The organism is Micromonospora sp. CA-248212 (assembly GCF_050948405.1).
Classification (GTDB): Bacteria; Actinomycetota; Actinomycetes; order Mycobacteriales; family Micromonosporaceae; genus Micromonospora.
The window spans coordinates 2671670-2729340 of record NZ_CP192023.1; the positions used below are offsets into that span (position 1 = coordinate 2671670).

Here is a 57671-nt window from a genome sequence, read left to right on the forward strand (position 1 = left end):
ATGTCGGTCCTGGTGCTCCTCGCCATAGGTGCCCTCAGCGTCCTGGTGCTGATTGCCGCGCTCGGGTACGGCTCGCTCGGTTGGCCCATCGTGGCGGTCATGGCCCTGTTGGCTGTGGTCGTGGTCGTCCAGGTGTGGCGGAGAGTCCGCTCCGGTGTGTTGCGGCCGCAGGGAAGTGGCGGGCAGTATCTGCTGCTGGGCGGCTTGGTTACGGCCGTGTGGCTGGTGGGAGCGGTCTTGTACCTCACCTCCGACCTCTCGGTGCCGCTCTACGCACTGGCGTTGCTCCTCGTCCCGTGCGTGACCTTCCTGATCGCGGGGCTACGGCAACGCCGTAGTTGACGATCGGGACCTCCAGCCGCCGTTGCCCGGCTGACACGATTTGGTGACGCCCAGGAGCGGGGTGGGTGGGGCTCGAGATCGGAGTCCCACCCACCTGCCCGGCGGACCGCCCCGGTGTCTTTCTTAGCTCACGGTTAAGACGCGCTTACGGAAAACTGTCCTACCGACGGTGTGCCCTGGTCATCGATACGCTGCTCACGGTTATCGCACCAGACACAGGGAGTTCTCCTTGACCAGGCACGGACTACACCGCATCACCCGGTTCCGCAACGGCCCCCGGCGCAAGGCGATCGCCATCGGCGTCGTCGGCGGCTCGGTGGTGGCCGGCATCGTGGCGACCATGATGCCCCTGTTGGCCAGCGACGACCTGTCGATCCGCGCGGTGGCGGACACCACCGCGACGATCGTCTCGCAGGACGGTGACAACTCCACCAAGGGGACCCTGGCGACCTGCCCGGCGCGCTGCGACGGAAACCCGCGCGGTGGCCGGGAGGCGGTCGTCGAGTTCGCGGTGACCACGCTTCCCGCCGCCGCCGTCAACGTCCGGGCGACCCTGCGCATGAACACCTGGCAGCAGTTCGCCGCCACGGTGACCGCGCACGCCTCGTCGGTGAGCGCCCGCGAGGCGCGACCGGCCCCGGCGAAGGCGGGAACCGTGTTGGACTCGGTGACCGGTGTGGCCAAGGGCGTCAACGAGTGGGACGTCTCCAAGCTGGTCACCGGAAACGGCACCTGGACGGTGTCGCTGGCCCAGACCGGCCTGGAGACCCGCGTCTACTGGGCGTCGGTCGAGAACCGCAACGCCGACCTGCGGCCCAGCCTGGTGATCAGCTACGACCTGGGTAGCGGGCCGACGTCGGCGCCGACCACCCGACCCGCGCCGACGCCCACGGTCGCGCCGACCACCGCCGCGCCCCGGCCCACGCCGACGGTCGCGCCGACCCGTACGCCGACCCCGACCCAGAGCCCCACCCTCCCGTCCGGCAAGTGCGGCCAGGTGTCCGACACGCTGGTGCCCTCCTGCGGCGCCTGGTGGGGGATGTACTCACCCGCCAACGCCGGCAGCGGCTGGGACCACGGCAAGGCGATCACCGACGTGGAGGCCCAGGTCGGGCGCAAGTTCGACATCGTGCACCGCTACCACGACTTCTCCAACGCCGGCAGCAACGGCGCGTTCCCGGACGACTACGAGCAGGACCAGATGCGCCAGGGCCGGCTGATGTTCTTCGCCTGGGAGTCGCGCGACTTCTCCGCCGGTACGACGCTGAAGTGGTCCGACATCTACAGCGGCCGACAGGACGCCACCATCGACGCGGTCGCCGGTCGCATCCGGGCCGCCAAGGTGCCGGTGTTCATGGGCTTCGACCACGAGCCGGAGGACGAGCCGGGCAAGGGTAGCGACGCCGACTTCGTCCGCGCCTGGAAGTACGTGTACGAGCGGTTCGCCAAGGCGGGCGCGGACAACGCCGTCTGGGTGTGGACGATGATGGGCTGGTCCGGGCACTACTCGCGGTACGCCGGTCTCTACCCCGGCGACCGGTACGTCGACTGGGTCGCCTACGACCCGTACAACTTCCACGTCTGCAACGGCAGCACCGTGTGGAAGAGCCCGAGCACGACGATCGGCGGCTTCTACGACTGGCTCGACGAGAACGGCATCGGCGCGGGCAAGCCCCGGATGCTCGCCGAGTTCGGCACGAACTTCGACGCCAAGGACCCGGGCGCGAAGCAGCGCTGGTTCCAGGAGTTCCCGGCGGCCCTGAAGGCGCACCCGAAGATCAAGGCCGCCATCTACTTCAATTCGCCGGGCATGACGACCCGCACGGCGACCTGTGACATGACGATGAACCACGACGCCTCCGCCGTGGCCGGGTTCAGCCAGGCCGGCAAGGACGCGTACCTGCGGCAGCCCACCGGAGGGAGCCGCTGAAACGTGTGACCACACTGTGAACACAGCCGCCGTTCATCGGAGATTCACCAGCTGATCTTCCGGCGTTCTGTCGGCTAGCAGATTCACGCACCGCCCAATCGGCGGATGCGCCTACCAGGCTGGGCGAGGCACGCTACCTCGGGTTCTCATCCATCTTGGAGGCGTAGCGTGCCCACACTCTCGCACTCATGGCGTTTGTCAGGACGACGTCGTACCCGGGCGGGGGTGGTCGCGCTGGCGGTCCTCGCCGCGGTGCTCAGCGCCCCCACGGCCTCCTCGGCGGCGGTGGTGCCGGTCCCCGGGACCGCGACCCTGGTGTCCGCGAATCCCACCGACCTCACCCCGCACGCCCGCGACGGTGAGACCCGCGCCTTCGCGCAGGTCGGCAACACCGTGTTCGTCGGCGGCAGCTTCACCCAGCTTCGGCAGACCGCCACGTCCGCGTGGATCACCCAGCGTTACCTCTTCGCGTACGACCGCACCACGGGCGCGATGTCCACCAGCTTCCTGCCGGTGCTCGACGGCGCGGTCAACACGCTGCTGGCGGGGCCCGGCGGCACGCTGATCGTCGGCGGCGCCTTCAAGAACGTCAACGGGGTCTCCCGCAAGAACCTGGTCGCGTTGAACCCGAGCACCGGCGAGATCATCGACAGTTGGGTGGGCCGCTCCGACGGCGGCACCGTCCGGGATCTGGCGCTGTCGGGCAACTGGCTCTACGTGGCCGGCGCGTTCAACTGGCTCAACGGCACCGCACACGCCGGTCTCGGCCGGCTGAACGCGACCACCGGGGCGATCGACCCGACCTTCTCCGTCGACGCCACCGTCGGACGGCACGGCACCACCTCGTACGTCTGGACCATCGACGTCACTCCGGACGGCAACACCCTGGCCGTCGGCGGCAACTTCACACTCCTCAACGATCTGCCGCGTAACCAGATCGCGCTCGTCGACGTGTCCGGCACTCCGGCGGTGCTGGACTGGAGCAGCGAGAAGTACGTCGCGCCGTGCGCCGCCCCGACGACCTTCGTGCACTACGTGCAGGACATCAAGTTCGGCGAGGACGGCACCTGGTTCGTGGTCGGCAGCAACGGCGGCACCGGCTGGCCGAGCGCGTACTGCGACGCGCTGGTCCGGTTCGAGACCGCAGCCCGGGGCACCGGCCAGCTGGGCACCTGGGTCGACTTCACCGGCAACGACACCATCACCTCGGTCGAGGTGGCCGACAACGTCATCTACCTGGGCGGGCACTTCCGCTGGTTGAACAACCCGAACGCCAGCGACAACGCCGGCCCCGGCGCGATCGACCGGCTCGGTATCGGCGCGGTCACCCCGGCCACGGGTCTGCCGGTGAACTGGAACCCGCGGCGCAGCGGCAGCGCCTCGATGCCGTCCGGCACCACCGCCTGGGGTTCGGCGGTGCCGGTGCTCTGGCGCGGCTCGGACGGTCTCTACTTCGGCCACAACTCGGACGGCATGGGCGAGGAGTACCACGGGCGGCTCGGCATGTTCCCGCTCGCCGGCGGTCGCACCTTCACGGCGAAGAACCCGCCGAGTGGCAGCAGTGGCAACCTCTACCTGGGCACCGGCGCGGGTGAGGTGTCGAAGGTGCCGTTCGACGGCGTGACGCTGGGTACCGCCACCACCGTCAGTCAGCCGGCCTACACCGCGTCCGGCGCCACCTGGCGGGTCGACGACCGGATCTACTGGTCGCACACGGTGGCGGGTACGCCCACCGGCAGCCGGATCGACGTCTCGCTGTTCAACGGCGGCGCGATCGGTTCGTCGTGGGAGGCGTCCGGCTACAACGACTGGTTCAACCCGGCGAACCTCACCGGCGCCTTCTACCTCGACGGCCGGCTCTACTACACCCGTACCGGCGCCAACAGCCTCTACTACCGCTACTTCGAGATCGACGGCAGCTACCTCGGCGCGACCGAGTTTGCGCTGCCGACGAGTGGTGTCACCTGGTCGGGCGTGCGTGGCATGGCCTGGGTGGACGGTCGGATCGTCTACGGTGCCACAGACGGCGGGTTGCGCAGCGTCCCGTTCGACCCGACGGCCGCGCCGACCGCGGTGGTCAACGGCACGGCGACGACGCTCATCGCCGCAGCGACGCCGGAGTTGTCGTGGTCTGTCCCCTCAATGTTCTTCTCCGTGCAGTGATGGTCGACCGTTCGTAACGGAGGATCGGTAGATTGTTCACGTCGGGTCGGCGGCGGTACCACCGCCGCCGGCCCCGCGATGTGGGGGAGGGGTCGTTGGTCGGCGGCGCTGGATTCCGCGCGAAACGCGCGGTCCACCTGGTCTTCGCGCTCAAACGTGCCTGGTACGGGTTGCGCTATCGGCGGCTGACCCTCGGCCGGGACGTGCAGATCCGCGGCCGGATCCGGCTGCGTCGGGGCGTACGGGTCACCATCGGCGACCGCACCCGCATCAACAAGCTGGTCCGCTTCGCCGGCCCCGGCGAGGTACGGGTGGGCGCCGACTGTCTGCTCAACGCCACCTGGATCGGCACCTGGACGTCGGTGACGGTCGGCGACAGGTGCCTGTTGTCCGACTGCGAGCTGCTCGACAACGACTTCCACAACCTGCCGCCCGACCAACGGCACGCGCCGCCCGGCCCGGCCACCCGCGCGCCGATCGTGCTGGAGGACAACGTCTGGGTCGGCGCGCACGCCCTGGTGCTCAAGGGGGTCCGGGTCGGCCGGGACAGCGTCGTGGGCGCGGCCTCGGTGGTGCGCACCGACGTGCCACCGGGCGTCGTCGTCGTGGGCAATCCTCAACAGACGGTGAAGAAGTTCCATGACTGATGCCACGCCCGCCCCCTGGCCACCCGACTCGTCGAGCTCCGGCGGCGCCCGCGTGGTGACGCTCTCCGACCTGGTGCGGGTGCCGATGCACCGGCTGCGGCTGGTGGTCGCGGTCGCCCTGGTCGGCCTGCTCGCCGCCCTCGGCTACGTGCTGCTGGTCCCGGCGGCGGTGACCGCCCGAGCGGTCGTGGCGGTCCGACCGGTGGTCACCGACGCCTTCACGCCCAGCGGCGCGGGCGCCGACCGCGCCGTCAACATGAACGTGGAGAGTGGCCTCGCCACCGGCACCGAGGTGGTTCAGCGGCTCGCCGACGCCGTCGGTGGCGAGCCGCGCGACGTCCGCAACGCCCTGGAGGTCGAGGTGCCGACCGGCGGGCAGATCCTGCGCTTCACCTACCAGACGCACGACGCGCAGCGGGCCGTGCAGGGCGCCAACCTCGCCGCGCGGTCCTACCTCGACGTGCGGCGGGCCATGTACGAGCAGCAGCGCGCCGAGATGCTGCGCTCCTACGACGCGAGCATCGCCAAGGTCGTCGCGCAGCAGACGGCGGTGCAGAAGCGCGCGAGCAGCGCCAAAGGCACCGCCGCCGGTGACGCGGCGCTGGCCGAGCTGTCCGGCCTCAACAACCAGCTCACCCAGCTCAACACGGCCCGCACCGAGATCGCCGCGGTCGACGTCAACCCCGGCTGGGTCACCCAGACCGCCGAGCGGGCGCTGGTGACCTCCGCCGGGCACCGGCCGCTCTACCTGGTCGCCGGCCTGCTCGGCGGCGCGCTGATCGGCGTCGTGCTGGCGTACGCGTGGGAGTCGGCGGACCGGCGGGTCCGCTCGGTCACCGACGGCCGGGACGCCACCGGCCTGCCGCTGCTCGGCACGGTACGTCGGCCGCCGTTTCGGGGTAGTCCCCGGGCGGTCGACGCGGACATCCGCTACGTGGCGATGGCGGTCGCCGAGCGGGTACGCCAGCCGGCCCGGGTCGCGCTGGTCACCTCCCGCGAGGACGTCACGGCGCTCACCGCCGGGCTGGCCGTGGCGCTTGCCGCCGACGGTCGGGAGGTCTTCGTCGCCGACGACAGCGGCCGCGTCGAGCGCCTGCGTGCCGCCGTCCTCGCCGACCGGGGGCGGCTGCCCCTCGACCCGTCCCGCCCGCTGGTGCCCAAGCCGCGTCCGGCCGGCACGCCGACGGCCAGCGGTGCTCCCGCCGATACGCCGGCGACTCGGCGGCCCTCCCCGCACCCGCCCGGCAGCCGCCCGTCCACCGACCCGGACGCGACGCTCACCCTGCCCCGGGTGGCGTCCGCCCGGACCGACAACGGCCGTCCGGCGTCGGCGGACGAGGTGACCGTGGGGGTGGGCAGCGTCCGCTTCGGCACCTGGCGGCAGGGCGCCGACCACGGGCTGGTGCTGTTCAACGCGCCACCGGCCGAGTCCGACGAGCGCGGCGTCGCGGTCGCCCGACAGGGCAGCGCGGTGGTGGTCATCGAGCGGGACCGTAGCCGCCAGAGCGACCTGCGGCGGCTCGTGGAGCGGCTGCGCGCCGCCGGGGTCACCCCGCTGGGCTTCGTCCTCACCCGCAACGGCCGGGCCTGATCGGTGTCGGTCACCCGCGCCCCGGCGACCGAGCCGCCACCCGGTGACACGCCGGCCGCCGCCGCAGTGACGCCGCCGACACCGCCACCCGCGCGGCTGCCGCTCTGGCCCCTGGCGTCGATGTTCGGCCTCGTGCCGCTCTGGTGGGCGCTCGGCGCGTTCTACCTGGGCTGGTCGCTGCTGGGCGGGCTGCTGCTGGCGGTGCTGCTCACCCGGGGCCGGGTGCCGCTGCCCCCGGTGGCCGGCATCTGGCTGCTGTTCCTGGCGATCGTGGTCGTCAGCGCCACCCAACTGTCCTCACCGGCGTCGCTGCTGACGTTCGCCCTGCGCCTCGCCTTCTACCTGACCGCGCTGGTGGTCGGCGTCTACGTCTACGCCGCCGCCCGGGAACGTGCCGACCTGGTGGCGGTGCTCACCCCGCTCTGCGCGTTCTGGTTCGCGCTGGTGGTGCTGGGCTGGCTCGGGGTGCTCGTGCCCCGGTTCGCGCTGGCCACCCCGATGGAGGTGCTGCTGCCCGCCGGCGTCGCCCGCACGCCGTTCATCCAGGACATGGTGCACCTGACCACCGCGGAATACAGCCCCCGCTCGCTCAACCCGATCTACCGGCCCGCCGCGCCGTTCGCGTACACCAACAACTACGGCAGCGCGTACGCGATGACGTTGCCCTGCGTGGTGGCGTACACCATGTTGCGCCGTCGCGGGCTGCTGCGGTGGGCGCTGCTGGCGTCGTTGCCGCTGTCGCTGGCCCCCGCGTTCCTCACCCTGAACCGGGCGATGTTCCTGAGCCTCGGCGCGGGGCTCGCCGTGCTCGGAGTGCGGGCCAGCCTGCGGGGCAACATCCGCGTCGCCGCGTCCATCGTCGGCGTGGTCGTGACCGGAGCTGTGGCCACGCTCTTCATCCCCATCACCGAGTTGATCAACAACCGGGTCGACTCCAGCGACACCAACACCGACCGGTTGTCGCTCTACACGGAGGTGATCCGCCGCGTGCAGGACTCGCCGTGGCTGGGCTACGGCGCTCCGGTGAACGTGGACACCGTCTCCGCCGACGCGCCGATCGGCACGCAGGGGCAACTGTGGATGGTGCTGTTCAGTCACGGCGTACCGGCGCTGCTCTGTTTCCTGGGCTGGTTCGTGGCCGCCGCGGTGGTCTGCGCGCGGGCGACGTCGGCGGCCGGTCAGTGGTTGGCCGTCGTGCCGGTGGTCTGCCTCGTGCAGATCCCGTTCTACGGCATGGCCAACCAGAACCTGACTGTCGCGTTCTTCGCGGTCGGCTTCGCCATGGCGCTCACCGAACGCGAACGCGCGCCCCGCCCGCACCGATGGCACCCGCCGCTCGTCTCCACCACGGCGGTGCCGGCATGACCGCCGCCACCCGACCGCCGGCCGACGCCGGCCGGGACGGCCCGCAGCGCGCCGCCGCGGACACCGGCGCGGTCGAGACGCGCCGCAGCGCCCGCAGCGGGGTGGCCGGGTTGCTCGGCGCGGCCGTGAGCGGCCTGTTCGGGTTCGTGCTGGCCGTGGTGATCACCCGGGGGTACGGAACAGCCGGCGCGGGTGCGTTCTTCGCCGCGATCGGCGTGGTCACCGTGGCCACCGCGGTCTGCACGCTCGGCGCGGAGACCGGCCTCATGTGGGCGGTGCCCCGGCGGCGGCTCGGCGTCCGGGGTGACGCGGCCCGGGTGCTGCCGGTGGCGCTGATCCCACCGCTGCTGGCCGGGTTGGTCGTCGCCGTCGCGGGAGCGCTGAGCGCCGACGCGCTCGCCCCCGCCTGCTGCGCGGCTCGGGCGACGCGGCGCACGGGTTGCTGACGCTGACCTTCGCCGCCGTGCCGGTGGTGGTGGCGATGACCCTGCTGCTGGCCGCGTTGCGCTGCGTCCGGCCCATCCGCGCGTACGTCGGCGTCCAGTTCCTCCTGCTGCCGGTGGCCCGCCCCGCGCTGGTCGGCGCCGCCGCGCTGGCGAGCGGCGGGCTGCTCGCCGGCATGACCGGCTGGCTGGTGCCGGCGGCGCTGGCGTTGCTGGCCTGCCTGGTGCTGGTGGCCGGGCCGCTCGGGTTGGGACGGGGCGCGGCGCTACGGCCGACCAGGTCCGACTGGTCGACGTTCTGGCGCTTCGCCCTGCCCCGGGCCGCCTCGGCGGCCATCGACGCGGGCAGCATGTGGGTGGGGGTGCTGCTGACGTCGGTGCTGGCCGGACCGGCCGACGCGGGCGTGTTCGGCGCGGTGGGCCGCTACGTGCTGGCCGGTCAGCTCGCCATGCAGGGACTGCGGGTCGCGGTGTCGCCGCAGCTGTCCCGGCTGCTCGGGCGCGGCGAGCGGGCCGCCGCGGCGGCCGTGCACCGGCAGTTGACCATCTGGGGGCTGGTGCTGTCCTGGCCGGTGTACCTGCTGCTGGCGGTGTTCGCGCTCGCGTTCCTGCAGTTGTTCGGCCGGGAGTTCACCGCCGGCGTGCCGGCGATGACGGTGTTGGCGCTGGCGATGTTGGTGAACACCGGCGTCGGCAACGTGCAGAGCCTGCTGCTGATGGGCGGACGCAGCGGCCTGCACCTGGTCTCCACGCTGGCCGGGCTCACCGTGACCGTCTCGCTCGGACTCTGGCTGATCCCCGGTCACGGCGCGACGGGCGCGGCGCTGGCGTGGGCCGCCGGCATCGCCACCGAGAACCTCACCGCGGCCGGCTTCGCCCGGTCGGTGGTCGGCGAACCGCTTGTCAGCAGGGCGACGCTGTACGCCGCGGCGGCCACCGTCGGTGGGGTGGGCGTCGCGGCGGCGGTCGGCGTGCTCGCCGCGGGGCGTGGCCTGTCCGGCCTGGCGGTGGCGCTCGCCGTGCTGGTGGCCGGCTGCGTCGGCTTGTTGACGTTGCCCCGGGTGCGCGCCGGCATCCGGGTGACCATGAGGCAGATCCGTGGGTCCGACGAGGCGGCCACGGCCGCCGGGCCGGCCCCGGCATCGACGAGAGGTAGGTGAGGGCCGTCGTGGCGTCCATCCGTGACCGGGTCAAGCAGTTGGTGCCGACCCAGGTGACCACCCGGGTGAAGGATTCCCTGGTCGACTACGGGGTGCGCACCAGTGACCGGCGACCCCTGCCGGACTTCTTGATCATCGGCACCAAACGGGGTGGCACCACCTCGCTGTGGAACTACCTCATCCAGCATCCGCTGGTGCCCCGGCTCTTCCCCGCGTGGAACACCAAGTCGGCGCACTACTTCGAGGAGCACTGGGGTCGCGGCGAGGCGTGGTACCGCTCGCACTTTCCGACCGAACGGCATCGCGAGGCCCTCGCGAAGCGGCACGGCGGGCCGGTCCGCGTCGGCGAGGCCGCGCCGCTGTACATGTTCCACCCGCTCGCCGCGCAGCGGGTCGCCGCGCTCATGCCGACCGTGAAGCTGATCGTGCTGCTGCGTGATCCGGTCGAGCGGGCGTACTCGCACTGGAAGGAGCGTCGTACGCACGGCATCGAGCCGCTGGACTTCGCGGAGGCGCTGGCTGCCGAGCCGGAGCGTACGGCGGGGGAGCGGGAGCGGCTCATCGCCGAGCCGGAGGCGTTCAGCGAGGCGTACGACTGGTACACGTACCGGGCGCGCGGGCGTTACCTGGAGCACCTGGAGCCGTGGCTGGACCGCTTCGACCCGGCCCAGATCCTCTTCCTGCCCAGCGAGGACCTGTACCGCGACTCCCGGGCCACCTACCGACGCACCCTCGACTTCCTCGGGCTGCCCGCGTACGACCTGCCGAACTTCAAGGTCTACAACGACCGGCGCTCGGCCCCGCTGGAGCCGGCGGTCCGCGCCGAGCTGACCGACTACTACCGCCCGTACAACGACGCGCTGCGCGAGCGGCTCGGGTTGGACCTCGACTGGGCGGACCGGGCGGCGTGACGACCGGGGTCACCCCGGCCACGGACCCCCGTTCGCGGACGGACGGGCTGGGCTGGGTGAGCCGTGCGGTGTTCCCGGACGACCGGGTCCACCTGACGGTGGGCGGCGCGGTGCCGGCCGGGCAGCGGGCGGTCGCCCGGTACGCCGTGGTGCCGTCGGTGGCGCGGGCGCGGTTCTTGGTGCCGCTGGGCGCGCCCCGGGCCGGCGCGGCGTCGCTGCTGGCGTACAACGCCTTGCGGCCGCCGAAGGTGCGCGCGTTCCGGGCGGCGCTCGGTGGGCTGGCCCGACTGGGCGGGGCGGGCCTGGCGCTGTTTCCGACGCTGACCGTGTCGGTGCCGGTGGGGGCGCCCGTGGCCGACCTGGTGCTGAGCGAGCGGCTCGCGGCCGCGTTGGGCGGTGCGCCCCTGCTGGCCGCGTGCGGCGTTCGTCCGCCGGACCCGAACGCGAAGCCCACGCTGCAACTGTTCACCGTCGACGGTCGTCCCCGCGGCTACGCGAAGATCGGCTGGAACGACGCCACCCGTGCCCTGGTCACCGCCGAGGCCGCCGCGCTGCGGGCGCTGAGCGGCGTGGCCGGTGTGCCCGACCATCCGGCGCCGCCCGGGCTGCTCGCCGAGACGGCGTGGGCCGGTCAGGCCGTCGCGGTGATCGAGCCGCTGCCGCCGGACGTACGTGGAGTGCCGGCCGACGACCCGCCGCGGATCGCGGCGTTGCTCGCGGTCGCCCGGCGGGGCGGCGAGCCCGGTGTGCCGCGCCCGTTGGTCTCGTCGACGTTCCAGGCTCGACTGGCCGCCCAGGCGGAGCGGGCCGCCGGGGCCGGGTCCGCCGGGGCGCGGGCGGTGGCGGCGGTCGCCGCGCTGACCCGCCGGCACGGCGACACGACCGTCGAATTCGGTCACTGGCACGGCGACTGGGTGCCGTGGAACCTGGGCACGCACGACGGCCGCCTGGTCGCCTGGGACTGGGAGCACAGTGGTCCGGACGTGCCGGTCGGCTTCGACCTGGCGCACGACGCGTTCCAGCGGTCGCTGGTGCTGCGCGGCGAGCCGGCCCAGGTGGCCGCCGCAGCCGTGGACGCGTACCTGGGGCGACACGGCGGGCGGCTCGGCCTCGACGCGGCGCGGTGCGCTCTGGTGGCCGACGCGTACCTGCTGGAGATGTGGCTGCGTACGTGGCGACTCGCCGACGCCGGCGCCGGGTGGAACCCGGCGCTGCATCCCGCACTGTTGGACGTCATTGAGAAACGACATAGCGAGTGAACAGGAGAATTCCCGACGCCGGGGACGCGTCAGAGAGTGACCGCATAACGGCAGGTCGTGACGGTGGTCGATGGGGTGTGAGGTCGACAGTGGGCCTGAGCACGCCGAAGGGAGATCGTCGCCTCGTCCGGTCGCGCTATTCAACGACCAGAAAACCTGTGATCTGCTTCTGCCTTGCGTGAATCGGAATTCCAAGCGAACTTGTGGGGAGTCGCGTGGACACGAACATCGACGACGAGTCGCCGGTGCTGCTGCTGGTCGGATCCAGCGGCGGTCACCTGGCCCAACTTCTCGCTCTGCGGCCCTGGTACGAACGGTGGCGGCGCTGCTGGGTCACCTTCGACACCCCGGAGGCGGTGTCGCTGCTGACCGGTGAGGACCTGGTGCCCGCGTACCACCCGACCACCCGCAACGTACCCAACCTGCTGCGCAACGCGCGGCTGGCCTGGCGGGTGCTGCGGCGTCGGCGGGTCGCCGCGGTGGTCACCACCGGCGCGGGGGTGGCCGTGCCGTTCGTGGTGCTGGCCCGCCTGCGTCGCATCCCGACCGTCTACATCGAGGTGTACGACCGGATCGACACCCCGACGCTGACCGCTCGGCTCTGCCGCCCGTTCCTGTCCGCGATGCTCGTGCAGTGGGACGAGCAGCGGCGGCAGTACCCGGAGGCAACCGTCGTGGGGACGCTGCTGTGAGCGGGGAGGCGGACACCGCGCGCCGCGACGCCGTCACCGAGCCGTCCCGGCTGCCGCGTCAGCGCGACACCACACCCGTCGAGCAGCCCCGGCTGCTCGTCGCGGTCGGCACCGACAAGCACCCCTTCGACCGGCTCGTCGACTGGCTGGCGCAGTGGCACGCGCAGGCCGGTCCGGTCGGGCTGACCGTGCAGCACGGGCACACGGCCGCGCCGACCCTCCCCGGCGCGGTGCCGTTCCTCGGCCACGACGCCCTGCAACAGGCGATGGCCGACGCCGACCTGGTGGTGTGTCACGGCGGCCCGGCGACGATCCTGGAGGCTCGCCGGCACGGTCACCTGCCCATCGTGGTGCCCCGGGACCCGTCGCGCGGCGAGCACGTCGACGACCACCAGCAGCTCTTCGCGCGCCGCCTCGGCGCAGCGGGGCTGGTGGCGCTCTGCGAGACCCGCGAGGAGCTGCACGACGCGCTCACCGCCGGCCAGGCCGACCCGTCCCGGTACGCGGTGCAGGCCGACCCGGCCGCGCACGAGGCCCGTCTCGCGGCGGTGGCACGGGTCGGGCAGATCGTGGACGACCTGGTGGCCCGGTCGAGCCGGCGCCGACCCCGCTGGCGGACCTGGCCGCGCACCGGCCAGCCGACGAAGGAGACCCGATGACCGACCAGCCGAGCGTCAGCGTCGTGGTACCCACCCGGGACCGCCCCGAACTGCTGCGCGCCGCCCTGGCCGCGATCATCGCCCAGGAATATCCGGGCACGATCGAGGCCGTGGTCGTGTTCGACCAGTCCACCCCGGACGAGTCGCTGACCGGCCTGGCCGGTCCGGGCCGGGCGGTCCGGGTGATCGCGAACGGGCGCGCGCCCGGACTGGCCGGCGCGCGCAACAGCGGCACCCTCGCCGCCGTGGGCGAGCTGGTCGCGTTCTGCGACGACGACGACGAGTGGCTGCCCGGCAAACTGGCCGCCCAGGTGCAGGCGTTGACCGCCGACCCGAGCGCCGAGTTCGTCTGCTGTGGCATCCGGGTCAGCTACGACGGGCACACCGTCGACCGGGTGCTCGACAAGGACCGGATCACCCTGGACGACCTCCTGCGGGACCGGCTGACGGAGCTGCACCCGTCCACCTTCCTGATCCGGGCGACGGCGCTGCGCGACGGCTTCGGTCTGGTCGACGAGGAGATCCCGGGCAGCTACGCGGAGGATTACGAGTTCCTGCTGCGCGCCGCCCGCAGCGCTCCACTGATCAACCTGCGGACGCCGTCGGTGCTGGTGCGGTGGCACAAGCGGTCGTACTTCGCGCAGCGCTGGGACACCATCTCCGAGGCGTTGCAGTGGCTGCTGCGGCGTTACCCGGAGTTCGCCGGGCAACCGGCCGGCGAGGCCCGGGTCACCGGGCAGATCGCCTTCGCGCGGGCCGCCTCCGGCGACCGGCGCGGGGCCGTGCGCTGGGCCCGGCACACGCTGCGCCGCAATCCTCGCGAGCCCCGCGCCTACCTGGCGCTGGCGGTCGCCGGCCGGATGGTCCGGGCCGACTCGGTGCTGCGCACGCTGCACAAGCGCGGTCGGGGCATCTGATCCGTCGTGCGAAGCCGCCCTGCGGACGGTCCGGCCGTCCGCAGGGCGGGACGCGACGGGCAGCGCGACGTGCCCGTCGCGCGTCGTGACAGACTGACCGCTGTGTTGCGCTGGTTGACTGCAGGTGAATCGCACGGCCCCGCCCTCGTCGCGCTGCTGGAGGGGGTGCCGGCCGGCATCGAGGTGAGCACCGCCGAGATCGCGGGCGAGCTGGCCCGCCGCCGGCTGGGCTATGGCCGTGGCGCCCGGATGTCGTTCGAGCAGGACGAGGTCGAGGTGATCGGCGGACTGCGGCACGGCCTCACGCTGGGCAGCCCGGTGGCGATCCGGGTCGGCAACTCCGAGTGGCCCAAGTGGCAGACGGTGATGGCCGCCGATCCCGTCGATCCCGACGAGCTGGCCCGGCAGGCCCGCAACGCGCCACTGACCCGCCCCCGGCCCGGCCACGCCGACCTGGCCGGCATGCAGAAGTACGGCCACACCGACGCGCGGCCGATCCTGGAGCGCGCCAGCGCCCGGGAGACCGCCGCCCGGGTGGCCGTCGGCACGGTCGCCAAGGCGTTGATCCGGCAGGCGCTCGGCATCGAGATCGTCTCGCACGTGGTCGAGTTGGGTCCGGTGGCCGCGAAGCCCGGGCTGCGTCCGACCCCGCAGGACGCCGACCGCATCGACGCCGACCCGCTGCGCTGCCTCGACCCGGACGCCAGCGCCCTGATGGTCGCCGAGGTCGACGCCGCGAAGAAGGCCGCCGACACGCTCGGCGGCGTGGTGGAGGTGCTGGCGTACGGGGTGCCGCCGGGCCTGGGCAGTCACGTGCAGTGGGACCGCAAGCTCGACGCCCGACTGGCCACCGCGCTGATGTCCATCCAGGCGATCAAGGGCGTCGAGATCGGCGACGGGTGGCAGCAGGCACGCTCCCGTGGCTCCGAGGCGCACGACGAGATCATTCCGTCGGCCACCGGCGTCCGCCGCGTCACCGACCGGGCCGGCGGGCTGGAGGGTGGCATCACCACCGGCGAGCCGCTGCGGGTGCGCGCCGCCATGAAGCCGATCTCGTCGCTCAACCGGGCGCTGGCCACCGTGGATGTCGTCACCGGCGAGCCGGCGACCGCCATCAACCAGCGCTCCGACGTCTGCGCCGTGCCCGCCGCCGCGGTCGTCGCCGAGGCGATGGTGGCCCTGGTGCTGGCCGAGGCGGCCACCGAGAAGTTCGGTGGCGACTCGGTCGCCGAGATCCGCCGCAACGTGACCGGCTACCTCGACGCGCTGGTCATCCGCTGATGGCGCCGGTCGTCGTCCTGGTCGGGGTGCCCGGCTGCGGCAAGACCACCGTGGGGCAGGCGCTCGCCGCCTCCCTCGGCGTGGAGTTCCGGGACACCGACGCCGACATCGAACAGATGGCCGGCAAGAACATCCCGGAGATCTTCATCGACGAGGGCGAGGAGCACTTCCGGGCCCTGGAAAGGGCGGCCGTGGCGGCGGCGCTGGCGTCCGGCACGGGTGTGCTCGCCCTGGGTGGCGGCGCCGTCCTGGCCGAGGAGACCCGGGCCGCCCTGGTGGGGCATCGGGTCGTCCACCTGTCGGTGGAGCTGCCCGACGCGGTGAAGCGGGTGGGGCTCGGCGCGGGCCGGCCGCTGCTGGCGATCAACCCGCGAGCCACCCTCAAGCACCTCATGGACCAGCGCAAGCCGCTCTACGCCGAGGTGGCGACCGACACGGTGGTCACCGACGGCCGTACCCCGGCGGCCGTCGTCGCCGAGGTCGCCGCCCTGCTGCCACGCTGACCCCGCCCCGCCCCGCCCCGCCCCGCCCCGGCCCGCCCCCGCCCCGCCCCGCCGCGCGATCTTGCAGTTGCTGCGCCGACGTACCGGGGCATTTCCGGTATCTCGACAACCGCAACCGCAAGACCGGCGCGTGGTCAGGCTCGGGCGACCAGGTCGAGCACGTCGGCCAGCGCCTTCGGCTCGCTGAGCATCGGCCAGTGCCCGGTGGGCAGCTCGTGCAGCTGGCCGTCGGCCAGACCGGTGAAGAACGGGTGCTCCTCGTCGATCATCTGGCGTACCACGGCCAGCGGGAAGGTGCTCGCGACCAGCGCGGTCGGCACCGGGCGGCCACCCGTGCGGCGTACCGGATCGGTGGCCGTCCGCAGGGGCTGTGCGGTGGCGCGCTCACGCAGGAGGGACAGCATCGACTCGTCCAGGCCGGCCAGGTTTGTCGGGTCTGCCGCCGGGTCCCAGGCCGGCGGTGGCAGCAGGTGGCCGTCGCCGATCGCCGCGCGCAGCCGCTGCTGTTCCTGCGGCGGCACGGTGTCGAACTGTGCGGTGCCGTCCGGCAGCGGTCCACTCTCCACGTAGACCACCCGGGCGATCCGGTCCGGGATCCGTTCCGCCGCCTGGGCGACCGGCATGCCGCCGCCCGAGTGCCCGACCAGCAGCACGTCGTGCAGATCCTCGACCTCGATCAACCGGACGATGTCGGTGGTGTGCGTCTCCAGGCTCACCTGCGGCCCGGCGAGGTGGTGGCGCTCGGCCACCCCGGTCAACGTCATCGGGTGCACGTCGTGCCCCCGCGCACGCAGCAGGCCGGTCACCTCGCGCCACGCCCAGGCACCCAACCAGAACCCCGGCACCAGTACGAACGTCGCCATCCGTCACTCCTTCTCTCGGCTACCGACCGACCGTACGATTGAATTCGGACAGGATCCGCCCGGTTTGGAGGAGTGGCCCGTGTCTCATCCCGCCGGCCGGGTGCTGGCCCTGCTCGAGCTGCTCCAGGCCCGGCACCGGGCGACGGCCGGCGACCTCGCGAGCCGGCTCGGTGTGGACGAACGGACCGTGCGCCGCTATGCGGCCACCCTGGTCGAGCTGGGCATCCCGGTGCTCGCCGACCGGGGCCGCCACGGCGGCTACCGGCTGCATCCCGGGTACAAGCTGCCGCCGCTGATGCTCACCGACGACGAGGCGGTGGCCGTGCTGCTCGGCCTGGTCGTCGCCGAGCGGGTCGGGCTGGCCACCGAACTGCCGGCCACGGCGACCGCGGCGGCGAAGATCGGCCGGGTGCTGCCGGCGGCGCTCGCCGACCGGCTGACCGCACTGCGGGAGCACCTCGGCTTCACACTGCGGCGGCCCGAGCCCCAGGCGCGACCGGCGTCGGGCACCCTGCTGGCGCTGGCCACGGCCGCCCGGCGGCGGCAGCGGGTGAGCCTGGACTACCGCTCGTGGCGCGGTGAGCGGTCGCATCGTGACCTCGACCCGTACGGGCTGGTCTTCCACGCCGGCCGCTGGTACGTCACCGGTCACGACCACCGGCGCGGGGAGGTGCGCACGTTTCGACTGGACCGGATCGGCGCCGTCACGCCCGGCGCGGAGACGTTCACGGTGCCGGACGGCTTCGACGCGGTGGCGTGGCTGACCCGGTCGCTGGCCGGTGTGCCCTATCGGCACGAGGTCGAGGTGCTGCTGGAGACCGATCTGGTCGCCGCCCGGCGGCGGATACCGGGCAGTGTGGCCGAGCTGACCGCCAGCGGCGACGGTGTGCTGCTGCGGGCCCGTGCGGAGAGCCTGCCCGGCATGGCCGCGCTGCTCGCCGGCCTGGGCTGCCCGTTCACCGTGCGCCACCCGGACGCGTTGCGCGCCGCCGTGGCCGAGCACGCCCGTCTGCTGGCCGACTGGGCCGCCCGGCCAGCAGGTGGACAGACGCCCTCGCCACGCCGTCCGCTGGACTAGGCTGCCGGCGATGGACGAGGTGACCCGGATTCCGGTCGGCGGCGAACGACCGTACGACGTGCTGGTCGGACGCGACCTGCTGGGCGCGCTGCCGGGGCTGCTGCCCGGCGCGACCCGGGCGGCGGTGCTGCACACGCCCCCACTCAAGGCCCTGGCCGACGCGCTCGGCGAACGGCTGCGCGCGGCGGGCGTCGACCCGCTGCCGATCGAGGTGCCCGACGCCGAGTCGGGCAAGCAGATCGACGTGGCGGCCGCCTGCTGGGACCGGCTCGGCGCGGCCGGTTTCACCCGTACCGACGCGGTGGTCGGGGTTGGCGGCGGCGCGGTGACCGACCTGGCCGGCTTCGTCGCGGCCTGCTGGCTGCGCGGGGTGCGCTGGGTGCCGGTCGCGACCTCCCTGCTGGGCATGGTGGACGCGGCCGTGGGCGGCAAGACGGGGATCAACACCGCCGCCGGCAAGAACCTGGTGGGCGCGTTCCACCCGCCGGTCGGTGTGCTCGCCGACCTGGCCACCCTCGACAGCCTGCCCGCCGTCGACCTCGCGGCCGGGTTGGCCGAGGTGGTCAAGTGCGGGTTCATCGCCGACCCGGTGATCCTGGATCTCGTCGAGCGTGACCCCGCGGTGGCCACCGATCCGCGCGGGCCGGTCAACCGGGAGCTGATCGAGCGGGCCATCCGGGTCAAGGCCGACGTCGTCGCCGGCGACCTGCGTGAGTCGGGTCTGCGGGAGGTGCTCAACTACGGCCACACCCTGGCGCACGCGATCGAGCAGAACGAGGGCTACCGCTGGCGGCACGGTCACGCGGTCGCGGTCGGCCTGGTCTACGCGGCCACGCTGGCCCGGCTCGCCGGCCGACTGGACGCCCCGACCGCCGACCGGCACCGGAGCAGCCTGACCGCGCTCGGCCTGCCGGTGAGCTATCCGGCCGAGGCCTGGCCGCGGCTGCTGGCCACGATGCGGGTGGACAAGAAGGCCCGGGGCGCCCGGCTGCGGTTCGTGGTGCTGGACGGGCTGGCCCGCCCGGCGATGCTGGAGGGCCCGGACGACGCCCTGCTCGAAGCCGCCTACCGCGAGCTGGCCACCCCGTGAGCGTGCGGAGTGAGCCGGTTTTGCGAGCCCCGCAGTCGCAAACGGAAGAAAGCGCCGCATGAGGGTGTACGTGCTGAACGGGCCGAACCTGGGTCGGCTGGGCACCCGGGAGCCCGCCGTGTACGGCTCGACCAGCTACGCCGACCTGGTGGCGCTCTGCGAGGCCACCGGTCGGGAGCTGGGACTCGACGTCACGGTCCGGCAGACCGACGCGGAGCACGAGCTGCTCGGCTGGCTGCACGACGCCGCCGACCAGGGCGCCGCCGTGGTGCTCAATCCGGCCGCCTGGTCGCACTACTCGTACGCGGTGCGCGACGCCTGCGCCATGCTGCGCGGGCCGCTGGTGGAGGTGCACATCTCGAACATCCACACCCGCGAGGAGTTCCGGCACCATTCGGTGATCTCCGCGGTGGCGACCGGGGTGATCTGCGGTCTCGGCATTGACGGTTATCGTCTCGCGCTGCACCATCTGGCCACCCGCTGAACGGTCGCCCCGAGCGGGGGCGGCCCGATTCGACGCAGCTAGTAGACTTCTGGGGTCTGTCCGCCAATTGATGATCAAGGCAGGAAATGGCCTCCACCAACGACCTCAAAAACGGCCTGGTACTCAACCTCGACGGCGAGCTCTGGTCCGTCGTCGAGTTCCAGCACGTCAAGCCCGGTAAGGGTGGTGCGTTCGTGCGCACCACGCTGAAGAACGTGCTGTCCGGGAAGGTGGTCGACAAGACCTTCAACGCGGGCACCAAGGTCGAGACCGCGACCGTGGACAAGCGCACGATGCAGTACCTGTACGCCGACGGCGAGGACTTCGTCTTCATGGATCTGGAGACCTTCGACCAGATCACCGTGCCCGGCGGCACCGTCGGGGAGGCAGCCAACTACCTGCTGCCCGAGGCGGAGGCGACCGTCGCCACCCACGAGGATGTGCCGCTCTACATCGAGCTGCCGACCAGCGTCGTGCTCGAGGTCACCTACACCGAGCCGGGTCTGCAGGGGGACCGCTCGACCGGTGGCACCAAGCCGGCGACCGTCGAGACCGGCGCCACCGTGCCGGTTCCGCTGTTCATCACCACCGGTGAGAAGATCAAGGTCGACACCCGCGACGGCCGTTACCTCGGCCGCGCCTGATGGCTGAGGGTCCCAAGCAGCAGATGCCGGCGCGCCGCAAGGCGCGCAAGCGGGCGCTGGACGTCCTGTACGAGGCCGATCTGCGGGATCGTCCGCCCGTTGAGGTCCTGGCCGGTTACCTTCAGCGCATCGAACAGCCCCGGCCGGAGCACCTTGGCTACACCGTGGGGCTGGTCGAGGGGGTCGCCGAGCACCTCGACCGGATCGACGAGCTGATCGCCAGCTACGCCGAGGGCTGGACCCTCGACCGGATGCCGGTGGTCGACCGCAACCTGGCCCGGATCGCCGTCTACGAGCTGCTCTACGTCGACGAGATCGACGACGCGGTGGCGATCAGCGAGGCGGTCGAGCTGGCCCGGCAGATGTCGACCGATGATTCGCCGCGCTTCCTCAACGGTGTGCTCGGCCGCATCGCCGAGTACGCCACCCGCTGACGGCTCCGCGCACCCGCGACACCGAGAAGGGCCCGTGCCACCGGCACGGGCCCTTCTCGTCGAACGGCAGATCAGGTGAAGCGACAGCTCAGGAGGCGAAGAACGCCCGGGGGTCGGCCACCAGCACGCCGTGCTCGGTGAGCCGCTCGATCAGACCCGACGGTGAGGCGTCGTAGACGATGGCGAGCGCCCGGAGGTCGTCGGCGCGGATGGAGAGCACCCGGCCGTTGTAGTCACCGCGCTGCTGCTGGATCGCGCGGGCGTAGCGGGCGACGTAGGCCAGGTCCTCGGAGGCCTCGTCGTAGAGCCGCTCCAGGTCCAGGACGATCTTGCTGGTGGGCTCGTGCCGGACACCGCTGCCGTCGGGCAGCAGCTCCGAAACGGGGACCCGGTAGAACTCGGCCAGCTCGGCCAGACGGGACACCGTCACGGCCCGGTCGCCACGCTCGTACGAGCCGACCACCACGGCCTTCCACCGCCCGTTCGACTTCTCCTCCACACCCTGCAGGGAGAGGCCCTGCTGCTGGCGGATGGAGCGCAGGCGGGCGCCCAGAGATTTGGCGTATTCAGAGGGCATTCGGACACTCCCAGTGCTGCTCGGGGTTCTCCCGTCGATCGCTACGGAGCGTGACGGTACGGGGAATGGGACACCTGGTCAAGTGGTCGTGACCTTACCGTTGGGGAGTGCCGAGGGGGTCATCGGTGTTTCGTGGATCTGATCCGGTGGTCAGCGGCCGCTGTCGGTCGGCGCGGTGACCACTGGTAACGTGGCGTGAAGCCCCGGCCAGGGCGGCTCGCGCTCCCCGGTCGGAGGTGCCCGACATCCTTTAACGACCCGTCCCGTGAGGCGGGGAAGGAGGTCCGCCGTGGCGTCCCCACCGGCTGCCCGCCCGTCACCACCGCGACAACCCTCGGTGAAGGTGATCCTCGCCAGCGCCGACGTGCAGCGGGTGGTCGACCGCATCGCCCACCAGATCCTGGAGAAGACCCAGGGCGCGGCCGACACCGTGCTGCTCGGGATTCCCACCCGCGGCGTCCCCCTCGCGCGGCGGCTCGCCGCCCGGATCAGCACCTTCGAGGACGTCGTCGTCCCGGTCGGTGTGCTCGACATCACGCTCTACCGCGACGACCTGCGCCGGCACGCCACCCGCGCGATCGGCCCGACCCAGGTGCCCAGCGGCGGCATCGACGGTAAGCGGGTGATCCTCGTCGACGACGTGCTCTTCTCCGGCCGCACCGTGCGGGCCGCGCTCGACGCGCTCAACGACGTCGGCCGCCCGGCGTCCGTGCAACTGGCCGTGCTTGTCGACCGCGGCCACCGCGAGCTGCCGATCCGGGCCGACTACGTCGGCAAGAACATCCCCACCGCGCTCGCCGAGAGCGTCAAGGTGACGCTGGCCGAGACCGACGGAACGGACGAGGTCAAGCTCTACGGGGGAGCCCACTCATGATCAAGCACCTGCTCTCCGGCGCGGACCTGGACGCCGCCACCGCCACCGAGATCCTGGACACCGCCGCCGAGATGGCCACCGTCGCCGGCCGGGAGATCAAGAAGCTGCCCGCGCTGCGCGGCCGGACGGTGGTGAACCTCTTCTACGAGGACTCCACCCGGACCCGGATCTCGTTCGAGGCGGCGGCGAAGCGACTGAGCGCCGATGTGATCAACTTTTCCGCCAAGGGGTCCAGCGTCGCCAAGGGCGAGAGCCTGAAGGACACGGCGCTGACCCTGCAGGCGATGGGCGCGGACGCGGTCGTCGTACGACACCCCGCCTCGGGCGCCCCGCACCGGCTGGCCAACTGGGTGGACGGGTCGGTCGTGAACGCCGGCGACGGCACCCACGAGCACCCGACCCAGGCGCTGCTCGACGCGTACACGATGCGGGCCCGGCTGGGCCGGCTCGCCGGCCTGTCGGTCGCGGTGGTCGGGGACGTGCTGCACTCCCGGGTGGCCCGCTCCAACGTGCTGCTTTTGTCGACCCTCGGCGCGAAGGTCACCCTGGTCGGCCCGCCCACCCTCATCCCCGTCGACATCGCCGGAGCGCTCGCCCCGGGCATCGACGTGTCGTACGACCTCGACGCGGTGCTGCCGAACGTGGACGCGGTGATGATGCTGCGGGTGCAGCGGGAGCGGATGCGGGACTCCTACTTCCCCTCCGCCCGCGAGTACGCCCGCCGCTACGGGCTGGACGGTCCCCGGATGCGTCGCCTGCCCGAGCACGCGATCGTCATGCACCCCGGTCCGATGAACCGCGGGATGGAGATCACCCCCGAGGTCGCCGACTCACCCCGCTCCACCATCGTCGAACAGGTCACCAACGGGGTCTCCGTCCGGATGGCTGTTCTGTACCTGCTGCTCGGAGGGAACAACCGGTGACCGCGTACCTCATCACCAGCGTGAGCATCGTCGGCGCCGCGCCGACCGACCTGCTGATCCGCGACGGCGTCGTCGCCGAGGTCGGTCCGGGGCTGTCCGCGCCGGACGCCACCGTCATCGACGGAACCGGCCTGGTGGCCCTGCCCGGCCTGGTCGACCTGCACACCCACCTGCGCGAGCCCGGCCGGGAGGACGCCGAGACCGTCGAGTCCGGGTCCCGCGCGGCGGCGCTGGGCGGTTACACGGCGGTCTGCGCGATGGCCAACACGTCGCCGGTCGCGGACACCGCCGGCGTGGTCGAGCAGGTCTGGCGGCTCGGCCGGGAGGCCGGGATGGTCGACGTGCAGCCGATCGGGGCGGTCACCGTCGGGTTGGCCGGCGAGCGCCTCGCCGAGTTGGGGGCGATGGCCGACTCCGCCGCCCGGGTACGGATCTTCTCCGACGACGGGCACTGCGTCGCCGATCCGTTGCTGATGCGCCGGGCCCTGGAGTACGTCAAGGCGTTCGACGGGATCATCGCCCAGCACGCCGAGGAGCCCCGCCTCACCGAGGGCGCCCAGATGCACGAGGGTGAGGTCTCCACCCGGCTCGGGCTGATCGGCTGGCCGGCGGTCGCCGAGGAGGCGATCATCGCCCGGGACGTGCTGCTCGCCGAGCACGTGGGCAGCCGACTGCACGTCTGCCACGTCTCCACCGCCGGCAGCGTCGAGGTGCTACGCCAGGCCAAGGCCCGCGGGGTGCGCGTCACCGCCGAGGTCACCCCGCACCACCTGCTGCTCACCGACGAGCGTGCGGAGAGCTACGACCCGGTCTTCAAGGTCAACCCGCCGTTGCGTACGGCCGCCGACGTCGCCGCGCTGCGCGCCGCGCTCGCCGACGGCGTGATCGACATCATCGCCACCGACCACGCCCCGCACGCCGTGGAGGACAAGGAGTGCGAGTGGGCGTACGCCCGGCCGGGGATGCTCGGCCTGGAGACGGCGCTGTCCATCGCGCTGGACGTGCTCGGTCCCGAGTGGGACCTGATCGCCGAGCGGATGTCCCGCGTTCCCGCCCGGATCGCGGGACTGACCGGGCACGGCGTCGACCCGGCGCCCGGCGCCCCGGCCACCCTGACCCTGGTCGACCCGGCCGCCCGCCGCACCATCGAGCCGGCGGAGCTGGCCAGCCGCAGTCGCAACACCCCGTACGCCCGCATGACGCTGCCGGGTCGCATCGTGGCGACCTTCCTGCGCGGCGAGCCGACGGTCCTGGACGGAAAGGCAATCAAGTGACGCGTAGACGTTCCGCGATTCTCGTGCTCGAGGACGGGCGCACGTTCCCCGGTGAGGCGTACGGCAGTGTCGGGGAGACCTTCGGCGAGGCGGTCTTCACCACCGGCATGACCGGCTACCAGGAGACGCTGACCGACCCGTCCTACCACCGTCAGGTGGTCGTGCAGACCGCCCCGCACATCGGCAACACCGGCGTCAACGGCGAGGACGACGAGTCCGGCCGGATCTGGGTGGCCGGGTACGTGGTCCGCGACCCGGCCCGGATCGGCTCGAACTGGCGGGCCACCGGCGGTCTCGAGGACCGCCTCGCCACCGAGGGCGTGGTGGGCATCAGCGGGGTGGACACCCGGGCGCTGACCCGGCACCTGCGCGATCGGGGCGCCATGCGGGTGGGCATCTCCAGCGTCGAGAAGGACCCGCAGAGCCTGCTGGCCCGGGTCCGGCAGTCACCGCAGATGGTCGGCGCGGACCTGTCCACCGAGGTGACCACTCCCGAGCCGTACGTCGTCGACGCGATCGGCGAGCACCGGTTCACGGTGGCCGCGCTCGACCTGGGCATCAAGCGCAACGTGCCGCGCCGGCTCGCCGCGCGCGGGGTGAGGACCCACGTGCTGCCGGCCTCGTCGAGCATCGAGGACCTGCTCGCCACCGGCGCCGACGCGATCTTCCTGTCGCCCGGACCCGGCGACCCGGCCACGGCCTACGGTCCGGTGGCGGTGGCCCGGGAGGCGCTGCGGCGGCAGGTGCCACTGTTCGGCATCTGCTTCGGCAGCCAGATCCTCGGTCGGGCGCTCGGTTTCGGCACCTACAAGCTGGGCTACGGCCACCGGGGAATCAACCAGCCGGTGCTCGACCGGGCCACCGGCAAGGTCGAGGTGACCAGCCACAACCACGGCTTCGCGGTCGAGGTGCCGGGCGCGGGGGTGGGTGCCGGCGCGGTCGTCCCCGACCAGGTGATCGACACCAACTTCGGTGGCGTGCGGGTGTCGCACGTCTGCCTCAACGACAACGTGGTCGAAGGGCTGCGGGCCGTGGACGTGCCCGCCTTCACCGTCCAGTACCACCCGGAGGCGGCGGCCGGTCCACACGACGCGGACTACCTCTTCGACCGTTTCGCCGAGCTGATCGAAGGCGGGAAGAATGCCTAAGCGGACCGACCTCAAGCACATCCTCGTCATCGGCTCCGGGCCGATCGTCATCGGGCAGGCCTGCGAGTTCGACTACTCCGGAACCCAGGCGTGCCGGGTGCTGCGCAGCGAGGGGATCCGGGTCAGCCTGGTCAACTCCAACCCGGCCACGATCATGACCGACCCGGAGTTCGCCGACGCGACCTACGTCGAGCCGATCACCCCGGAGTTCGTCGAGCTGGTCATCGCCAAGGAGCGCCCGGACGCGATCCTGGCCACTCTCGGCGGGCAGACCGCGCTGAACACGGCAGTCGCCCTGCACGAGGCCGGCGTCCTGGAGAAGTACGGCGTCGAGTTGATCGGCGCGAACATCGACGCCATCAACCGGGGTGAGGACCGCCAGCTGTTCAAGGAGATCGTCGCGAAGGCCGGCGTACGCCTCGGCGTCGACGACCCGGCCGCGCTGGTGCCTCGCTCGCGGGTGTGCCACTCGATGGACGAGGTCGAGGCGACCGTCGCCGAGCTGGGCCTGCCGGTGGTGATCCGGCCGTCGTTCACCATGGGCGGCCTGGGCTCCGGCATGGCGCACACCCCCCAGGACCTGGCCCGCATCGCCGGCGACGGCCTGGCGGCCAGCCCGGTGCACGAGGTCCTGATCGAGGAGAGCGTGCTCGGCTGGAAGGAATACGAGCTTGAGCTGATGCGCGACCGGCACGACAACGTGGTGGTGGTCTGCTCCATCGAGAACATCGACCCGATGGGCGTGCACACCGGCGACAGCGTGACCGTGGCCCCGGCCATGACGCTCACCGACCGGGAGTACCAGCACCTTCGTGACCTGGGCATCGCCGTGCTGCGCGAGGTCGGGGTGGACACCGGCGGCTGCAACATCCAGTTCGCGGTCAACCCGGTCGACGGCCGGATCGTGGTGATCGAGATGAACCCCCGGGTGTCGCGCTCCTCGGCGCTGGCCTCCAAGGCGACCGGCTTCCCGATCGCGAAGATCGCCGCGAAGCTGGCCATCGGCTACACGCTCGACGAGATCCCCAACGACATCACGTTGAAGACCCCGGCGGCGTTCGAGCCGACCCTGGACTACGTGGTGGTGAAGATCCCCCGGTTCGCGTTCGAGAAGTTCCCCGGCGCGGACCCGGAGCTGACCACCACCATGAAGTCGGTGGGCGAGGCCATGAGTCTCGGGCGCAACTTCAGCGAGGCGCTGAACAAGGCCATGCGGTCGATGGAAACCAAGGCGGTCGGCTTCTGGACCACTCCGGACCCGGCGGGCGTCACCCTGGCGGACACCCTCGCCGCGCTGCGCGTGCCGCACGACGGCCGGCTCTACACCGTCGAGCGGGCGCTGCGTCTCGGCGCGTCGATCAGCGAGGTGAGCGAGGCGTCCGGCGGGATCGACCCCTGGTTCCTGGACCAGATCGCGGCGCTGATCGAGCTGCGGACCGAGATCGTCGACGCGCCGGTGCTCGACGCCGAGCTGCTGCGCCGTGCCAAGCGGGCCGGGCTCTCCGACCGGCAGCTCGCCGCGCTGCGTCCGGAGCTGGCGGCCGAGGACGGCGTACGGGCCCTGCGGCACCGCCTCGACGTCCGCCCGGTCTACAAGACCGTCGACACCTGCGCGGCCGAGTTCGAGGCCAGCACGCCCTACCACTACTCGTCGTACGACTCCGAGACCGAGGTCGTGCCGTCGGACCGGCCGAAGGTGCTGATCCTGGGCTCCGGCCCGAACCGGATCGGGCAGGGCATCGAGTTCGACTACTCGTGCGTGCACGCCGTGCAGGCGCTGCGGGCGGCCGGCTACGAGACCGTGATGGTCAACTGCAACCCGGAGACGGTGTCGACCGACTACGACACCGCCGACCGGCTCTACTTCGAGCCGCTGACCTTCGAGGACGTCCTGGAGGCCTGGCACGCGGAGGACTCCTCCGGCCGCGCGGCCGGCGGCCCGGGCGTGGTCGGTGTGGTCGTGCAGCTCGGCGGGCAGACCCCGCTGGGGTTGGCGCAGCGGCTCAAGGACGCGGGCGTGCCGGTGGTCGGCACCTCGCCGGAGTCGATCCACCTGGCCGAGGAGCGGGGCGCGTTCGGCGCCGTCCTGGCCCGCGCCGGGCTGCGCGCGCCGGCACACGGCATGGCCACCTCGTACGACGAGGCCAAGACGATCGCCGACGAGATCGGCTACCCGGTGCTGGTCCGTCCGTCCTACGTGCTCGGTGGGCGTGGCATGGAGATCGTGTACGACGACCCGACGCTGCGTGACTACATCGGCCGGGCCACCGACATCTCCGGCGACCACCCGGTGCTGGTGGACCGGTTCCTCGACGACGCCATCGAGATCGACGTGGACGCCCTGTGCGACGCCGACGGCGAGGTCTACGTCGGCGGCGTGATGGAGCACATCGAAGAGGCCGGGATCCACTCCGGAGACTCGTCCTGCGCGTTGCCGCCGATCACCCTGGCGGGCTCGCACCTGGCCGAGGTCCGCCGGTACACCGAGGCCATCGCCCGGGGTGTCGGCGTGCGTGGTCTGCTCAACGTGCAGTACGCGCTCAAGGACGACGTGCTCTACGTGCTGGAGGCGAACCCGCGCGCGTCGCGGACGGTTCCGTTCGTCTCGAAGGCGACGGCGGTGCCGCTGGCCAAGGCGGCGGCCCGGATCGCGCTGGGCGCGACCATCGCCGAGCTGCGTGCCGAGGGTCTGCTCCCGGCGACGGGGGATGGTGGGACGATGCCCGCCGACGCGCCGATCGCGGTCAAGGAGGCGGTCCTGCCGTTCAAGCGCTTCCGTACCCGCGCCGGCAAGGGAATCGACTCGCTGCTCGGCCCGGAGATGAAGTCGACGGGTGAGGTGATGGGCATCGACACCAACTTCGGGCACGCCTTCGCCAAGAGCCAGTCGGCCGCGTACGGGTCGTTGCCGACCGCCGGGAAGATCTTCGTGTCGGTGGCCAACCGGGACAAGCGCGGCATGATCTTCCCGATCAAGCGGTTGGCCGACCTGGGCTTCGAGATCGTGGCGACGGCCGGTACCGCCGAGGTGCTGCGCCGGCACGGCATCGCCTGCGAGCAGATCCGCAAGCACTACCAGGCCGGCGAGGGCGACGACGCCGTGTCGCTGATCCTCGGCGGCCACGTGGCGCTGGTGATCAACACGCCGCAGGGCTCGGGCGCGAGTGCCCGCTCCGACGGTTACGAGATCCGCAGCGCCGCCGTCACCACCGACATCCCCTGCATCACCACGGTCCCCGGCGCCGCCGCGGCGGTGATGGGGATCGAGGCACGTATCCGGGGCGACATGCGGGTGCGACCGTTGCAGGATCTGCACGCCACCCTGCGGGCGGCGCAGTGACGCTGTTCGAGCGGGTCGTCCGGCCCGGGTTGTTCCGGCTCGGCGGCGGGGACGCCGAGACGGCGCACGAGTGGACGCTGCGGCGGTTGGCCGCACTGTCGCGGCGTCCCGCCGTCCTGGCCGCGCTGCGGGCCCGGTACGCCGTCGAGGCGCCGCGCACGGTCTTCGGCGTGCGGTTCCCCAACCCGGTCGGGCTGGCTGCCGGCATGGACAAGGACGGCGCCGCGCTGCCGGCCTGGCCGGCGCTGGGGTTCGGCTTCGTCGAGGTCGGCACGGTCACCGCGCACGCCCAGCCGGGCAATCCGCGGCCCCGGCTGTTCCGGCTGCCGGCCAGCGAGGCGGTGGTCAACCGGATGGGCTTCAACAACGCCGGCGCCGCGGCGTTGGCCGCCCGGCTGGCGGCGTTGCCCCGTCCACTCGGGGTGCCGTTGGGCATCTCGCTGGGTAAGTCCAAGGTGACTCCGCTCGACGAGGCGGTCGAGGACTACCTGGCCTCGTACCGGGCGCTGCGTGGGCACGGCGACTACTTCGCGGTGAACGTGTCGTCGCCGAACACGCCGGGTCTGCGGTCGTTGCAGGACCGTGCCCACCTGGACGCGCTGCTCGGCGCGCTGGTGGGGGAGAAGCCGGTGCTGGTGAAGATCGCGCCGGACCTGACCGAGGCGGCGATCGCCGAGTTGTTGGAGGTCTGCCTGGCCCGGGGCGCCGCCGGGGTGATCGCCACGAACACCACCCTGGCCCGCGACGGGCTCGCCGCCGTGGACACCGACCGTGGCGCACAGGCCGGCGGCCTGTCCGGTCGGCCGCTGACCGGCCGTGCCCGGGACGTGGTGGCCTTCGTGCACCGCGAGACCGGCGGCCGGCTGCCCATCGTCGGGGTCGGCGGCGTGCTCGACCCGGACGACGCCACCCGGATGTTCGATGCCGGCGCCGCCCTGGTGCAGCTCTACACGGGCTTCATCTACCGGGGCCCGGCCCTGGTCCGGGCGGCGGCCCGCGCGAGCGCCACGGCGGCGACGCCGGATCCGGTCGCCGGCCGGTGAGTGTCCCCGGCCCGGTGCCCGCCCTGCGGTATGGGGACGGGGCGGGGCCGGCGCAGCGGTTCCACCCGGCCGCGCGACGTCCGTCGTCCGGCCGGCTTCACGCACCCGAGGAGTACGCGTGACACCCGAGGAGATTCAGGCCGTCGACCGGGCGCACGTCTGGCATCCGTACGCCACGCTGCCGCCGGCGAACGCGCCGTTCGTGGTCCGCAGCGCCGAGGGGGTGCGGCTGAGGTTGGCCGACGGCCGGGAGTTGGTGGACGGGATGTCGTCCTGGTGGGCGGCGGTCCACGGCTACCGGCACCCGGTGCTGGACGCGGCCGTTACCGACCAGCTCGGGCGGATGAGCCACGTGATGTTCGGCGGACTCACCCACGAGCCCGCCGTGCGGCTCGCGCGGACGCTGGTCGAGCTGGCCCCGGACGGGTTGGAGCACGTGTTCCTGGCCGACTCCGGATCGGTCAGCGTCGAGGTGGCCGTGAAGATGTGCCTGCAGTACCAGCGGGCGGTCGGTCGGCCGGAGCGGCGTCGGCTGGCCACCTGGCGGGGCGGGTACCACGGCGACACGTTCCATCCGATGAGCGTCTGCGACCCCGAGGGCGGGATGCACCACCTCTGGGGTGACGTGCTGCCCCGCCAGGTCTTCGCCCCGGTGCCGCCGGGCGGGTTCGCCGATCCGCCGGACGAGGCGTACGTGGCGGCGTTGGTGGACGCCGTCGAGCGGCACGCCCACGAACTGGCCGCGGTCATCGTGGAACCGGTGGTGCAGGGCGCGGGTGGGATGCGCTTTCACCATCCGGGTTACCTGCGGGTGCTGCGCGAGGTGACCCGCGCGCACGGGGTGCTGCTGGTCTTCGACGAGATCGCGACCGGGTTCGGCCGTACCGGCACGATGTTCGCCGCCGAGCACGCCGGGGTGTCCCCGGACGTGATGTGCGTGGGCAAGGCGCTCACCGGCGGCTACCTGACCCTGGCCGCGGCGCTGTGCACCCCGGAGATCGCCCGTGGGATCTCCGCTGACGGCGTCCTGGCGCACGGTCCGACGTTCATGGGCAACCCGCTGGCCTGCGCGGTCGCCAACGCCTCCATCGGGCTGCTCCGGGCGGGCGACTGGGCGGCACAGGTGTCCCGGATCGGCGCGGGCCTGCGCGCCGGCCTGGAGCCGCTGCGCGCCGTGGCGGGCGTGGCCGACGTGCGGGTGCTCGGGGCGATCGGCGTGGTCCAGCTCGACCACGACGTCGACCTCGGCGCGGCCACCACGGCCGCCGCCGACCGTGGCGTCTGGCTGCGGCCCTTCCGCGACCTGATCTACACGATGCCGCCGTACGTGACGGACGACGCCGACCTGGCCCAGATCGCGGCCGGGGTGGCGGCGGCCGTGGCGGCCGGCTGAGCGGGAACCGACAAGCATTCCGGGAGGCGGCCAGCCGCCCGGGCGACAAGAGGGGAAGTACGCCGATGGAGAGCTTCGGCACCCGGCTGCACCGGGCCGTCACCGAGCGCGGACCGCTCTGCGTGGGCATCGACCCGCATCCCGGCCTGCTGGCCCGCTGGGGCCTCGCCGACGACGTCGACGGTCTGGACCGGTTCACCCGAACCGTGGTGGATGCGCTCGGTGACCGGGTTGCGGTTGTCAAGCCTCAGTCGGCCTTTTTCGAGCGATTCGGATCCCGCGGTGTGGCGATTCTTGAGTCAACTATCCGACAGTTACGGGAAGCCGGATCGCTCGTTCTGCTCGACGTCAAGCGTGGCGACATCGGCTCAACGGTCAGCGCGTACGCCTCCGCGTACCTGGATCCATCCAGCCCGCTGTATGTCGACGCGGTCACGGCCAGTCCCTACCTGGGAGTAGGTTCGTTGGCGCCGATGTTCGAGTTGGCCGCCAAACACGGCGGCGGGGTCTTCGTGCTGGCCCTCACCTCGAACCCCGAGGGCGCGGCCGTGCAGCGGGCCCGCACGGCCGACGGGCGCACTGTGGCGCAGACCGTGATTGACGAGATTTCCCAGCTCAACAGCGGTGCGGACCCCCTCGGCAGCTTCGGTCTGGTGGTCGGGGCCACCATCGGTGACACCGGTCATGACCTGTCCACCGTCGGGGGGCCGCTGCTCGCTCCGGGGCTCGGCGCGCAGGGTGCGGGCGCCGCCGATCTGCGTACCGTCTTCGGCTCCAGCCTCGCCGCGGTGCTCCCGTCGTACTCCCGTGAGGTCCTGTCGGCGGGACCGGACAGCGACGCCCTGCGGGCCGCCGCGGACCGCGTGCTGGTCGAGTGTCGGGCAGTTCTGGCTGCCCGGTGACTGACTGACGGCTCGGTCACTTTGCGATGATCATCGCGCGCCCACGTTGCCGAAAGCTCCGTCGACCGCTAGTTTTCCCCGCGCTGGGAACCATGGACCCCTTGGTTCACAGCGACACCACGTTTCACAGATGCGGCGGTGCGCCCCGCCCGCCGCGATAGGGACCTGAGGAGAACTGGTGCCGCTCCCGTCACTGACCCCCGAACAGCGCGCTGCCGCGCTCGAGAAGGCCGCGGAGATCCGCAAGGCCCGTGCCGAGCTGAAGGAGCAGCTCAAGCAGGGCAAGACCACCCTTGGCGCCGTCCTCGAGCGCGCCGAGAGCGACGATGTCGTCGGCAAGCTCAAGGTTTCGGCTGTCCTGCAGGCGATGCCGGGCATCGGCAAGATCCGGGCTACCCAGATCATGGAGAAGCTCAAGATCGCCGACAGCCGTCGTCTGCGCGGCCTCGGCGAGCAGCAGCGCAAGGCACTGCTTGGAGAGTTCGCCGCCAACTGAACCTGGCAGCGTGTAGAAACAAGCAGTGAGCACGGATGACGAGGCGCGCCCGGCGGCTCGGCTCACTGTCCTGGCTGGACCTTCGGGTTCCGGCAGGGAGAGTGTCGTCGAGCTCGTCCGGGCGCGTTTCCCGTCCGTGTGGATCCCGGTGCCGGCAACGACCAGGCCGCGCCGGGAGCCGGAGGTGGACGGGGAACAACGGGTCTTTCTCGCCCCGGCCGAGTTCGAGCGCCGGGTGGCCGGCGGCGAGCTGCTGGAGTGGTCCCGGATCGGCGCGTACCGCCGGGGGACCCTGCACCCGCCGCTGCGCGCCCGGCTCGACGCCGGGCAGCCGGTCCTGCTTCCACTCGACGTGACCGGGGCCCGGCTGGTGCGGCAACGACTGCCCGACGCGCGTCTGGTGCTGCTGATCCCGCCCGGACGCCGGCCGGACGCCGCCGCCGCGGCCGCCTTCGCGGACACCCTCACGCACGACCTCACCGATCGGGTGGCGGACGAGCTGGTAGGCTTACTCGGTTCAACTCATCCGGATCCGGCCTGGTCGCGCCTGCGTGGCTGACGGCCGGCCGCCGTCGGGACTCAGCACCGCGTCCGCGCGGCTCGAAAGACGCAGAGGTTAATTCGTGGGATCCATCGCCAACCCCGAAGGCATCACCAACCCGCCGATCGACGAGCTCCTCGAGAAGACGACGTCGAAGTACGCGCTGGTCATCTTCGCCGCCAAGCGCGCGCGCCAGGTCAACGCCTACTACAGCCAGCTCGGTGAGGGCCTCCTGGAGTACGTCGGCCCGCTCGTCGAGACCACCCCGCAGGAAAAGCCGCTCTCCATCGCCATGCGCGAGATCAACGGCGGTCTGCTCACCGCCGAGCCGACCGACCAGCCGTAGGCGCGTCCCCGTCGATGTCCGCCTCGATCGTCCTCGGGGTCGGCGGCGGCATCGCCGCCTACAAGGCGTGTGAGCTGCTGCGACTCTTCACCGAGTCGGGCCACCGGGTCCGTGTCGTGCCGACCGCGTCGGCGCTGAGATTCGTCGGCGCGCCGACCTGGGCGGCGCTCTCCGGCCAGCCGGTCGCCGACGACGTCTGGTCCGACGTGCACGAGGTGCCGCACGTCCGCCTCGGCAAGCAGGCCGACCTGGTGGTGGTCGCGCCGACCACCACCGACCTGCTCGCCAAGGCCGCCCACGGGCTCGCCGACGACCTGCTGACCAACACGTTGCTGACCGCCCGCTGCCCGGTGGTGCTGGCCCCGGCCATGCACACCGAGATGTGGGAGCACCCGGCCACCGTCGCCAACGTCGCCACGCTGCGCTCCCGGGGCGTCCGGGTGATCGAGCCGGCCGTCGGGCGGCTCACCGGCGCCGACACCGGCAAGGGCCGCCTGCCCGACCCGGCGGAGATCTTCGCGATCGCCCGCCAGGTCCTCGCTCGGGGCGCCTCCGCCCCGGCGGACCTGACGGGTCGCCGGCTGGTCGTCACCGCCGGGGGTACCCGCGAGCCGTTGGATCCGGTCCGCTTTCTCGGCAACCGCTCCTCGGGCAAACAGGGCTACGCCTTCGCGCGTTCGGCGGTCGCCCGCGGTGCCCGGGTCACGCTGATCGCGGCCAACGTCTCGCTCGCCGACCCCGCCGGGGTCGACCTGGTCCGGGTCGGCACGACCGCCGAGCTGCGCGAGGCGACCCTGAAGGCCGCCACCGAGGCCGACGCGGTCGTGATGGCGGCGGCTCCGGCCGATTTCCGACCGGCGACGTACGCGCCTGGCAAAATCAAGAAGTCGGACGACGGTGTCGCTCCCACCATCGAGCTCGTCACCAATCCGGACATCGCGGCGGAGCTCGGCCAGCGCAAGGGACCGGGGCAGGTGCTGGTGGTGTTCGCCGCCGAGACCGGCGACGCGGAGGCCAACGGCCGGGCGAAGCTGGCCCGGAAGCGGGCTGACCTCATCGTGGTCAACGAGGTCGGTCCGGACCGGGTCTTCGGCGCCGACACCAACACGGTGACGGTCATCGGCGCGGACGGCTCGGTGAGTCGTCTGCCGGAGCAGGCCAAGGAGGCGGTGGCCGACACCGTGTGGGACCTCGTCGTGGCGCGGCTGGCCAACCGCTCCTGACGGGTGGAACAGGGCGCGACCGACCCCGACACCGGCCGCAGCGGTGACTAGACTGCCGCGGAACGACCTCACACGCTTAGGAGTGCCGTGACACGCCGCCTCTTCACGTCCGAATCGGTCACGGAAGGCCACCCGGACAAGATCGCCGACCAGATCAGCGACGGCATCCTCGACGCGCTGCTCGCCGAGGACCCGCACAGCCGGGTTGCCGTCGAGACCATGATCACCACCGGCCAGGTGCACATCGCCGGCGAGGTCACCACCAAGGCGTACGCCGACATCCCCACCATCGTCCGCCGGACCATCCTCGACATCGGGTACGACTCGTCGAAGAAGGGTTTCGACGGCGCGTCCTGCGGGGTCAGCGTCTCGATCGGCGCGCAGTCCGAGGACATCGCGCAGGGCGTCGACAACGCCTTCGAGCTGCGGACCGGGGCGTCGGAGAGCGCGCTGGACGCGCAGGGCGCCGGCGACCAGGGCATGATGTTCGGTTTCGCCTGCTCGGAGACGCCGGAGTTGATGCCGCTGCCGATCGCGCTGGCGCACCGGCTGGCGCGTCGGCTCGCCGCGGTGCGCAAGGACGGCACGATCCCGTACCTGCGGCCGGACGGCAAGACCCAGGTCACCATCGAGTACGAGGGGCTGCGCCCGGTCCGGCTGAACACCGTGGTGGTGTCCAGCCAGCACGCCGCGGACATCTCGCTGGAGTCGCTGCTCACCCCCGACGTGCGTGACTCCGTCATCGCTCCCGAGTTGGAGAGCCTCGGTCTGGACACCGACGGCTACCGGCTGCTGGTCAACCCGACCGGCCGGTTCGAGATCGGTGGCCCGATGGGTGACGCTGGCCTGACCGGCCGCAAGATCATCGTTGACACCTACGGCGGGTACGCCCGGCACGGCGGCGGCGCGTTCTCCGGCAAGGACCCGTCCAAGGTGGACCGGTCGGCCGCGTACGCGATGCGCTGGGTGGCCAAGAACGTGGTCGCCGCCGGCCTCGCCGAGCGGTGCGAGGCGCAGGTCGCCTACGCCATCGGCAAGGCGCACCCGGTGAGCCTGTTCATCGAGACGTTCGGCACCGAGACCGTGCCGGTCGCCTCGATCGAGAGCGCCGTCTCCGAGGTGTTCGACCTGCGCCCGGCCGCGATCATCCGGGACCTCAACCTGCTCCGCCCGATCTACCAGCAGACCGCCGCGTACGGCCACTTCGGCCGGGAGCTGCCGGACCTGACCTGGGAGAGCACCGACCGGGCCGCCGACCTCAAGTCGGCCGCAGGAGCCTGACCGCCACCAGGCGTAGCGACCGGCGACCCGCACCAGGGTCGCCGGTCGCGCGCGTCTGCGTGGACGTGCCGCTGGCGCACCTGGACCGCCCGTTCGACTACCTCGTGCCGGCCGAGCTGGACGACGTGGCGGTGCCCGGCACCCGGGTCAAGGTGCGTTTCGCGGGGCAGTTGGTCGACGGTTGGCTGCTGTCCCGGGCGGACGACTCCGGGCACACCGGCCGCCTCGCCTACCTGGAGAAGGTCGTCTCGCCCGAGCCGGTGCTGACCCCCGAGGTCGCCCGTCTGGCACGCGCGGTCGCCGACCGGTACGCGGGCAACCTCGCCGACGTCCTCCGGCTCGCCGTGCCACCCCGACACGCCCGTGTCGAGAAGGAGCCCTCTGCGGACCTGCCAGCCCCGGCCCCCGAACCCGCCGAGACCGCCGAGACCGCCGAGACCGCCGCGACAGCCGCGCCCGGCGGTGCGGCTGCGCCCGGCGGTGCGGCTGCGCCCGGCGGTGCGGCTGCGCCCGGCGGTGCGGCTGCGCCCGGCGGTGCGGCCGGATCCGGCGGTGCGGCCGGGCCCGGCGGTGCGGCTGCGCCCGGCGGTGCGGCCGAGCCCGGCGGTGCGGCCGTGACGGCAGTGCCAGACGGTACCGCCGAGTCCGGTGATGCCGCCGCGACAGCCGTGGCCGACGGTGCGGCCGAGTCCGATGATGCCGCCGGGCCGGCGGTGCCTGGCGGACCGACGGTGCGTGGCGGGCCGGCGGTGCGTGGCGGGCCGGCGGTGCGTGGCGGGCCGGCGGTGCCCGGGGAGTCCGGGGTGCCGGAAGGTTCCGCCGCACCGGGGGAGTCGGTCGACCCGAGGGGATGGCGGGACTATCCGGCCGGGCCGGCGCTGTTGCGGGCGCTCACCGACGGCCGGCCCGCCCGTGCGGTCTGGTCGGCCCTGCCCGGCGAGGACTGGGCCGCCCGCTACGCCGACGCCGTGGCCGCCACCGTCGCCGGTGGGCGCGGCGCGGTGGTCGTCGTGCCGGACGCGCGCGACCTCGACCGTCTCGACGCGGCGCTGACCGACGTGCTGGGCCCCGGGCGGCACGTCGCACTCTCCGCCGCCCTCGGGCCGGCCCGGCGCTACCGGGCGTTCCTCGCCGCCCGTCGCGGGCAGGTGCCGGTGGTCATCGGCACCCGGGCGGCGATGTTCGCCCCGGTGCGCCGGCTCGGTCTCGTCGCCGTCTGGGACGACGGGGACGACCTGCACTCCGAACCCCGCGCGCCCTATCCGCACGCCCGCGACGTACTGCTCACCCGAGCGCGGCTCGGCGAGGCCGCAGCGCTGGTCGGCGGGTACGCGCGTACGGCCGAGGCGCAGTTGCTGCTGGAGACCGGCTGGGCCCGGGAGGTGGTCGCCGACCGGGCGACGGTGCGGGCGCGGATACCGGCCATCGCGCCGACCGGGGACGATCCGCAGCTCGCCCGTGATCCCGGTGCGGCCACCGCGCGGCTGCCCAGCCTGGCCTGGACGGCCGCCCGCGACGCGCTCCGGGCGGGCCTGCCGGTGCTCGTGCAGGTACCCCGCCGCGGCTACCTGCCCTCGGTCTCCTGCGCCGACTGCCGCACCCCGGCCCGCTGCGCGCACTGCGCCGGCCCGCTGGCCCTGCCGTCGGCCGGCGGCACTCCCGCCTGCCGGTGGTGCGCCCGGGTCGCCGCCGCGTACGCCTGTCCCCAGTGCGGCGGGCGGCGGCTGCGGGCGGCGGTCACCGGCGCCCGGCGTACCGCCGAGGAGCTGGGCCGGGCGTTCCCCGACGTGCCGGTGCGGACCTCGGGGCGCGAGGAGGTGTTGACCGACGTGCCCGGCACGGCCGCCCTGGTCGTCGCCACGCCCGGTGCCGAACCGGTCGCGGCCGGCGGCTACGGCGCGGTGCTGCTGCTCGACTCGTGGGCCCTGCTGACCCGGGCCGACCTGCGTGCCGGCGAGGAGGCGCTGCGCCGCTGGCTGGCCGCGGCGGCGCTGGCCCGCCCGGCGCCGGCCGGCCGCGTGGTGGTCGTCGCCGACGGCGCGCTCGCCCCGGTGCAGGCGTTGCTGCGCTGGGACGCCGCCTGGTTCGCCGGTCGGGAGCTGGCCGAGCGCCGCGAGCTGGGCTTCCCACCGGCGGTACGGATGGCGAGCGTCACCGGCCCGGCCGAGGCGGTGGCCGACCTGCTCGACGCGGCGCGGTTGCCCGCCGACGCCGAGGTGCTCGGGCCCGTGCCGGCCGAGGAAGGGCGCGAACGGATGCTGCTGCGGGTGCCCCGGGCACGGGCCGCCGCGCTCGCCGAGGCTCTGCACTCGGCTGCCGGGGTGCGCGCCGCCCGCAAGGCCGCCGAGCCGGTTCGTCTCCAGGTCGATCCGTTGAGCCTGTTCTGACCGTTTCGCGGGCGGTGGCAGGCGGGCGCGGCGACCGGTGCCCGCACACCGCGTCCGGCAGAACGCTGGTGACGAGGTGGTAGCATCGCCCGTCATGCTCGGGCTGTCGATGATGTCAGGAAGCCGGTTATCAGGGGTGGACCAGTCGTGACCGTTCGACAATCGATCGTCTTCAACGGCGACCTCGGCAGCGGCAAGAGCACGGTGTCGGTGGAGATCGCCAAGCGGCTCGGTATGCGCCGGGTCAGCGTGGGTGATCTCTATCGGGAGATGGCGCAGCAGCGGCAGATGACCGCCCTGCAACTCAACCTGCACGCCGAGCTGGACCAGGCCGTCGACGGGTACGTCGACCAGCTCCAGCGCGACATCGCCGCCTCCGGCGAACACCTGATCATGGATTCGCGGCTGGCCTGGCACTTCTTCACCGACGCGCTCAAGGTGCACATGATCACCGAGCCGGGTGAGGCGGCCCGCCGGGTGCTGGCCCGCCCGTCCGGCCCGGCGGAGAGCTACGCCTCGCACGAGGAGGCCAAGGCCAAGCTCCGCGAGCGCAGCGCCAGCGAGCGCAGCCGGTTCATCCTCCGCTACGGGGTGGACAAGGCGCGGTTGCGCAACTACGACCTGATCTGTGACACCACCCGGGCCTCCGCCGCCGAGGTGGTCGAGCACATCGTCGCCGCGTACGAGGGCACGCTCGGCGCCGAGGTGCTGCGCGACGGCCCGCCGCTGCTGCTGCTGGATCCGGCGCGGGTCTACCCGACCGAGGACATCGCCACCCTGCGTGGCCTCTGGGACAGCGAGTTCGTCGGCGACGTGGCCGAGGCCGGCGACGAGTCGTTGGAGCCGCTCAAGATCGGCTTCACGGGGGAGTACTTCTTCGTCGTCGACGGTCACCGGCGGCTCAGCGCCGCCCTGCAGAACGGCTTCTCCCTGGTGCCGGCGCAGCTCGTCGCCGAGGTCGACGAGCCGGTGGTCGGCGGGATGAGCGCCGTGGACTACTTCGCCGCTCAGGTGCGGCCGGGCCTGGTCTACGACTGGGAGGCCGCCCACAAGATCCACCTGCCGTTGCCGGAGCCGGCGCTGCTCCGCGGCGACGCCGTGCTCGCCGCGGACACGGGCGTCGGCGCCTAGGCGCAGCCTGAGCGCGACGCCGGACCGGCGCGCGGGACGCGCGCCGGCCCGGGTGTCGGGTTGGACGATGGTCGTGCGGAGGCGTCAGCCCAGGACGACTCCGGAGGCGCCCACGCCGGCCATGCCGGAGAAGATGTCCTCGTAGTAGAACCGCCAGGCGCACACCCGCCCGGCGGTCACGTAGCCGGTGCACGCCGTCGTCGTGTTGGTGTCGTCGATGGCGGTGTTGGTGCCGGTCGCCCAGACCTGGAGGGTGTTCGCCGCGTTCACGATCTCCACGGGGCCGCCGCTGTCACCCTGGCCGACGGCGTTGGTGTGGGCGGTGTTCTCGGCCTGCACCTGACCGCAGACCGTACCGAAGTTGCGCACGTTGATGCACAGGTTGCGGGCCTTCACCTGGATCGAGCACCGGGTGCCGGAGTACGCGCCGGAGCTGCACACCCAGTTGCCGACCTGGCTGGCCTGCGCGCCGATCACCTGATTGCTGAACTCGCTGACCACCGCGCCGTTCGCGTCCGTGCTGTTGTTGAAGACCCGGCCGCCGCCGCTGCCCGCGATGAGCAGGCTGTCGCTGCTGACGTTGCGGCTGATGACGGTGCCGATGGTCTGCCCGGTCGGGTCGGCCGCCACGACGTTGAGGTTGGCGCAGTGCGCGGCGGAGAGTACCCGCGACACCCCGCCCTGGTAGACGCCGAAGCCGGTCGAGCAGCCGCCACCGGTGGAGGTGTTGCGCCACGCGGCGCCACCCCACCAGGGCGGGCTGTCGTCCCACCGGGTGGCGGGAGCGGCGGCGACGCCGGTCTGGACGGTCACCGGAACGCCGGCGAGAGCCGTCGCCCCGAGCAGCCCACTCTGCGTACCGACGAGCAGGCCGGCGCCGTCGGCGCGCGGCCCCACCGTCGTGATCTTGTCGCCGGCCGTGGCGCGCAGCTTGTCGGCCGCGACCATCAGCTCCCGCTGCGAGTACGCGGCGGGCAGCACCGTCGTCGCGACGGTGGCCCGGGCGTTGGCCACCAGTCGGGCCGGCGGCTCGCCCTTCCAGTAGACCTGGAGATGACGGGTGGCGGGATCGGCGACGATGCCGGCGAAGCCGGAGTTCGCGCTGCGCTGCGCGGCGTTGGTGATCTGGGCGGCGGCGGTGTTCATCCGCTGCTGCAACTGGAGCAGCTCCGACCAGGAGGCGAAGCCGCCTGGCACCGCGGTGCTGTCGACGAACGATCCGGTGGTGGTGGCCTTGCCCTTCGGCGCGGCGGTGGCCGACGTGGCGGTCACGCCCGTGACGAGCAGCGTGAGGCCGCAGGCAGCCACGGCGATGCGACGCAGCATCGACGCGGACCGTCGGGCGTTCGGGTGTGGACGGATCATCTGTACCCCTTCCCCAGGGTTCGTGGCGCGGGCCGGGCCCGCACCAGGGACGGTGGCACGCGACGTCCGATCCGGACGGCGATCCTGGACGGGATTGGACACGGTCGGACACCATCGGACGGCGAAAGGTCCGATGTGAACTGTCAGACATCGGCGATCTCCTATCTCACCGCTGGTAGCCGCGTCTAGCCTGCCCGTGTCGGCATCCGGGGCGCCGGGTGACCGGGAGGGGGTGGGGGCCGCATGTCCGACCAGTGGATTCCGCCCGGCGTTCGTGCCGGGGCCCAGGAGTCGCCCGGGGGGTGCGACGTGGCACGCCGTGCCGCCGCGGCGCAGACCCTGCCGGATCTGGCCGGTCTGCTGCGCCAACTTCGCCGCCGCGAAGCACGGCAGCAGGGCGAGACCCGGCTGACATACCGGCAGTTGGCGGCGAAGACCGGCTGGTCACGCGGCATCATCGGGGAGTACTTCGCCGGTAACGTCCTGCCCCCGCCGGAGCGGTTCGACGCGCTCATCCGATTGCTCGGCGCGAGCCCCACCGAGCAGGGTGTGCTGGCCACCGCGCGGGACCGGATCGAGGAGCGACGCCGACGCCCGACCGGCGACCACGCGACCGACGTACGGGCGGGCGCCGGGGCGGCGCGCCCCCAGGGCGGCGGCGCACGGGTCGCCGCGACGTCGAACCGCCTCCCCGTACCCCGTCAACTGCCCCCGGCGCTGCCCGGATTCGTCGGACGTACCGCCCAGCTCGCGCAGCTCGACACCGCCTGGGCCAGCCCGGACGCCGCCGACGACGGCGGCGTGGCGCCCGCCGGGGTGGTGACCCTGTCCGGTACGGCCGGGGTCGGCAAGACCACCCTGGCGGTGCACTGGGCGCATCGGGTCGCCGACCGCTTCCCGGACGGTCAGCTCTACGTCGACCTGCGAGGATTCGACGCCACCGGCACGGTGGTGACGCCCGTCGAGGCGGTCCGGGGATTCCTCGAGGCCCTCGCGGTGCCGCCCGAACGGATCCCCACCCACCTGAGCGCGCAGGTGGGCCTGTACCGCAGCCTGCTCGCCGGCCGTCGGATGCTGGTGCTGCTGGACAACGCCCGCGACGCCGAGCAGGTCCGGCCGCTGCTGGCCGGCAGCCCGACCTGCCTGGTCCTGGTCACCAGCCGCAACCGCCTGGCCGGTCTGGTCGCCGCCGAGGGCGCCCGGCCGGTGGGCGTGGAGCTGCTCAGCGCCGCCGAGGCGTGGCAGCTGCTGGCCCGCCGGCTCGGCGCGGACCGGCTGACCCTCGAGCCAGGGGCGGTGGACGAGATCATTGAGCGGTGCGCGCGGTTGCCGCTGGCGCTGGCGGTACTCGCCGCGCGGGGCGCGGCAAATCCCGATTTTCCCCTGGCCAGCCTCGCGGCCGAGCTGCGCGAGGCGCCCCACCCGTTGGAATCGTTCGACGCCGGTGACGCCGGCACCGACGTGCAGGCCGTGTTCTCCTGGTCCTACCGGAGCCTGACGCCCCCGGCCGCGCGGCTGTTCCGGCTGTTCGGCTGCCACCCGGGCCCGGACATCGGCGTGGCGGCGGCGGCCAGCCTGGCCGGGGTGCCCCGCGAGCAGGCGCCCCGACTGCTGGCGGAGCTGGCCCACGCGCACCTCGTCACCGAGCACGCCCCCGGTCGGTTCGGCGCGCACGACCTGCTCCGGGCGTACGCCGTCCAGCAGGCCGAACGGTTCGAACCGGCCGGCGCCCGACGGGCCGCGATCCGGCGTGGACTGGACCACTACCTGCACACCGCCCACGCGGCCGCGCTGCTGCTGCAACCGGGCCGGGATCCGGTCACCCTGGCCCCGGTCGCCCCCGGTGTGCGGCCCGAGGAGATCATCGACCACGGGCGGGCGCTCGCCTGGTTCACCACCGAGTACCCGGTGCTCCTGGCGGCCGTCGCGCACGCCCGGCGCGTCGGGTTCGACAGCCACGCCTGGCAGCTGGCGTGGACGCTGGTGGACTTCCTGCAACGCCGGGGGCGGTGGCCGGACCTCGCCGCCGCCCAGCGGACCGCCCTGGCCGGGGCCCGCCGGGCAGGCGACCGACTCGGGCAGGCGAACGCCCACCGGGACCTCGCCCGGGTGCTGTCCCGGCTGGGTCGGGTGGACGAGGCGGCGAGCAACTACCGGCACGCCCTGGCGATCTTCGGGGCGTTGGGTGACCACACCGGGCAGGCGCGTACCCACCGCGCGTTCGGCGCGATGCTCGACGGCCTCGGCCGGCACGCCGAGGCGCTGGAGCACGGGCAGCGGGCGCTGGCGCTGTACCGCGACGCCGGCCACCTCGCCGGGGAGGCGAGCGCCCGCAACGCGGTCGGCTGGGCGCACGCCCAGCTCGGGCAGTACGCCCCGGCGCTCACGCACTGCGGGCAGGCGCTGACGTTGCTGCGCCGCACCGGCGACCGGCACGGTGAGGCGAACACCTGGGACAGCCTGGGCTTCATCCACGCCCGCCTGGGTGACCACGCCGAGGCGATCCGCTGTTACGGGCGGGCGCTCCGGCTCTACCGGCGGATCAGCGACCGGTACGACGAGGCGGACACCCTGTCCCGGCTCGGCGAGAGCCGCCAGGCGGCGGGGGACACCGTCGGCGCGGTGCGGACCTGGCGGCGTGCCCTGCGCATCCTCGACGACCTCGGCCATCCCGACGCCGAGCGGGTCCGTGCCCTGCTGGCCGCGGCGGCGACCGCCGGGGGCTGACGAGCGCCGGGCAGGGGATGCCTTCCGGCGGCGGCACCGGGATGATGGAGCCTTCCACGCATCGACGGGGAGGCCGACCATGGAGGCTGCCGAGGCGCTCACACTGCTCCTGTCGCCGCAGGGACGCGTCGATCCGTACCCGACGTACGAGCGGCTGCGCTCGCACGGTCCGGTGGTCGAGGCGTTGCCCGGCCTGTACGTGGTGACCGGCTACCCGGAGGTCGACGAGCTGCTGCGCGACCCCCGGCTCGTGGTGCTCGACGACGCGCTGCGGGACCAGGTGTGGCCGAACTGGCGGCAGAGCCCGGCGATGAAGTCGATCGCCCGGTCCATGCTGCGGACCAACCCGCCCGACCACAGCCGGATGCGTCGGCTCGCCGCCGGGGTGTTCAGTCCGCGCCGGATCGCCGGGATGCGTGACGTGGTGCGGGCGCAGGCCGAGGAGTTGCTCGACGCGATGATCGAGCGCGCCGAGGACGGCCGGCCGGTCGACGTGCTCGCCGACTTCGCGTACCCGCTCCCGGTCGGGGTGATCTGCGCGCTGCTCGGCGTGCCGGCGCAGGACCGACCGCTGTTCCGCCGCTGGGCCGGCGACATGACCGGGGTGCTGGAGCCGGAGATCACCACCGAGGAGCTGGCAGTCGCCGACGCGGGCGCAGCCGAGCTGCGCGACTACTTCGTCGAGCTGATCGTCGCCCGGCGCCGGGAACCGGCCGATGACCTGACCACCGCGCTGGTCCAGGTCCACGACGCCGACGGCGAGCGGCTCACCGGCGACGAACTGCTGGCCAACCTGGTGGTGCTGCTGGTGGCCGGCTTCGAGACCACCACCAATCTGCTCGGCAACGGCCTCGTCGTGCTGCTGCGCCACCCCGACGACGCCGACGCGCTGCGCGCCGACCCCGGGCTCGTCCCGGCGTACGTCGAGGAGCTGTTGCGCTACGACTCCCCGGTGCAGCTGACCACCCGGACCAGCGCGGCGCCGGTGCGCTGCGGCGGGCTCGACCTGCCGGCCGGCAGCACGGCGCTGCTGCTGCTCGGCGCGGCCAACCGCGACCCCCGCCGCTTCACCGACCCGGAGCGTTTCGACCCCACGCGTGAGCAGGCGCACCCGCTGTCCTTCGGTGCCGGTCCGCACTACTGCCTCGGCGCCGGCCTTGCCCGGCTGGAGGCGCAGCTGGCGTTCCCGCTGCTGCTGCGCCGGTTGCCCGAGCTGGCACTGGCCGAGCCGCCCCGGCACCGGACCCGGCTGACCCTGCGCGGCTACGAGAGCCTGCTGGTGACGCTGGGCACACCGGCCCCGGCCGATCGAGGTACGCCGGCCGGAGCGCTGCCGGGCACTCCGTAGACTGGTACGGCACCGCTCGCCCGTCCGACGAAGGAGCCGTCCCGCGTGACCGTCCAGCCCATCCGTCTTTTTGGGGATCCGGTGCTGCGCACGCCGGCCGATCCGGTGGTCAACTTCGACGCCGAGCTACGTCGGCTCGTCGCCGACCTCACCGACACGATGCGGGAGCAGAACGGCGCCGGTCTGGCCGCGCCGCAGCTCGGCGTGAGCCTGCGGGTGTTCACCTTCGACGTCGACGACGTGCTCGGGCACCTGATCAACCCGGTGCTGGAGTTCCCCGACGAGGAGGAGCAGGACGGCCCGGAGGGCTGCCTGTCGATCCCCGGGCTCTACTTCGACACCAAGCGTCGGCAGAACGTCGTCGCCAAGGGCTTCAGCTCGTTCGGCGACCCGATGCAGATCGTCGGCAGCGGCCTGATGGCGCGCTGCGTGCAGCACGAGACCGACCACCTCGACGGGGTGCTCTTCCTGGACCGACTGGACGCGCAGGGGCGCAAGGAGGCCATGAAGGCGATCCGCCAGGCCGAGTGGTACGACGGTTCGGCCCCGCCCACGGTCAAGCTGAGCCCGCACATCAGCGACCCCTTCGGTCTGGGTCGGTGACCCGGATGCGCGTGATCTTCGCCGGCACTCCGGCGGTGGCCGTACCGGCCCTGGCCGCCGTCGCGGCCTCCCAGCACGAACTGGTCGCCGTCGTCACCCGACCCGACGCGCCCGCCGGACGGGGGAGGGGCCTGTCCCGCTCCCCGGTCGGCGTCTGGGCCGACGAGCACGGCGTGGAGGTGCTCACGCCGGCCCGACCCCGCGACCCGGAGTTCCTCGACCGGCTGCGCGCGCTCTCCCCGGACTGTGTGCCGGTGGTGGCCTACGGCGCGCTGGTGCCGCCGTCCGCGCTGGAGATCCCCCGCCACGGTTGGATCAACCTGCACTTCTCGCTGCTGCCGGCCTGGCGGGGTGCCGCACCCGTACAGCACGCCGTGCTGCACGGCGACGAGCTGACCGGGGCCAGCGTCTTCGAGTTGGAGCAGGGCCTGGACACCGGGCCCGTCTACGGCACCCTGACCGACGAGATCCGTCCCGGCGACACCTCCGGCGACCTGCTGGAACGCCTCGCCGACAGTGGCGCGGGGCTGCTCGTGGCGGTGCTCGACGCGATCGCCGACGGCACCGCCCGCGCCGAGCCGCAGCCGGCCGACGGGGTGTCCCTCGCGCCGAAGCTGACCGTGGAGGACGCCCGGGTCCGCTGGGGCGACCCGGCCTTCGCGGTGGACCGGCGCATCCGCGCCTGCACGCCGGCGCCCGGCGCGTGGACGACCTTCCGCGACGAGCGGGTGAAGCTCGGCCCGGTCGTGACGGTGGCCGACGGCCCGGACCTGAAACCGGGGGAGTTGCTGGTGGAGAAGACCCGCGTGCTGGCCGGCACGGCCACCGGGCCGGTGCGCCTCGGCGAGGTCCGCGCCGCGGGCAAGCGGGCCATGGCGGCTACCGACTGGGCGCGCGGCGTCCGCGTCAGCGCCGGCGAGGGACTCGCGTGACGGCCCCGGAGGGGACGCGTCCATACCGGGGCGGTCCGTCGACCGGCCGCGGTGGCGACCGCCGGCCGGCGCGACCGCCGCTGGACCGGCCGCGCCGCGCGGCGTACGAGGCGCTCGCCGCCGTGCACCGCGACGACGCCTTCGCCAACCTGGTGCTGCCCACCATCCTGCGCGAGGAGGGGCTGTACGGCCGCGACGCGGCCTTCGCCACCGAGCTGACCTACGGCACGCTGCGTCACCTGGGCACGCTGGACGCGATCCTCAGCGACGCGGCCGGCCGGGACGTGGCCCGGATCGACCCGCCGGCACGCGACGCGCTGCGGATCGGGGCGTACCAGCTCCTGCACACGCGGGTGCCCCCGCACGCGGCCGTGTCGTCGACCGTGGACCTGGTCCGCTCGGTCGCGCCGGGCGCGGCCGGGTTCGCCAACGCGGTGCTGCGCGAGGTGTCGACCCGTGACATCGACGGGTGGGTGGCCAAACTCGCGCCGCCGATCGAGACCGACCCGGTCGGGCACCTGGCGCTGGCCTACAGCCACCCGCAGTGGATCGTGCGGGCCTTCTCCGAGACGCTCGGCGGCGACCTGGGCGAGACGGCCCGACTCCTGATCGAGGACAACGAGCGTCCCCCGGTGCACCTGTGCGCCCGACCCGGGTTGATCGATCCGGTCGAGCTGGCCGACGCGGTCGGCGGGGCGCCCGGCGCTTTCTCCCCGTACGCCGTCTATCTGCCCGGCGGCGCCCCGGGCGACGTGGCGGCGGTGGTCGACGGCCGCGCCCACGTCCAGGACGAGGGCTCCCAACTGGTGGCCGCCGCGCTCGCCGACGCGCCGCTGGACGGCCCGGACGGGCGCTGGTTGGACCTGTGCGCCGGTCCCGGCGGAAAGGCCGGGTTGCTCGGCGCGCTGGCCGCGCAGCGGGCGCCCGCCTGACCGCCGTGGAGGTGGCCGAGCACCGGGCCCGGCTGGTGTCCCAGGCGACCCGGGGCCTGCCGGTGACCGTGCTCGCGATGGACGGTCGTGAGGTCGGCGCGGACCCGAAGCTGCCGGAGGGCCACTTCGACCGGGTGCTGGTGGACGCGCCGTGCACCGGGCTGGGCTCGCTGCGCCGGCGTCCCGAGTCGCGCTGGCGGCGGCAGCCGTCGGACCTGCCGCCGCTGACCCGGCTGCAACGCGAGCTGCTGGGCGCGGCGCTGCGGGCGGTCCGGCCGGGCGGGTTGGTCGCCTACGTGACCTGCTCGCCGCACACGGTGGAGACCCACGTGACGGTCACCGAGGCGGCCCGTCGCAGCGGCGTGGCGGTGGACTTCGTCGACGCCCGACCGTTGCTGCCGGCCGGCATGCCCGGCCTGGGTGACGGCCCCACCGTGCAGCTGTGGCCGCACCGGCACGGCACCGACGCGATGTTCCTCGCCGTCCTGCGCCGAGGCTGAGCCGCCCCGCTAAGTGAAAGGAAGGGCCCCTTGTTATACGCCAGGCGTTAACAAGGGGCCCTTCCTTTCAGCTCAGCGAGAGGGGGGTCAGGTGATGGGGAGGCCCTTGTTGCCGGCGTTGCGCATCGAGCGGGTCAGGTTTCGGTCGCTGATCCACAGGAAGCACTGCACCCCACGGTTGCCGTTCTTCCACTCCTGCTCGTACGGCTGGTAGTAGATCGTCCCGGCGCGGAAGTCGAGCTTGGAGTCGTCCGGCACCTTGGCGTACTTGGCGGTGACCGACTGGCACGCGCGGTGGGTGCGCTTGGTGGTGCGGTTGAACTCCGCGTAGCTGATGTCCGGGGCACGCCAGATCCCGACGAACTCGGCGTGGTGCTTCGCCGTGCAGGACACCGGCACCATCGCCTCGATGTCGTCCTTGACCAGCTTCGGGTTGAAGCAGCGGTAGGCCAGCGGGGCCGCGCCGGCCAGCGCGCCCCGCAGACTGCCGGTGCGCAGGTCGACGGCGGTGTCGTCGATGCTGGCGATCTCGGTGACGTCGCAGCGGTACCAGCGGGCGCCGCCGGCCCAGGCGGGCGCCGACGGCAGCACGACGGTCAGTCCCAGGCGTCCGGAGCGCCAGTCGCCGCCGACCGCCTTGGTGACCTCCTTCTCGCAGCCGGCCTGTGCGGCCCGCATGCCCTCGGAGCCCGGGGGTGGGGTGGTGCCGCGCTCCGCGCCGGGACCGGTGAGCGTGCCGACGTGGATCGTCTCCACCCGGTGCGCCTCGCTGCACTCCATCGGGTTGTAGCCGCTGAGGAACCCGACCTGCTGAAAGGAGTGGTGGCAGACACCGGCCGCGGGAACGAACTGCTGCGCCGCCACGGGCGCCGGCCAGTCGTCGGTGAGGTTCCGGTCAACTCCGGTGGGCGTGCCACAGCCGGTGAGGGCCAGGGCCACCGCCGCGCCTCCGGCAATCGCCGTCAACCACCGTCGCATCTTCGACCTCCCGCCGCCGGTGACCTCCGGTCGACCTCCAGCCGGCCGGTAACGCCACGGCGCAGCAGCATACGGCACCGTAGGTCAGATCGCGGGTAGTCCCTCGGGGCCGGCTCCGCGCATCGAACGGGTGAGTTTCCGGTCGTCGCTCCACAGGAAACAGCGCACCCCGCGGTCGCCCTCCTCCCACTCCCGTTGCGACGGTGGGTAGTAGATGGACCCGGCCCGGTACGGCAGTTCGCTGTTGTTGGGCACGGCCACGTACGCGGCGATCAGCGCCATGCAGCGCCGGTGCGCCTGCTCGCCGGAGCGGGTGAAGGCCGCCCAGCTCAGGTCCTTCTCCTCGTAGACGCCGACGAACTCGGCGCGGTGCGGCTCGGTGCAGAGCACCGGGGCCATGTAGTTGAGGTTGTCGCCGATCAGCTTGGGGTCGAAACAGCGGTGGGTCAGCGGGCTGTCGCCGATCAGCGCGCCACGCAGGCTGCCGACGCGGTTCACCGGGCGGGTGTTGTCGATGCTGTCGGTCTCGCTGAGATCGCAGCGGAACCAGCGTGCGCCGCCGGTCCACGCCGGCGCCGTGGGCAGCGAGAGCGTCAGGGTGAGCCGGGCCGTGTGCCAGTCACCGCCGAGCACGTCCCGGGCCCGCTGGTCGCACTCGGCGCGGGCCGCGCGCAGCGCGGTCGAACCCGGGCCCGGCCGGGCGCCGGCCCGCGCGGCCGGGCCGGTGAACGTGCCGACGTGGATCGCCTCGGCGAGGTGGCTGCGGGCGCAGTCGACGGTCTCGTACGTGCTGGCCTGCACGACCGCGGTGATCCTGGGCAGGCAGGTGTCGGTGGCCGGGGTGAACGGTCGGGGAACCCGCAACTCCGGCCAGTCGTCGGTGAGATCACCGTCCGCGCCGCGTGCCGGCGCGCAGCCGGACAGCAGCATCGTCGTGACGCCGACCAGCGCCAGCGCTGCAAGCCACCGTCGCATCGTCCGCCCTCCCGGGAGCTGGCGACCGGTCGCCGCGCCCCGTGGCGCGACCCCGGCGGGCGTGCAGCCTACGGCACCGTCCCGCTTGGAGTGTCGTCGCGTTTGGGTCGATCGGCCAGCCACTGATGTCTGTTCGTCCGGATTCGAGGATCCGGACCGGTTTATTCTGCACTACTGGTCACTGGTGGATCACAGCGTGTCGGAGTTGGTGCCGTGCTGCGGGCGGCGGGTGGCCGCGTTCGTACACTGGCCCCGTGACCGTACCGCCGCCAATCGTCGCGCCGAGCATCCTGGCCGCCGATTTCGCTCGCCTCGCCGAAGAGGTCCGTGCCGTCGAGGACGCCGCGGACTGGTTGCACGTGGACGTGATGGACAGCCATTTCGTGCCCAACCTGACCATCGGGCTGCCCGTGGTGCAGAGCCTGCGGGCCGCCACCACGATGCCGTTCGACGTGCATCTGATGATCTCCGACCCGCGTCGGTGGGCCCCGGGGTACGCCGACGCCGGGGCGTACAACGTCACGTTCCACGTCGAGGCGGCCGACGACCCGGTGGCCCTGGCCAAGGACCTGCGTTCGGCCGGCGCGAAGGCTGGACTGGCCATCGACCGGGACACCCCGATCGAGCCGTACCTGGACCTGCTGCCCAGCTTCGACACCCTGTTGATCATGACGATCAAGGCGGGCTTCGGCGGCCAGCGGTTCATCCCGCAGTTGCTGGACAAGGTCCGCGCCGCCCGTCGGCACGTGAACGCCGGGCACCTGGAGCTGCGCATCGAGGTGGACGGCGGGATCGCCGCCGACACCATCGAGCAGGCGGCCGCGGCCGGCGCCGACGCGTTCGTGGCCGGCACCGCCGTCTACGGCGCCGCCGACCCGGCGGAGGCGGTACGGCACCTGCGGGCGCTGGCGGAACGCGCGGCGCCCGAGGCCTGAGATGGAGCCCGAGGTCGACCGCAAGGACGTCATCCTCGTCGTCGACGACGACGAGGACATCGCCCGGTTCGTCGAGTTCAACCTGCGGTTGCACGGCTTCGAGGTGATCCACGCCAGCGATGGTCAGGAGGCCCTGGAGGTCATCGAGCGCCAGCGGCCGGATCTCGCCGTGGTCGACCTCATGATGCCCCGCATCGACGGGCTGGAGCTGACCCGGCGGCTGCGCGCCGACCCGATGACCTCCGCCCTGCCGGTGATCATGCTGACGGCCAAGGGGATGACCGTGGACAAGGTCCACGGGCTCAGCGCGGGCGCGGACGACTACCTGGTCAAACCGTTCGACACCGCCGAGCTGGTGGCCCGGGTCTCCTCGACGCTGCGGCGCAACAAGGAGTTCCGGGAGGTGTCCCCGCTCACCGGACTGCCCGGCAACAGTCGCATCCGGCGGGAGATCAGCGACCGGGTCCGGCAGGGGGTGGACTACGCGGTCGGCTACATCGACATCGACCGGTTCAAGAGCGTCAACGACCGGTACGGCTTCGTCCGGGGCGACGACTTCATCTCCGCCCTGGCCCGCAGCCTGCACCGGGCCGTGGTGGCGGTGGGGCTGCCGCCGGCCTTCCTCGGCCACGTCGGCGGCGACGACTTCGTGATCGTCTGCGCGCCCGACCAGGTCCGCCCGCTCACCTCTCGGGCGGTGGTCGACTTCGAGAAGTCCGCCGACACGCTCTACGACGCGACCGACCGTGAGCGCGGCTTCGTCGAGCTGAAGGACCGGCGCGGCAACATCCGCCGGGCGGCCCTGGTCACGCTCTCGATCGGCGTCTCGCTGTCCGACGCCGGCAAGCGGTTCACCGACCCGCTCGAGGCCATCGCGGTGGCCTCGGAGATGAAGACGGTCGCCAAGAGCCAACCGGGGTCGTATGTCGCCGTGGACCGGCGGCGCGGCGTCACCTGACGCGTGATCCCGCTGTGAAGTAGCTCGCCTGAATAACGACACGCCGGGTTCGGCGTGTAAGACTGCGAAGTACCCACCACGCGCTGGCGGGACTCGGTGAAATTCCGAACCGGCGGTGATCCACGGTCCAACCGTGGTCAGCCCGCGACCCGGACGGCTCTGCCGCCCGGTGGACCTGGTGAAAATCCGGGGCCGACGGTTGGGTGCGGCTCGTCCGCGCCCAGACAGTCCGGATGGGAGACAGCGCGCGGGACGGACGGGTCCGAGCCGGCCGCTGGCTTCAGCGTGCCGTGCCGCCCAACCGGGGCGGCTGTGCCGTACCCGGAATCCGCCGCCGCCTGCCCGCGGTCCATACCGCCTCCCTGACCGCCCGCGCGATGAGGCGAGTGAGAGGGCAGGACAGGGCGATGGCCAGCGTCTCCGTCGACGAGGCGATGCGGCGTGCGATCGAGCTGGCGGCGCGCGGGCTGGGCACCACCAGCCCCAACCCGGTGGTCGGGTGCGTGCTGCTCGACGCGGACGGCCAGGTCGTGGGCGAGGGCTTCCACGCGTACGCGGGCGGACCGCACGCCGAGATCGTCGCGCTGGCCCAGGCCGGCCGGCGGGCCAAGGGCGGCACCGCGGTCGTCACTCTGGAACCGTGTGACCACACCGGCCGCACCGGCCCCTGCAGCACCGCGCTGGTCCAGGCCGGCGTGGGCCGGGTGGTCATCGCCGTACCGGACCCGAATCCGGTGGCCACCGGCGGCGCCGCCACGTTGCGCTCCGCCGGCGTCCAGGTGGACCTGGGAGTACGCGGCGAGGAGGCCGAGGCCGGCAACGTGGCCTGGCTGACCTCGATGCGCCGGGGCTGGCCGTACGTCATCTGGAAGTACGCCGCCACCCTCGACGGCCGGTCCGCCGCCGCGGACGGCACCAGCATGTGGATCACCTCGGAGGCGGCCCGGATCGACGTGCACGCGCTGCGCGGCACTGTCGACGCGGTCATCGCCGGGGTGGGCACCGTGCTCGCCGACGATCCGCGCCTGACCGCCCGCAACCTGCGCGACGGCAGCCTGGCCATCCGGCAGCCGCTGCGGGTCGTGGTGGACAGCTCGGGACGTACCCCGGTGGACGCCCGGGTCCGCGACGGCGCCGCGCGGACGTGGATCGCGACCGCCGCCGAGGTCGGCGCGGGCAAGGACGGCCGGGTCGACCTGCCGGCGCTGCTCGCGGCGCTGCACCAGCGCGGCGTCCGCGCCGTGCTGCTGGAGGGTGGGCCCCGGCTGGCCGGCGCGTTCCTGGCCGCCGGCCTGGTGGACAAGATCGTCGGGTACGTCGCGCCGCGGCTGCTCGGCGCCGGCCCCACCGCCCTGGTCGACGCGGGAGTGACGACCATCGCTGAGGCCATCGATCTGGAGCTCGTCGACGTTACGCAGGTCGGTCCGGATCTCCGGATCACCGCTTTGCCCCGAAAGAGGGAGGGCTGACATGTTCACCGGCATTGTCGAGGAATTGGGCGAGATCGTGCGCGTCACGGCCACGGCGGGTGATTCCGCGCTGATCGCCGTGCGGGGCCCGCTCGTCACCTCCGACGCCCGGCACGGTGATTCCATCGCCGTCAACGGTGTCTGCCTGACCGTCGTGGACGCGGCCGACGGCGTCTTCACCGCCGACGTCATGGGCGAAACCCTGCGCCGCTCCGCGCTGGGCGCGCTGCACGCGGGCGACCCGGTCAACCTGGAACGGGCCGCCGCGCTGGGCAGCCGCCTCGGTGGGCACCTCGTGCAGGGGCACGTCGACGGTGTCGGCGAGATGATCTCGCGCGAACCGGCCGAGCAGTGGGAGACCGTGCGGTTCCGGCTCCCCGCCGACCTGTCGCGGTACGTGGTGGAGAAGGGCTCGATCACGATCGACGGCGTGTCGCTGACCGTGGCAGCCGTCGGCGTCGACGAGTTCGCCGTCGGGCTCATCCCGACCACCCTCAAGCTGACCACCCTCGGCGCGAAGGGCGTCGGTGACCCGGTCAACCTCGAGGTCGACGTGGTGGCCAAGTACGTCGAGCGGCTGCTGGGCAGTCGGCTCGCCGAGACCGGCGAGGTGGCCTGATGGGCGCCCTCGGCTGGCTCCTCGACGCCCAGGTGCAGGTGGCCGGCTCGCCGGTGCTGGTCCGGGAGATCGTCGGCAACGCGTTCGGCCTGATCTCGGCGCTGCTCGGGCTGCGCCGGCTGGTCTGGGCCTGGCCGGTCGGCATGATCGGGAACGCGCTGCTGTTCACCGTCTTCCTCGGCGGCGTGTTCGCCACCCCGCAGGCCCACGACCTGTACGGGCAGGCCGGCCGGCAGGTCTTCTTCTTCGCGGTGAGCGTCTACGGCTGGTGGCGCTGGCAGCGCAACCGTCGGGCCGACGCCCAGCACGCCGCGGTGCTGCCACGCTGGGCCACCGGGCGGGAACGGCTCGCCCTGCTGCTGGCCGCCGTCGTCGGCACCGCCGCGGCGTACCCGCTGCTCAAGGCGTTGGGCTCCTGGGGTCCGCTGCCGGACGCCTGGATCCTCACCGGCAGTCTGCTCGCCACCTACGGCATGGCCCGCGGCTGGGTCGAGTTCTGGCTGGTGTGGATCGCGGTGGACGCCGTCGGCGTGCCGCTGCTGCTGCGCGGCGGGTTCTACCCGTCGGCGGCCATGTACCTGATCTACGGCGCCCTCTGCGCCTGGGGCTTCGCCGCCTGGTGGCACACGTCGCGCGCCACCCGCCCGGCCGCCGCGCTCCCACCCACCTACACGGAGGCCGTCGCATGAGCGAGCAAAGCGAGCGAATCATCAGGTCAAGCGCCATGGTGCCTCATGACGCCACTGCTCACAGTCCGACCCCCGGCCGAGGCCGCGTGGCCGTGCCGGGCCAGACCGACCCGGCCGGGGCTCGGACCGTTCGGCGAAGCGGAGTGGCGGCATGAGCTTCGCCGACATCGAGCAGGCGATCGCCGAGATCGCGGCCGGACGGCCGGTCGTCGTGGTCGACGACGCCGACCGGGAGAACGAGGGCGACCTGATCTTCGCGGCCGAGCTGGCCACGCCGGAGCTGATGGCGTTCATGGTGCGCTACACCTCGGGGTACGTCTGCGTGCCGTTGACCGAGAGCGAGGCCGACCGCCTCGACCTGCCGCCCATGCACCACACCAACCAGGACCGGCGCGGCACCGCGTACACGGTGACCGTCGACGCCCGGGAGGGGGTCAGCACCGGCATCTCGGCGGCCGACCGCGCGCACACCATCCGACTGCTCGCCGACGCGGCCACCGACCCGACGGACCTGGCGCGTCCCGGGCACGTGGTGCCGCTGCGCGCCCGCGAGGGCGGGGTGCTGCGCCGGCCCGGCCACACCGAGGCGGCGATCGACCTGACCCGGCTCGCCGGGCTGCGTCCGGCGGGCGTGCTCTGCGAGCTGGTCAACGACGACGGCACCATGATGCGGTTGCCGGACCTGGAGAAGTTCGCCGCCGAACACGGCCTCGTGCTGATCACCATCGCCGACCTGATCGCCTACCGGCGGCGGACCGAGAAGCAGGTCGAGCAGGTGGCCGAGGCTCGGATGCCCACCCGGCACGGGGTGTTCCGCGCGCTGGGTTACCGCGCCGAGCACGACCCGGCCGAGCACGTGGCCATGGTCATCGGAGACCTCGGCGACGGCCAGGACGTGCTGGTCCGGGTGCACTCCGAGTGCCTGACCGGGGACGTGTTCGGCTCGCTGCGCTGCGACTGCGGGCCGCAGTTGGACGCCGCGCTGGCCCGGGTCGCCCGTGAGGGCCGGGGCGTGGTGCTCTACGTGCGCGGCCACGAAGGACGCGGCATCGGGCTGCTGCACAAGCTCCAGGCGTACCAGTTGCAGGACCAGGGCCGCGACACCGTCGACGCCAACCTCGACCTGGGCCTGCCGGCCGACGCCCGCGACTACGGCACCGGCGCTCAGATCCTCTACGACCTGGGCGTGCGCTCGATGCGACTGCTCACCAACAACCCGGCCAAGCGGGCCGGGCTGGAGGGTTACGGGCTCACCATCACCGGCCGGGAGAGCCTGCCGGCCGGCGCGCACCCGGAGAACCTGCGCTACCTGCGCACCAAGCGGGACCGGATGGGTCACCTGCTGGACGAGTTGGACGAGGTGTCCGAGGCGCCGCTGGGGCGTCCGGTCGCCAACGACGAGATCGGAGCATGACGATGGCGGGTTTCGGTGAGCCGGGAGTCGACGCGGTGGACGCCGCAGGGCTGACCGTCGGCGTGGTGGCCGCGCGCTGGCACGGCGACCTGACCGACCACATGCTGGAGCGCGCGGTCGCCGCCGCCGAGGCGTGCGGCGCGCGATCCGTGGTCGCCCGCGTCGCCGGCTCGGTCGAGCTGCCCGTCGTCGCCCAGGCCCTCGCCCGCCGCTGCGACGTGGTGGTCGCGCTCGGCGTGGTCGTCCGCGGCGCGACCGCCCACTTCGACTACGTGTGCCGATCGGTCACCGACGGGCTGACCCGGGTGGCGCTGGACGAGGGCAAGCCGGTCGCCCACGGTGTGCTCACCGTGGAGACCATCGAGCAGGCCCGGGACCGGGCCGGCCTGCCCGGCTCGGCGGAGGACAAGGGCTGGGCGGCGACCGTCGCGGCGCTCGACGCCGCGCTGGCCGTGCGTACCGTCGCGGCGGGCAACGCGCAGCGGGTCGGCTTCGCCGGCTGACCCGCTCGGCCTGTCTCCGGCGGCGGCCGGGTTCTCGGCGGCGGCCGGCCTGTCTCAGAGCCGGCCGGCCTCGATGATCCGGCGCAGAAACTGCCGGGTACGGGGCTGCGTCGGCTCGCCGAGCACCTGCTCCGGCGGGCCGCTCTCGACGACGCGCCCCGCGTCGAGGAAGCACACCTCGTCGGCGACCTCCCGGGCGAAGCCCATCTCGTGGGTGGCCAGCACCATGGTCATCCCGTCGGCCTTCAGGTCCCGGATCATCGTCAGCACCTCGCCGACGAGTTCCGGGTCCAGCGCCGAGGTGACCTCGTCGAGCAGCATCAGCCGGGGCGAGTTCGCCAACGCCCGGACGATCGCCACCCGCTGCTGCTGCCCGCCGGAGAGGGCGTCCGGAAAGGCGTGCGCCTTCGCGCCCAGACCCACCCGGTCGAGCAGGTCGCGGGCCTGGGCCTCGGCCTCCGCGCGGGCCCGCCGGTGTACGCGCCGGGGTGCGAGGGTGATGTTGTCCAGCACGCTCAGGTGCGGAAACAGGTTGTACGCCTGGAACACCATGCCGATCCGCCGGCGTACCCGGTCGGCGTCGACCCGAGGGTCGGAGATGTCCTCCCCGTCCAGCTCGATCGTCCCGTCGTCCAACTCGTCGAGGAGGTTCACGCACCGCAGGAGCGTGGACTTGCCCGACCCGGACGCCCCGATCAGCGCCACCACCCGGTGCTCGGCGACCGTCAGGTCGAGCCCGTCCAGCACGACGTGGCCGGCGAACTCCTTGCGCAGCCCCCGGCAGCGCAGCAGCGTCATGGTCAGCCTCCCGACTGGCGGCGGGCCGAGCGCAGCGTGACCCAGTCGGTGACCGCGATCAGCGGGATCGCGAGCAGCACGAACAGCACGCCCGCCACGATGTACGGCGTGTAGTTGAACGTCTGGGCGGTGGCGATCTGGGCGGCCCGGACCGCGTCGATCGGGCCGGCGAGCGAGACCAGCCCGACGTCCTTCTGCAGGGCCACCACGTCGTTGAGCAGCGGTGGCGCCACCCGGCGGACCGCCTGCGGCAGCACCACGTGCCGCATCGTCTGCCGGTAGGTCAGGCCCAGCGACCGGGCCGCCGCGAGTTGGCTGGGGTGCACCGACTCGATGCCGGCCCGGAACACCTCGGCGAGGTAGCCGCCGTAGGTGAGCACCAGCGCCAGCCCGCCCAGCACCAGCACCGACGGCATGCCCCGCAGCCGCAGCCCGGGTACGCCGAGGGTGAGCAGGTAGAGCACGATGATCAGTGGTAGGCCCCGGAACGTGTACGTGTAGCCGGCGGCCAGCGCCCGTACCGGAAAGAAGATCGGGCCGCGCAGCGTCCGCAGCACGGCGATCACCAGCCCCAACAGCAGCGCGCCGGCC

The 57671-nt window shown here is 73.0% G+C and carries 51 protein-coding genes, 2 pseudogenes and 1 riboswitch (1 of these 54 cut by a window edge); of the genes and pseudogenes, 46 read left to right on the forward strand and 7 right to left on the reverse strand.

Going from position 1 to position 57671, the window contains the following annotated elements:
• From ACQP03_RS12880 to ACQP03_RS12945, 14 genes and pseudogenes are all read left to right on the forward strand, one after another.
• Positions 1–342 (forward strand): hypothetical protein, encoded by a 342-nt coding sequence (locus ACQP03_RS12880; RefSeq protein ID WP_357133476.1) that lies wholly within the window; start codon positions 1–3, stop codon positions 340–342.
• Positions 343–571: 229 nt separating this feature from the next.
• Positions 572–2272 (forward strand): glycosyl hydrolase, encoded by a 1701-nt coding sequence (locus ACQP03_RS12885; RefSeq protein ID WP_357133474.1) that lies wholly within the window; start codon positions 572–574, stop codon positions 2270–2272.
• A 225-nt stretch (positions 2273–2497) separates the two neighbouring features.
• Entirely contained in the window at positions 2498–4435 is a 1938-nt protein-coding gene (locus tag ACQP03_RS12890) for a hypothetical protein (protein ID WP_433460920.1), read from the forward strand.
• A 95-nt stretch (positions 4436–4530) separates the two neighbouring features.
• Complete coding sequence (locus ACQP03_RS12895) at positions 4531–5082, forward strand: acyltransferase (RefSeq protein ID WP_355053064.1); 552 nt, start codon at positions 4531–4533, stop codon at positions 5080–5082.
• Entirely contained in the window at positions 5075–6673 is a 1599-nt protein-coding gene (locus ACQP03_RS12900) for a lipopolysaccharide biosynthesis protein (RefSeq protein WP_357133469.1), read from the forward strand. The genes ACQP03_RS12895 and ACQP03_RS12900 overlap by 8 nt, the downstream gene beginning before the upstream one ends.
• Before the next feature lie 120 nt (positions 6674–6793).
• Positions 6794–8038, forward strand: coding sequence for an O-antigen ligase family protein (locus tag ACQP03_RS12905; protein WP_357133525.1), 1245 nt, complete (start codon positions 6794–6796; stop codon positions 8036–8038).
• Positions 8035–9641: pseudogene (locus tag ACQP03_RS12910) on the forward strand (lipopolysaccharide biosynthesis protein). Before ACQP03_RS12905 ends, ACQP03_RS12910 begins: the two are co-directional and overlap by 4 nt.
• A gap of 8 nt (positions 9642–9649) precedes the next feature.
• Positions 9650–10552 carry a sulfotransferase domain-containing protein gene (locus tag ACQP03_RS12915; RefSeq protein WP_357133523.1) on the forward strand — a complete coding sequence of 301 codons (903 nt, stop codon included), beginning with the start codon at positions 9650–9652 and terminating at the stop codon, positions 10550–10552.
• Positions 10549–11811 carry a hypothetical protein gene (locus ACQP03_RS12920; RefSeq protein WP_357133465.1) on the forward strand — a complete coding sequence of 421 codons (1263 nt, stop codon included), beginning with the start codon at positions 10549–10551 and terminating at the stop codon, positions 11809–11811. Before ACQP03_RS12915 ends, ACQP03_RS12920 begins: the two co-directional genes overlap by 4 nt.
• A 215-nt stretch (positions 11812–12026) precedes the next feature.
• Positions 12027–12503: a UDP-N-acetylglucosamine--LPS N-acetylglucosamine transferase gene (locus ACQP03_RS12925; RefSeq protein ID WP_357133463.1), complete on the forward strand. Its 477-nt coding sequence runs from the start codon at positions 12027–12029 to the stop codon at positions 12501–12503.
• 92 nt (positions 12504–12595) lie between these two features.
• Positions 12596–13162: a glycosyltransferase gene (locus ACQP03_RS12930; protein ID WP_357133521.1), complete on the forward strand. Its 567-nt coding sequence runs from the start codon at positions 12596–12598 to the stop codon at positions 13160–13162.
• Entirely contained in the window at positions 13159–14079 is a 921-nt protein-coding gene (locus ACQP03_RS12935; RefSeq protein WP_357175743.1) for a glycosyltransferase family 2 protein, read from the forward strand. The genes ACQP03_RS12930 and ACQP03_RS12935 overlap by 4 nt, the downstream gene beginning before the upstream one ends.
• Before the next feature lie 102 nt (positions 14080–14181).
• Entirely contained in the window at positions 14182–15360 is a 1179-nt protein-coding gene (aroC, locus tag ACQP03_RS12940; RefSeq protein WP_357133458.1) for a chorismate synthase, read from the forward strand.
• Positions 15360–15863, forward strand: coding sequence for a shikimate kinase (locus ACQP03_RS12945; protein WP_357133456.1), 504 nt, complete (start codon positions 15360–15362; stop codon positions 15861–15863). Before aroC ends, ACQP03_RS12945 begins: the two co-directional genes overlap by 1 nt.
• Before the next feature lie 134 nt (positions 15864–15997).
• Here the strand turns inward: ACQP03_RS12945 and ACQP03_RS12950 are convergent, their stop codons facing one another.
• Positions 15998–16726 (reverse strand): alpha/beta fold hydrolase, encoded by a 729-nt coding sequence (locus ACQP03_RS12950; protein ID WP_357175740.1) that lies wholly within the window; start codon positions 16724–16726, stop codon positions 15998–16000.
• A 79-nt stretch (positions 16727–16805) separates the two neighbouring features.
• Between ACQP03_RS12950 and ACQP03_RS12955 the strand changes: the two genes are divergently transcribed.
• From ACQP03_RS12955 to nusB, 5 genes are all read left to right on the forward strand, one after another.
• Positions 16806–17804 carry a helix-turn-helix transcriptional regulator gene (locus ACQP03_RS12955; protein WP_357133452.1) on the forward strand — a complete coding sequence of 333 codons (999 nt, stop codon included), beginning with the start codon at positions 16806–16808 and terminating at the stop codon, positions 17802–17804.
• Between the two features lie 10 nt (positions 17805–17814).
• The gene (gene aroB / locus ACQP03_RS12960) at positions 17815–18894 is read left to right on the forward strand and encodes a 3-dehydroquinate synthase (protein ID WP_357133450.1); all 1080 of its coding nucleotides are present in this window, start codon (positions 17815–17817) and stop codon (positions 18892–18894) included.
• A 58-nt stretch (positions 18895–18952) separates the two neighbouring features.
• A complete protein-coding gene (aroQ, locus tag ACQP03_RS12965; protein ID WP_433460921.1) occupies positions 18953–19378 on the forward strand; it encodes a type II 3-dehydroquinate dehydratase in 426 nt (141 codons plus the stop codon).
• 86 nt (positions 19379–19464) lie between these two features.
• A complete protein-coding gene (efp, locus tag ACQP03_RS12970) occupies positions 19465–20022 on the forward strand; it encodes an elongation factor P (protein WP_355053076.1) in 558 nt (185 codons plus the stop codon).
• 23 nt (positions 20023–20045) lie between these two features.
• The gene (gene nusB, locus ACQP03_RS12975) at positions 20046–20456 is read left to right on the forward strand and encodes a transcription antitermination factor NusB (RefSeq protein ID WP_355053144.1); all 411 of its coding nucleotides are present in this window, start codon (positions 20046–20048) and stop codon (positions 20454–20456) included.
• Positions 20457–20544: 88 nt separating this feature from the next.
• Here nusB and bldD read toward each other — a convergent pair whose 3' ends face one another.
• The gene (gene bldD / locus ACQP03_RS12980) at positions 20545–21033 is read right to left on the reverse strand and encodes a transcriptional regulator BldD (protein ID WP_007458348.1); all 489 of its coding nucleotides are present in this window, start codon (positions 21031–21033) and stop codon (positions 20545–20547) included.
• 289 nt (positions 21034–21322) lie between these two features.
• On the opposite strand from bldD, the gene pyrR reads away from it, so the two are divergent.
• The 15 genes from pyrR (at position 21323) to ACQP03_RS13055 (ending at position 39335) form a co-directional block, all read left to right on the forward strand.
• Positions 21323–21907 carry a bifunctional pyr operon transcriptional regulator/uracil phosphoribosyltransferase PyrR gene (gene pyrR, locus ACQP03_RS12985; RefSeq protein ID WP_357133446.1) on the forward strand — a complete coding sequence of 195 codons (585 nt, stop codon included), beginning with the start codon at positions 21323–21325 and terminating at the stop codon, positions 21905–21907.
• Positions 21904–22830, forward strand: coding sequence for an aspartate carbamoyltransferase catalytic subunit (locus ACQP03_RS12990; RefSeq protein ID WP_357133444.1), 927 nt, complete (start codon positions 21904–21906; stop codon positions 22828–22830). Before pyrR ends, ACQP03_RS12990 begins: the two co-directional genes overlap by 4 nt.
• Positions 22827–24104 (forward strand): dihydroorotase, encoded by a 1278-nt coding sequence (locus ACQP03_RS12995; protein ID WP_355053079.1) that lies wholly within the window; start codon positions 22827–22829, stop codon positions 24102–24104. The genes ACQP03_RS12990 and ACQP03_RS12995 overlap by 4 nt, the downstream gene beginning before the upstream one ends.
• On the forward strand, positions 24101–25252 hold the full coding sequence (gene carA / locus ACQP03_RS13000; RefSeq protein WP_433460922.1) for a glutamine-hydrolyzing carbamoyl-phosphate synthase small subunit: 1152 nt from the start codon (positions 24101–24103) through the stop codon (positions 25250–25252). The genes ACQP03_RS12995 and carA overlap by 4 nt, the downstream gene beginning before the upstream one ends.
• Positions 25245–28592 (forward strand): carbamoyl-phosphate synthase large subunit, encoded by a 3348-nt coding sequence (gene carB / locus ACQP03_RS13005; protein WP_433460923.1) that lies wholly within the window; start codon positions 25245–25247, stop codon positions 28590–28592. Before carA ends, carB begins: the two co-directional genes overlap by 8 nt.
• Complete coding sequence (locus ACQP03_RS13010; RefSeq protein WP_433460924.1) at positions 28589–29635, forward strand: quinone-dependent dihydroorotate dehydrogenase; 1047 nt, start codon at positions 28589–28591, stop codon at positions 29633–29635. The genes carB and ACQP03_RS13010 overlap by 4 nt, the downstream gene beginning before the upstream one ends.
• 118 nt (positions 29636–29753) lie before the next feature.
• Positions 29754–31028, forward strand: coding sequence for an adenosylmethionine--8-amino-7-oxononanoate transaminase (locus ACQP03_RS13015; protein WP_357397366.1), 1275 nt, complete (start codon positions 29754–29756; stop codon positions 31026–31028).
• A 65-nt stretch (positions 31029–31093) separates the two neighbouring features.
• Entirely contained in the window at positions 31094–31930 is an 837-nt protein-coding gene (gene pyrF / locus ACQP03_RS13020; RefSeq protein ID WP_357133432.1) for an orotidine-5'-phosphate decarboxylase, read from the forward strand.
• 178 nt (positions 31931–32108) lie between these two features.
• Positions 32109–32426, forward strand: coding sequence for an integration host factor, actinobacterial type (mihF, locus tag ACQP03_RS13025; protein WP_007458370.1), 318 nt, complete (start codon positions 32109–32111; stop codon positions 32424–32426).
• A gap of 25 nt (positions 32427–32451) precedes the next feature.
• Complete coding sequence (locus ACQP03_RS13030) at positions 32452–32985, forward strand: guanylate kinase (protein ID WP_357133430.1); 534 nt, start codon at positions 32452–32454, stop codon at positions 32983–32985.
• Positions 32986–33049: 64 nt separating this feature from the next.
• Positions 33050–33313, forward strand: a complete 264-nt coding sequence (rpoZ, locus tag ACQP03_RS13035) for a DNA-directed RNA polymerase subunit omega (protein ID WP_074318577.1) — start codon at positions 33050–33052, stop codon at positions 33311–33313.
• A gap of 14 nt (positions 33314–33327) precedes the next feature.
• Positions 33328–34536 (forward strand): bifunctional phosphopantothenoylcysteine decarboxylase/phosphopantothenate--cysteine ligase CoaBC, encoded by a 1209-nt coding sequence (gene coaBC / locus ACQP03_RS13040; RefSeq protein ID WP_357133428.1) that lies wholly within the window; start codon positions 33328–33330, stop codon positions 34534–34536.
• A gap of 87 nt (positions 34537–34623) precedes the next feature.
• Positions 34624–35817 carry a methionine adenosyltransferase gene (metK, locus tag ACQP03_RS13045; protein ID WP_355624166.1) on the forward strand — a complete coding sequence of 398 codons (1194 nt, stop codon included), beginning with the start codon at positions 34624–34626 and terminating at the stop codon, positions 35815–35817.
• Positions 35818–35876: 59 nt separating this feature from the next.
• Positions 35877–38204, forward strand: a complete 2328-nt coding sequence (locus tag ACQP03_RS13050) for a primosomal protein N' (protein ID WP_433460925.1) — start codon at positions 35877–35879, stop codon at positions 38202–38204.
• A 147-nt stretch (positions 38205–38351) separates the two neighbouring features.
• Positions 38352–39335 (forward strand): AAA family ATPase, encoded by a 984-nt coding sequence (locus ACQP03_RS13055; RefSeq protein ID WP_357133425.1) that lies wholly within the window; start codon positions 38352–38354, stop codon positions 39333–39335.
• A gap of 84 nt (positions 39336–39419) precedes the next feature.
• Here the strand turns inward: ACQP03_RS13055 and ACQP03_RS13060 are convergent, their stop codons facing one another.
• The gene (locus ACQP03_RS13060; RefSeq protein ID WP_396832149.1) at positions 39420–40700 is read right to left on the reverse strand and encodes a hypothetical protein; all 1281 of its coding nucleotides are present in this window, start codon (positions 40698–40700) and stop codon (positions 39420–39422) included.
• A gap of 309 nt (positions 40701–41009) precedes the next feature.
• Here ACQP03_RS13060 and ACQP03_RS13065 point away from each other — a divergent pair, with 309 nt between their 5' ends.
• The 5 genes and pseudogenes from ACQP03_RS13065 to ACQP03_RS13085 all read left to right on the forward strand — a co-directional run bounded on the left by ACQP03_RS13065 (position 41010) and on the right by ACQP03_RS13085 (position 47742).
• On the forward strand, positions 41010–43427 hold the full coding sequence (locus ACQP03_RS13065; protein ID WP_433460926.1) for an ATP-binding protein: 2418 nt from the start codon (positions 41010–41012) through the stop codon (positions 43425–43427).
• Positions 43428–43506: 79 nt separating this feature from the next.
• Positions 43507–44775 carry a cytochrome P450 gene (locus tag ACQP03_RS13070; protein WP_433460928.1) on the forward strand — a complete coding sequence of 423 codons (1269 nt, stop codon included), beginning with the start codon at positions 43507–43509 and terminating at the stop codon, positions 44773–44775.
• 45 nt (positions 44776–44820) lie between these two features.
• Positions 44821–45378, forward strand: coding sequence for a peptide deformylase (def, locus tag ACQP03_RS13075; protein WP_355243190.1), 558 nt, complete (start codon positions 44821–44823; stop codon positions 45376–45378).
• Positions 45379–45383: 5 nt separating this feature from the next.
• The gene (fmt, locus tag ACQP03_RS13080) at positions 45384–46310 is read left to right on the forward strand and encodes a methionyl-tRNA formyltransferase (protein ID WP_357175969.1); all 927 of its coding nucleotides are present in this window, start codon (positions 45384–45386) and stop codon (positions 46308–46310) included.
• A pseudogene (locus ACQP03_RS13085) lies at positions 46265–47742 on the forward strand (RsmB/NOP family class I SAM-dependent RNA methyltransferase). The gene fmt and the pseudogene ACQP03_RS13085 overlap by 46 nt, the downstream one beginning before the upstream one ends.
• 87 nt (positions 47743–47829) lie before the next feature.
• Here ACQP03_RS13085 and ACQP03_RS13090 read toward each other — a convergent pair.
• Together ACQP03_RS13090 and ACQP03_RS13095 are read right to left on the reverse strand one after the other, a co-directional pair.
• Positions 47830–48720, reverse strand: coding sequence for a septum formation family protein (locus ACQP03_RS13090; RefSeq protein WP_357133412.1), 891 nt, complete (start codon positions 48718–48720; stop codon positions 47830–47832).
• An 84-nt stretch (positions 48721–48804) separates the two neighbouring features.
• Entirely contained in the window at positions 48805–49695 is an 891-nt protein-coding gene (locus ACQP03_RS13095) for a septum formation family protein (RefSeq protein ID WP_357133410.1), read from the reverse strand.
• Between the two features lie 254 nt (positions 49696–49949).
• On the opposite strand from ACQP03_RS13095, the gene rpe reads away from it, so the two are divergent.
• The 7 genes from rpe (at position 49950) to ribH (ending at position 56282) form a co-directional block, all read left to right on the forward strand.
• A complete protein-coding gene (rpe, locus tag ACQP03_RS13100) occupies positions 49950–50630 on the forward strand; it encodes a ribulose-phosphate 3-epimerase (RefSeq protein ID WP_357397351.1) in 681 nt (226 codons plus the stop codon).
• Between the two features lies 1 nt (position 50631).
• Positions 50632–51588, forward strand: a complete 957-nt coding sequence (locus ACQP03_RS13105; RefSeq protein WP_357133405.1) for a response regulator — start codon at positions 50632–50634, stop codon at positions 51586–51588.
• 78 nt (positions 51589–51666) lie between these two features.
• Positions 51667–51837, forward strand: a riboswitch (FMN riboswitch).
• Positions 51838–51995: 158 nt separating this feature from the next.
• Positions 51996–53057, forward strand: a complete 1062-nt coding sequence (ribD, locus tag ACQP03_RS13110) for a bifunctional diaminohydroxyphosphoribosylaminopyrimidine deaminase/5-amino-6-(5-phosphoribosylamino)uracil reductase RibD (protein ID WP_357397348.1) — start codon at positions 51996–51998, stop codon at positions 53055–53057.
• 1 nt (position 53058) lies between these two features.
• A complete protein-coding gene (locus tag ACQP03_RS13115) occupies positions 53059–53676 on the forward strand; it encodes a riboflavin synthase (RefSeq protein WP_357397346.1) in 618 nt (205 codons plus the stop codon).
• Positions 53676–54365 carry a nicotinamide riboside transporter PnuC gene (pnuC, locus tag ACQP03_RS13120; protein WP_357133399.1) on the forward strand — a complete coding sequence of 230 codons (690 nt, stop codon included), beginning with the start codon at positions 53676–53678 and terminating at the stop codon, positions 54363–54365. Before ACQP03_RS13115 ends, pnuC begins: the two co-directional genes overlap by 1 nt.
• A gap of 151 nt (positions 54366–54516) precedes the next feature.
• Entirely contained in the window at positions 54517–55779 is a 1263-nt protein-coding gene (locus ACQP03_RS13125; protein ID WP_357133397.1) for a bifunctional 3,4-dihydroxy-2-butanone-4-phosphate synthase/GTP cyclohydrolase II, read from the forward strand.
• A 2-nt stretch (positions 55780–55781) separates the two neighbouring features.
• On the forward strand, positions 55782–56282 hold the full coding sequence (gene ribH / locus ACQP03_RS13130) for a 6,7-dimethyl-8-ribityllumazine synthase (RefSeq protein WP_355053145.1): 501 nt from the start codon (positions 55782–55784) through the stop codon (positions 56280–56282).
• Positions 56283–56336: 54 nt separating this feature from the next.
• On the opposite strand, the gene ACQP03_RS13135 is transcribed toward ribH, so the two are convergent.
• Positions 56337–57080 (reverse strand): amino acid ABC transporter ATP-binding protein, encoded by a 744-nt coding sequence (locus tag ACQP03_RS13135; RefSeq protein WP_357133395.1) that lies wholly within the window; start codon positions 57078–57080, stop codon positions 56337–56339.
• A 2-nt stretch (positions 57081–57082) separates the two neighbouring features.
• Positions 57083–57671: the 3' portion of an amino acid ABC transporter permease gene (locus ACQP03_RS13140; protein WP_357133393.1), read on the reverse strand. The gene runs 284 nt beyond the window's last position; the window shows 589 of its 873 coding nt (coding positions 285–873); its start codon lies beyond the right edge, outside the window — the gene reads right to left on this strand; its stop codon occupies positions 57083–57085.

Coding starts and splice junctions, on each gene's coding strand:
- ACQP03_RS12880 (WP_357133476.1), top strand. CDS start 1: ATGTCGGTCCTGGTGCTCCTCGCCATAGGTGCCCTCAGCGTCCTGGTG.
- ACQP03_RS12900 (WP_357133469.1), top strand. CDS start 5,075: ATGACTGATGCCACGCCCGCCCCCTGGCCACCCGACTCGTCGAGCTCC.
- ACQP03_RS12905 (WP_357133525.1), top strand. CDS start 6,794: ATGTTCGGCCTCGTGCCGCTCTGGTGGGCGCTCGGCGCGTTCTACCTG.
- ACQP03_RS12935 (WP_357175743.1), top strand. CDS start 13,159: ATGACCGACCAGCCGAGCGTCAGCGTCGTGGTACCCACCCGGGACCGC.
- ACQP03_RS12945 (WP_357133456.1), top strand. CDS start 15,360: ATGGCGCCGGTCGTCGTCCTGGTCGGGGTGCCCGGCTGCGGCAAGACC.
- ACQP03_RS12950 (WP_357175740.1), bottom strand. CDS start 16,726: ATGGCGACGTTCGTACTGGTGCCGGGGTTCTGGTTGGGTGCCTGGGCG.
- aroB (WP_357133450.1), top strand. CDS start 17,815: ATGGACGAGGTGACCCGGATTCCGGTCGGCGGCGAACGACCGTACGAC.
- aroQ (WP_433460921.1), top strand. CDS start 18,953: ATGAGGGTGTACGTGCTGAACGGGCCGAACCTGGGTCGGCTGGGCACC.
- efp (WP_355053076.1), top strand. CDS start 19,465: ATGGCCTCCACCAACGACCTCAAAAACGGCCTGGTACTCAACCTCGAC.
- nusB (WP_355053144.1), top strand. CDS start 20,046: ATGCCGGCGCGCCGCAAGGCGCGCAAGCGGGCGCTGGACGTCCTGTAC.
- bldD (WP_007458348.1), bottom strand. CDS start 21,033: ATGCCCTCTGAATACGCCAAATCTCTGGGCGCCCGCCTGCGCTCCATC.
- ACQP03_RS12990 (WP_357133444.1), top strand. CDS start 21,904: ATGATCAAGCACCTGCTCTCCGGCGCGGACCTGGACGCCGCCACCGCC.
- carB (WP_433460923.1), top strand. CDS start 25,245: ATGCCTAAGCGGACCGACCTCAAGCACATCCTCGTCATCGGCTCCGGG.
- pyrF (WP_357133432.1), top strand. CDS start 31,094: ATGGAGAGCTTCGGCACCCGGCTGCACCGGGCCGTCACCGAGCGCGGA.
- coaBC (WP_357133428.1), top strand. CDS start 33,328: ATGTCCGCCTCGATCGTCCTCGGGGTCGGCGGCGGCATCGCCGCCTAC.
- ACQP03_RS13060 (WP_396832149.1), bottom strand. CDS start 40,700: ATGATCCGTCCACACCCGAACGCCCGACGGTCCGCGTCGATGCTGCGT.
- ACQP03_RS13070 (WP_433460928.1), top strand. CDS start 43,507: ATGGAGGCTGCCGAGGCGCTCACACTGCTCCTGTCGCCGCAGGGACGC.
- fmt (WP_357175969.1), top strand. CDS start 45,384: ATGCGCGTGATCTTCGCCGGCACTCCGGCGGTGGCCGTACCGGCCCTG.
- ACQP03_RS13090 (WP_357133412.1), bottom strand. CDS start 48,720: ATGCGACGGTGGTTGACGGCGATTGCCGGAGGCGCGGCGGTGGCCCTG.
- ACQP03_RS13095 (WP_357133410.1), bottom strand. CDS start 49,695: ATGCGACGGTGGCTTGCAGCGCTGGCGCTGGTCGGCGTCACGACGATG.
- ACQP03_RS13105 (WP_357133405.1), top strand. CDS start 50,632: ATGGAGCCCGAGGTCGACCGCAAGGACGTCATCCTCGTCGTCGACGAC.
- ribD (WP_357397348.1), top strand. CDS start 51,996: ATGGCCAGCGTCTCCGTCGACGAGGCGATGCGGCGTGCGATCGAGCTG.
- ACQP03_RS13115 (WP_357397346.1), top strand. CDS start 53,059: ATGTTCACCGGCATTGTCGAGGAATTGGGCGAGATCGTGCGCGTCACG.
- pnuC (WP_357133399.1), top strand. CDS start 53,676: ATGGGCGCCCTCGGCTGGCTCCTCGACGCCCAGGTGCAGGTGGCCGGC.
- ACQP03_RS13125 (WP_357133397.1), top strand. CDS start 54,517: ATGAGCTTCGCCGACATCGAGCAGGCGATCGCCGAGATCGCGGCCGGA.
- ribH (WP_355053145.1), top strand. CDS start 55,782: ATGGCGGGTTTCGGTGAGCCGGGAGTCGACGCGGTGGACGCCGCAGGG.
- ACQP03_RS13135 (WP_357133395.1), bottom strand. CDS start 57,080: ATGACGCTGCTGCGCTGCCGGGGGCTGCGCAAGGAGTTCGCCGGCCAC.